The sequence below is a fragment of the Cryptocyanus atlanticus LEGE 06306 genome (assembly GCF_056633155.1).
Genome location: NZ_JBSJOZ010000003.1, coordinates 54,584 through 107,826 on the forward strand (window position 1 = coordinate 54,584; position 53,243 = coordinate 107,826).

At 69.1% G+C, this 53,243-nt stretch carries 59 protein-coding genes, 1 tRNA gene and 1 other RNA gene (2 of these 61 running past the window's edge); 31 read left to right on the plus strand and 30 right to left on the minus strand.

The genetic code is table 11. The features are described from left to right. Both ACWJI7_RS04490 and ACWJI7_RS04495 read right to left on the minus strand, forming a co-directional pair. On the minus strand, nucleotides 1-668 hold the 5' end (the start) of the coding sequence (locus ACWJI7_RS04490) for a M61 family metallopeptidase (RefSeq protein WP_479935740.1). 1,051 nt of this gene lie to the left of the window's left edge; 668 of the gene's 1,719 nt are visible here — the first part of the coding sequence; its start codon is at nucleotides 666-668; its stop codon lies beyond the left edge, outside the window. 9 nt (nucleotides 669-677) lie between these two features. Next, nucleotides 678-1,022, minus strand: coding sequence for a DUF1257 domain-containing protein (locus tag ACWJI7_RS04495; protein ID WP_479935742.1), 345 nt, complete (start codon nucleotides 1,020-1,022; stop codon nucleotides 678-680). On the opposite strand from ACWJI7_RS04495, the gene purN reads away from it, so the two are divergent. Beyond that, the gene (gene purN, locus ACWJI7_RS04500) at nucleotides 1,014-1,733 is read left to right on the plus strand and encodes a phosphoribosylglycinamide formyltransferase (RefSeq protein WP_479935743.1); all 720 of its coding nucleotides are present in this window, start codon (nucleotides 1,014-1,016) and stop codon (nucleotides 1,731-1,733) included. The two genes, ACWJI7_RS04495 and purN, sit on opposite strands and share 9 nt — an antisense overlap. Here purN and argC read toward each other — a convergent pair. After that, a complete protein-coding gene (argC, locus tag ACWJI7_RS04505; protein ID WP_479936004.1) occupies nucleotides 1,724-2,815 on the minus strand; it encodes an N-acetyl-gamma-glutamyl-phosphate reductase in 1,092 nt (363 codons plus the stop codon). The two genes, purN and argC, sit on opposite strands and share 10 nt — an antisense overlap. A 75-nt stretch (nucleotides 2,816-2,890) precedes the next feature. Between argC and ribBA the strand changes: the two genes are divergently transcribed. Further along, nucleotides 2,891-4,621, plus strand: coding sequence for a bifunctional 3,4-dihydroxy-2-butanone-4-phosphate synthase/GTP cyclohydrolase II (ribBA, locus tag ACWJI7_RS04510; RefSeq protein ID WP_479935745.1), 1,731 nt, complete (start codon nucleotides 2,891-2,893; stop codon nucleotides 4,619-4,621). An 11-nt stretch (nucleotides 4,622-4,632) separates the two neighbouring features. Here ribBA and ACWJI7_RS04515 read toward each other — a convergent pair whose 3' ends face one another. After that, a complete protein-coding gene (locus tag ACWJI7_RS04515; protein ID WP_479935747.1) occupies nucleotides 4,633-5,073 on the minus strand; it encodes a peptidylprolyl isomerase in 441 nt (146 codons plus the stop codon). 101 nt (nucleotides 5,074-5,174) lie between these two features. On the opposite strand from ACWJI7_RS04515, the gene mtnP reads away from it, so the two are divergent. Next, nucleotides 5,175-6,110, plus strand: coding sequence for an S-methyl-5'-thioadenosine phosphorylase (gene mtnP, locus ACWJI7_RS04520; protein ID WP_479935749.1), 936 nt, complete (start codon nucleotides 5,175-5,177; stop codon nucleotides 6,108-6,110). On the opposite strand, the gene murQ is transcribed toward mtnP, so the two are convergent. The 4 genes from murQ to dnaK form a co-directional block, all read right to left on the minus strand. Then, a complete protein-coding gene (gene murQ, locus ACWJI7_RS04525; protein ID WP_479935751.1) occupies nucleotides 6,077-7,054 on the minus strand; it encodes an N-acetylmuramic acid 6-phosphate etherase in 978 nt (325 codons plus the stop codon). The genes mtnP and murQ overlap by 34 nt on opposite strands. Next, nucleotides 7,051-7,473 (minus strand): DUF3110 domain-containing protein, encoded by a 423-nt coding sequence (locus ACWJI7_RS04530; RefSeq protein WP_479935753.1) that lies wholly within the window; start codon nucleotides 7,471-7,473, stop codon nucleotides 7,051-7,053. The genes murQ and ACWJI7_RS04530 overlap by 4 nt, the downstream gene beginning before the upstream one ends. Nucleotides 7,474-7,551: 78 nt before the next feature. Further along, nucleotides 7,552-8,520 carry a DnaJ C-terminal domain-containing protein gene (locus ACWJI7_RS04535; RefSeq protein WP_479935755.1) on the minus strand — a complete coding sequence of 323 codons (969 nt, stop codon included), beginning with the start codon at nucleotides 8,518-8,520 and terminating at the stop codon, nucleotides 7,552-7,554. 5 nt (nucleotides 8,521-8,525) lie between these two features. Next, nucleotides 8,526-10,826, minus strand: coding sequence for a molecular chaperone DnaK (gene dnaK / locus ACWJI7_RS04540; RefSeq protein WP_479935756.1), 2,301 nt, complete (start codon nucleotides 10,824-10,826; stop codon nucleotides 8,526-8,528). 189 nt (nucleotides 10,827-11,015) lie between these two features. Here dnaK and pstC point away from each other — a divergent pair, with 189 nt between their 5' ends. Genes pstC through pstB form a run of 3 tightly spaced genes read left to right on the plus strand, consistent with a single transcriptional unit; the run spans nucleotide 11,016 to nucleotide 13,742 of the window. Further along, a complete protein-coding gene (gene pstC, locus ACWJI7_RS04545; RefSeq protein WP_479935758.1) occupies nucleotides 11,016-11,969 on the plus strand; it encodes a phosphate ABC transporter permease subunit PstC in 954 nt (317 codons plus the stop codon). Nucleotides 11,970-11,979: 10 nt separating this feature from the next. Continuing rightward, a complete protein-coding gene (pstA, locus tag ACWJI7_RS04550; protein WP_479935760.1) occupies nucleotides 11,980-12,873 on the plus strand; it encodes a phosphate ABC transporter permease PstA in 894 nt (297 codons plus the stop codon). A 50-nt stretch (nucleotides 12,874-12,923) separates the two neighbouring features. Beyond that, nucleotides 12,924-13,742 carry a phosphate ABC transporter ATP-binding protein PstB gene (gene pstB, locus ACWJI7_RS04555; RefSeq protein WP_479935762.1) on the plus strand — a complete coding sequence of 273 codons (819 nt, stop codon included), beginning with the start codon at nucleotides 12,924-12,926 and terminating at the stop codon, nucleotides 13,740-13,742. Between the two features lie 112 nt (nucleotides 13,743-13,854). On the opposite strand, the gene ACWJI7_RS04560 is transcribed toward pstB, so the two are convergent. Further along, nucleotides 13,855-13,941: transfer RNA gene (locus tag ACWJI7_RS04560), tRNA-Ser, on the minus strand. Nucleotides 13,942-14,006: 65 nt separating this feature from the next. On the opposite strand from ACWJI7_RS04560, the gene ACWJI7_RS04565 reads away from it, so the two are divergent. From ACWJI7_RS04565 to ACWJI7_RS04595, 7 genes are all read left to right on the plus strand, one after another. Then, nucleotides 14,007-14,375 carry a 2Fe-2S iron-sulfur cluster-binding protein gene (locus ACWJI7_RS04565; RefSeq protein ID WP_479935764.1) on the plus strand — a complete coding sequence of 123 codons (369 nt, stop codon included), beginning with the start codon at nucleotides 14,007-14,009 and terminating at the stop codon, nucleotides 14,373-14,375. Between the two features lie 43 nt (nucleotides 14,376-14,418). Further along, complete coding sequence (locus ACWJI7_RS04570; RefSeq protein ID WP_479935766.1) at nucleotides 14,419-15,315, plus strand: inositol monophosphatase family protein; 897 nt, start codon at nucleotides 14,419-14,421, stop codon at nucleotides 15,313-15,315. Nucleotides 15,316-15,373: 58 nt separating this feature from the next. Continuing rightward, nucleotides 15,374-16,579, plus strand: a complete 1,206-nt coding sequence (locus ACWJI7_RS04575) for an ATP phosphoribosyltransferase regulatory subunit (protein ID WP_479935768.1) — start codon at nucleotides 15,374-15,376, stop codon at nucleotides 16,577-16,579. Nucleotides 16,580-16,608: 29 nt separating this feature from the next. Continuing rightward, nucleotides 16,609-16,833, plus strand: coding sequence for an indolepyruvate ferredoxin oxidoreductase subunit alpha (locus ACWJI7_RS04580; protein ID WP_479935770.1), 225 nt, complete (start codon nucleotides 16,609-16,611; stop codon nucleotides 16,831-16,833). Between the two features lie 121 nt (nucleotides 16,834-16,954). Further along, nucleotides 16,955-18,856, plus strand: a complete 1,902-nt coding sequence (gene htpG, locus ACWJI7_RS04585; RefSeq protein ID WP_479935772.1) for a molecular chaperone HtpG — start codon at nucleotides 16,955-16,957, stop codon at nucleotides 18,854-18,856. 66 nt (nucleotides 18,857-18,922) lie between these two features. Next, nucleotides 18,923-19,159 carry a 50S ribosomal protein L28 gene (gene rpmB / locus ACWJI7_RS04590; protein ID WP_479935774.1) on the plus strand — a complete coding sequence of 79 codons (237 nt, stop codon included), beginning with the start codon at nucleotides 18,923-18,925 and terminating at the stop codon, nucleotides 19,157-19,159. Between the two features lie 69 nt (nucleotides 19,160-19,228). After that, nucleotides 19,229-19,819 carry a peroxiredoxin gene (locus ACWJI7_RS04595; RefSeq protein ID WP_479935775.1) on the plus strand — a complete coding sequence of 197 codons (591 nt, stop codon included), beginning with the start codon at nucleotides 19,229-19,231 and terminating at the stop codon, nucleotides 19,817-19,819. Between the two features lie 19 nt (nucleotides 19,820-19,838). Here ACWJI7_RS04595 and csaB read toward each other — a convergent pair whose 3' ends face one another. Next, complete coding sequence (gene csaB, locus ACWJI7_RS04600) at nucleotides 19,839-20,900, minus strand: polysaccharide pyruvyl transferase CsaB (protein ID WP_479935776.1); 1,062 nt, start codon at nucleotides 20,898-20,900, stop codon at nucleotides 19,839-19,841. 151 nt (nucleotides 20,901-21,051) lie between these two features. Between csaB and ACWJI7_RS04605 the strand changes: the two genes are divergently transcribed. The 4 genes from ACWJI7_RS04605 to psaK all read left to right on the plus strand — a co-directional run bounded on the left by ACWJI7_RS04605 (nucleotide 21,052) and on the right by psaK (nucleotide 22,317). Continuing rightward, nucleotides 21,052-21,195 carry a high light inducible protein gene (locus tag ACWJI7_RS04605; protein ID WP_479936006.1) on the plus strand — a complete coding sequence of 48 codons (144 nt, stop codon included), beginning with the start codon at nucleotides 21,052-21,054 and terminating at the stop codon, nucleotides 21,193-21,195. Between the two features lie 167 nt (nucleotides 21,196-21,362). Then, complete coding sequence (locus tag ACWJI7_RS04610) at nucleotides 21,363-21,662, plus strand: DUF2499 domain-containing protein (protein WP_479935777.1); 300 nt, start codon at nucleotides 21,363-21,365, stop codon at nucleotides 21,660-21,662. After that, the gene (locus ACWJI7_RS04615) at nucleotides 21,659-22,063 is read left to right on the plus strand and encodes a DUF3593 domain-containing protein (RefSeq protein WP_479935778.1); all 405 of its coding nucleotides are present in this window, start codon (nucleotides 21,659-21,661) and stop codon (nucleotides 22,061-22,063) included. The genes ACWJI7_RS04610 and ACWJI7_RS04615 overlap by 4 nt, the downstream gene beginning before the upstream one ends. Further along, nucleotides 22,060-22,317 (plus strand): photosystem I reaction center subunit PsaK, encoded by a 258-nt coding sequence (psaK, locus tag ACWJI7_RS04620; protein WP_479935779.1) that lies wholly within the window; start codon nucleotides 22,060-22,062, stop codon nucleotides 22,315-22,317. Before ACWJI7_RS04615 ends, psaK begins: the two co-directional genes overlap by 4 nt. A 123-nt stretch (nucleotides 22,318-22,440) precedes the next feature. Here psaK and dxs read toward each other — a convergent pair whose 3' ends face one another. After that, nucleotides 22,441-24,351 (minus strand): 1-deoxy-D-xylulose-5-phosphate synthase, encoded by a 1,911-nt coding sequence (gene dxs, locus ACWJI7_RS04625; protein ID WP_479935780.1) that lies wholly within the window; start codon nucleotides 24,349-24,351, stop codon nucleotides 22,441-22,443. Nucleotides 24,352-24,471: 120 nt separating this feature from the next. Here dxs and ilvA point away from each other — a divergent pair, with 120 nt between their 5' ends. From ilvA to ACWJI7_RS04640, 3 genes are read left to right on the plus strand one after another with little or no spacing between them, the layout of a single operon-like run. Beyond that, nucleotides 24,472-26,034, plus strand: coding sequence for a threonine ammonia-lyase, biosynthetic (ilvA, locus tag ACWJI7_RS04630; RefSeq protein WP_479935781.1), 1,563 nt, complete (start codon nucleotides 24,472-24,474; stop codon nucleotides 26,032-26,034). Nucleotides 26,035-26,066: 32 nt separating this feature from the next. After that, the gene (gene scpB, locus ACWJI7_RS04635; protein ID WP_479935782.1) at nucleotides 26,067-26,645 is read left to right on the plus strand and encodes an SMC-Scp complex subunit ScpB; all 579 of its coding nucleotides are present in this window, start codon (nucleotides 26,067-26,069) and stop codon (nucleotides 26,643-26,645) included. Nucleotides 26,646-26,683: 38 nt separating this feature from the next. Further along, nucleotides 26,684-26,974 (plus strand): YggT family protein, encoded by a 291-nt coding sequence (locus ACWJI7_RS04640; RefSeq protein ID WP_479936007.1) that lies wholly within the window; start codon nucleotides 26,684-26,686, stop codon nucleotides 26,972-26,974. Between the two features lie 16 nt (nucleotides 26,975-26,990). On the opposite strand, the gene ACWJI7_RS04645 is transcribed toward ACWJI7_RS04640, so the two are convergent. Next, nucleotides 26,991-27,320 (minus strand): nucleoside triphosphate pyrophosphohydrolase family protein, encoded by a 330-nt coding sequence (locus ACWJI7_RS04645; RefSeq protein ID WP_479935783.1) that lies wholly within the window; start codon nucleotides 27,318-27,320, stop codon nucleotides 26,991-26,993. A gap of 83 nt (nucleotides 27,321-27,403) precedes the next feature. Between ACWJI7_RS04645 and pyk the strand changes: the two genes are divergently transcribed. The 5 genes from pyk to ACWJI7_RS04670 all read left to right on the plus strand — a co-directional run bounded on the left by pyk (nucleotide 27,404) and on the right by ACWJI7_RS04670 (nucleotide 33,221). Continuing rightward, a complete protein-coding gene (gene pyk / locus ACWJI7_RS04650) occupies nucleotides 27,404-29,191 on the plus strand; it encodes a pyruvate kinase (RefSeq protein ID WP_479935784.1) in 1,788 nt (595 codons plus the stop codon). Between the two features lie 60 nt (nucleotides 29,192-29,251). Beyond that, complete coding sequence (locus ACWJI7_RS04655; RefSeq protein WP_479935785.1) at nucleotides 29,252-30,481, plus strand: ABC transporter permease; 1,230 nt, start codon at nucleotides 29,252-29,254, stop codon at nucleotides 30,479-30,481. Nucleotides 30,482-30,596: 115 nt separating this feature from the next. Next, nucleotides 30,597-30,857: a DUF1830 domain-containing protein gene (locus ACWJI7_RS04660; RefSeq protein WP_479935786.1), complete on the plus strand. Its 261-nt coding sequence runs from the start codon at nucleotides 30,597-30,599 to the stop codon at nucleotides 30,855-30,857. A 60-nt stretch (nucleotides 30,858-30,917) separates the two neighbouring features. Beyond that, nucleotides 30,918-32,852, plus strand: a complete 1,935-nt coding sequence (ftsH, locus tag ACWJI7_RS04665) for an ATP-dependent zinc metalloprotease FtsH (protein WP_479935787.1) — start codon at nucleotides 30,918-30,920, stop codon at nucleotides 32,850-32,852. A gap of 147 nt (nucleotides 32,853-32,999) precedes the next feature. Continuing rightward, nucleotides 33,000-33,221, plus strand: coding sequence for a DUF7219 family protein (locus tag ACWJI7_RS04670; RefSeq protein ID WP_479935788.1), 222 nt, complete (start codon nucleotides 33,000-33,002; stop codon nucleotides 33,219-33,221). Between the two features lies 1 nt (nucleotide 33,222). Here ACWJI7_RS04670 and clpP read toward each other — a convergent pair whose 3' ends face one another. After that, nucleotides 33,223-33,813, minus strand: a complete 591-nt coding sequence (clpP, locus tag ACWJI7_RS04675; protein ID WP_479935789.1) for an ATP-dependent Clp endopeptidase proteolytic subunit ClpP — start codon at nucleotides 33,811-33,813, stop codon at nucleotides 33,223-33,225. A gap of 107 nt (nucleotides 33,814-33,920) precedes the next feature. Between clpP and psb29 the strand changes: the two genes are divergently transcribed. After that, the gene (gene psb29 / locus ACWJI7_RS04680; RefSeq protein ID WP_479935790.1) at nucleotides 33,921-34,703 is read left to right on the plus strand and encodes a photosystem II biogenesis protein Psp29; all 783 of its coding nucleotides are present in this window, start codon (nucleotides 33,921-33,923) and stop codon (nucleotides 34,701-34,703) included. A 27-nt stretch (nucleotides 34,704-34,730) separates the two neighbouring features. On the opposite strand, the gene ACWJI7_RS04685 is transcribed toward psb29, so the two are convergent. The 3 genes from ACWJI7_RS04685 to petN all read right to left on the minus strand — a co-directional run bounded on the left by ACWJI7_RS04685 (nucleotide 34,731) and on the right by petN (nucleotide 36,630). After that, nucleotides 34,731-36,206, minus strand: coding sequence for a hypothetical protein (locus ACWJI7_RS04685; RefSeq protein WP_479935791.1), 1,476 nt, complete (start codon nucleotides 36,204-36,206; stop codon nucleotides 34,731-34,733). A 52-nt stretch (nucleotides 36,207-36,258) separates the two neighbouring features. Then, nucleotides 36,259-36,396, minus strand: coding sequence for a hypothetical protein (locus ACWJI7_RS04690; protein ID WP_479935792.1), 138 nt, complete (start codon nucleotides 36,394-36,396; stop codon nucleotides 36,259-36,261). A gap of 132 nt (nucleotides 36,397-36,528) precedes the next feature. Next, nucleotides 36,529-36,630 carry a cytochrome b6-f complex subunit PetN gene (gene petN, locus ACWJI7_RS04695; RefSeq protein WP_479935793.1) on the minus strand — a complete coding sequence of 34 codons (102 nt, stop codon included), beginning with the start codon at nucleotides 36,628-36,630 and terminating at the stop codon, nucleotides 36,529-36,531. Between the two features lie 66 nt (nucleotides 36,631-36,696). On the opposite strand from petN, the gene clpS reads away from it, so the two are divergent. Further along, on the plus strand, nucleotides 36,697-36,996 hold the full coding sequence (gene clpS / locus ACWJI7_RS04700; protein WP_479935794.1) for an ATP-dependent Clp protease adapter ClpS: 300 nt from the start codon (nucleotides 36,697-36,699) through the stop codon (nucleotides 36,994-36,996). A gap of 25 nt (nucleotides 36,997-37,021) precedes the next feature. On the opposite strand, the gene ACWJI7_RS04705 is transcribed toward clpS, so the two are convergent. Continuing rightward, nucleotides 37,022-37,243: a hypothetical protein gene (locus ACWJI7_RS04705; protein ID WP_479935795.1), complete on the minus strand. Its 222-nt coding sequence runs from the start codon at nucleotides 37,241-37,243 to the stop codon at nucleotides 37,022-37,024. Nucleotides 37,244-37,311: 68 nt separating this feature from the next. On the opposite strand from ACWJI7_RS04705, the gene ACWJI7_RS04710 reads away from it, so the two are divergent. Continuing rightward, nucleotides 37,312-37,593 (plus strand): DUF2103 domain-containing protein, encoded by a 282-nt coding sequence (locus ACWJI7_RS04710; protein ID WP_479935796.1) that lies wholly within the window; start codon nucleotides 37,312-37,314, stop codon nucleotides 37,591-37,593. An 86-nt stretch (nucleotides 37,594-37,679) separates the two neighbouring features. Here ACWJI7_RS04710 and ssrS read toward each other — a convergent pair. The 3 genes from ssrS to ACWJI7_RS04725 all read right to left on the minus strand — a co-directional run bounded on the left by ssrS (nucleotide 37,680) and on the right by ACWJI7_RS04725 (nucleotide 40,120). Next, nucleotides 37,680-37,862, minus strand: a non-coding RNA gene (ssrS, locus tag ACWJI7_RS04715) — 6S RNA. A 6-nt stretch (nucleotides 37,863-37,868) separates the two neighbouring features. Next, the gene (locus ACWJI7_RS04720) at nucleotides 37,869-39,116 is read right to left on the minus strand and encodes a 5-(carboxyamino)imidazole ribonucleotide synthase (RefSeq protein WP_479935797.1); all 1,248 of its coding nucleotides are present in this window, start codon (nucleotides 39,114-39,116) and stop codon (nucleotides 37,869-37,871) included. A gap of 74 nt (nucleotides 39,117-39,190) precedes the next feature. Further along, a complete protein-coding gene (locus ACWJI7_RS04725) occupies nucleotides 39,191-40,120 on the minus strand; it encodes a carbohydrate ABC transporter permease (RefSeq protein WP_479935798.1) in 930 nt (309 codons plus the stop codon). Nucleotides 40,121-40,159: 39 nt separating this feature from the next. Between ACWJI7_RS04725 and recQ the strand changes: the two genes are divergently transcribed. The 3 genes from recQ to ACWJI7_RS04740 all read left to right on the plus strand — a co-directional run bounded on the left by recQ (nucleotide 40,160) and on the right by ACWJI7_RS04740 (nucleotide 44,241). After that, on the plus strand, nucleotides 40,160-42,070 hold the full coding sequence (gene recQ / locus ACWJI7_RS04730) for a DNA helicase RecQ (protein WP_479935799.1): 1,911 nt from the start codon (nucleotides 40,160-40,162) through the stop codon (nucleotides 42,068-42,070). Nucleotides 42,071-42,099: 29 nt separating this feature from the next. Beyond that, complete coding sequence (gene aroB, locus ACWJI7_RS04735; protein WP_479935800.1) at nucleotides 42,100-43,233, plus strand: 3-dehydroquinate synthase; 1,134 nt, start codon at nucleotides 42,100-42,102, stop codon at nucleotides 43,231-43,233. A gap of 117 nt (nucleotides 43,234-43,350) precedes the next feature. After that, nucleotides 43,351-44,241, plus strand: a complete 891-nt coding sequence (locus ACWJI7_RS04740; RefSeq protein WP_479935801.1) for a GNAT family N-acetyltransferase — start codon at nucleotides 43,351-43,353, stop codon at nucleotides 44,239-44,241. A gap of 159 nt (nucleotides 44,242-44,400) precedes the next feature. Here ACWJI7_RS04740 and ACWJI7_RS04745 read toward each other — a convergent pair whose 3' ends face one another. The 10 genes from ACWJI7_RS04745 to ACWJI7_RS04790 all read right to left on the minus strand — a co-directional run. Then, on the minus strand, nucleotides 44,401-44,937 hold the full coding sequence (locus ACWJI7_RS04745; protein ID WP_479935802.1) for a DOMON-like domain-containing protein: 537 nt from the start codon (nucleotides 44,935-44,937) through the stop codon (nucleotides 44,401-44,403). After that, the gene (locus ACWJI7_RS04750) at nucleotides 44,934-46,091 is read right to left on the minus strand and encodes a phosphotransferase enzyme family protein (RefSeq protein WP_479935803.1); all 1,158 of its coding nucleotides are present in this window, start codon (nucleotides 46,089-46,091) and stop codon (nucleotides 44,934-44,936) included. Before ACWJI7_RS04750 ends, ACWJI7_RS04745 begins: the two co-directional genes overlap by 4 nt. Nucleotides 46,092-46,119: 28 nt before the next feature. Then, entirely contained in the window at nucleotides 46,120-46,362 is a 243-nt protein-coding gene (locus tag ACWJI7_RS04755; protein ID WP_479935804.1) for a hypothetical protein, read from the minus strand. A gap of 31 nt (nucleotides 46,363-46,393) precedes the next feature. After that, complete coding sequence (locus ACWJI7_RS04760; protein ID WP_479935805.1) at nucleotides 46,394-47,329, minus strand: phycobilisome rod-core linker polypeptide; 936 nt, start codon at nucleotides 47,327-47,329, stop codon at nucleotides 46,394-46,396. Between the two features lie 225 nt (nucleotides 47,330-47,554). Beyond that, complete coding sequence (locus tag ACWJI7_RS04765; RefSeq protein WP_479935806.1) at nucleotides 47,555-49,141, minus strand: glycine betaine ABC transporter substrate-binding protein; 1,587 nt, start codon at nucleotides 49,139-49,141, stop codon at nucleotides 47,555-47,557. A gap of 55 nt (nucleotides 49,142-49,196) precedes the next feature. Further along, entirely contained in the window at nucleotides 49,197-50,198 is a 1,002-nt protein-coding gene (locus ACWJI7_RS04770) for a lytic transglycosylase domain-containing protein (protein WP_479935807.1), read from the minus strand. 65 nt (nucleotides 50,199-50,263) lie between these two features. Next, nucleotides 50,264-51,052: an ABC transporter permease gene (locus tag ACWJI7_RS04775; RefSeq protein WP_479935808.1), complete on the minus strand. Its 789-nt coding sequence runs from the start codon at nucleotides 51,050-51,052 to the stop codon at nucleotides 50,264-50,266. Further along, nucleotides 51,052-51,864 (minus strand): ABC transporter permease, encoded by an 813-nt coding sequence (locus ACWJI7_RS04780; protein ID WP_479935809.1) that lies wholly within the window; start codon nucleotides 51,862-51,864, stop codon nucleotides 51,052-51,054. The genes ACWJI7_RS04775 and ACWJI7_RS04780 overlap by 1 nt, the downstream gene beginning before the upstream one ends. Continuing rightward, a complete protein-coding gene (locus ACWJI7_RS04785; RefSeq protein WP_479935810.1) occupies nucleotides 51,861-52,889 on the minus strand; it encodes an ABC transporter ATP-binding protein in 1,029 nt (342 codons plus the stop codon). Before ACWJI7_RS04785 ends, ACWJI7_RS04780 begins: the two co-directional genes overlap by 4 nt. A gap of 26 nt (nucleotides 52,890-52,915) precedes the next feature. Continuing rightward, a protein-coding gene (locus ACWJI7_RS04790) for a glutathione S-transferase family protein (protein WP_479935811.1) crosses the window boundary here: on the minus strand, nucleotides 52,916-53,243 show its end. The gene runs 641 nt beyond the window's last position; only the last 328 of its 969 coding nucleotides appear in the window; the start codon falls outside the window, past its right edge — the gene reads right to left on this strand; the stop codon is at nucleotides 52,916-52,918.

Sequence of the window (53,243 nt, forward strand, 5' to 3'; positions counted from 1 at the left end):
TCGGGGGCGGCGGGGGCGGGTTCGCCCATCAGGCGGCAACAGGCCCGGCAGACCTCGGCCACGTCCTCGATCAGGGTCGGCCGAAGCTCCTGAAGGGAAGTCCCGGGGGATCCGGCCTCCCAGCAGACCCAGCGATGGGGTACTGCCGCCACCTGGAAATGGACGCACCGGTGGGGACCGGTCTCCACGGGGGTGTCGACCAGGGCGTCGAAGTCCGGGGCGCACCAGCTGCCATCGGGCTGGGCCGGCAACGGCACGAAGGCCTCCCAGCCGCCGGGCAGGTGCAGGCCCAGCCGGTGGGAACTCCAGCGTTCTCCCTCCACCTGCAGCACCACGGCGGCCAGGGCAAGAAAGCCGTGGTCCGCATCGAGATGGCAGGTGCGCACCGTGAGGTCGTGGGCGAACACCGAGTAGCGCACCTCGAGTGGTTCGAGACTCTCGAGCCTGAGGCGCCACCCGGACGGCTCCACCCGGTCGATCGACAGCGGCCGGTTCCCCTGCCGGACCTCGAGGCCCTCGAGATGGCGGACGTAATCCCGGATCAGGTAGGACCCCGGGGTCCAGGCGGGAAGCCGCAGATGGGTGATCGACTGCCGGGGGGTCCAGGTCAGCTGAACCGCGATGAGATGCCGGCCGGAGGCGGTCAGATCAAGCGAGAACTCCGGCACCGACGAGGATCAGCAGATGAGGTCGAACCGGGCCGTCGGCAGCTGCAGGGTGGCATCCTGGAGAGCCTTGCGCGCGGCGTAGCGGCGGGTGAGCCGGCCGAGGAAGGCCGGCAACCGGGCCGAACGGCTGAGCCTCTGCAGATCACCCACCAGGGCGAGGGAACCATCCCGCTGGCGGCGCCAGCCCAGCGGCTGACCCGGCTCCAGCTCCACCTGGAGGTCAACGTCGGTCTGCTCGCCGGCGAAGCCGGAGAGGGACCCGCCGCGGCGGGGACGGCAGCCCAGATCGGTCAGGGCCGCGGCCAGAGCCTCGAGATCGCGGATGACGGTGGGCAGGATGGAGAGATGGGACATGAGCCGTTTCCCGCTGGGTCAGCGCTTCCTGCTGGGAATGACCCTAGCGATCCAGCCTGCAGCATCCAGTGGCCGTTGCCACAGCCTGGCCCCGAACCCCCTGCCCCGCTGCGGCTGGGGGTGATGGCCTCGGGCCAGGGCACGAACTTCGAGGCCCTCGTCACGGCTTTCCGCCAGGGGACCCTGGACGGCATGGGGCCGGGCCGGGTGGAGCTGCTGGTGGTGAACAACCCCGGCTGCGGCGCCCGGCGACGGGCCGAACGACTGGGGGTGGCCTGCCAGGTGCTGGATCACCGCCTCCACCGGCGCCGGGAAGACCACGACAGCGCCCTGGTCGGCTCCTTTCAGGCCGCCGGGGTTGATCTGGTGGTGATGGCGGGCTGGATGCGGATCGTCACCCCCGTGCTGCTTGAGGCCTTCGCCGGCCGGCTGGTGAATATCCATCCCTCCCTGCTGCCCAGCTTCCGGGGCCAGCACGCCGTGGCCCAGGCCCTCACAGCCGGGGTCACCCTCACCGGCTGCACCGCCCATCTGGTGACGGCCGAGCTGGACGCAGGTCCGATCCTGGTGCAGGCGGCGGTGCCGGTGCTCGGCGGTGACGACGAGGCCAGCCTGGCGGCCCGGATCCAGCACCAGGAGCATCGGATCCTGCCCCTGGCGGTGCGGCTGGCGGCAGCACGACTGGGGCTGGTGCGGACGGCTCAGGGGTAGAAGGGGAGCAGCGGGAGCCCCGTGCCCGCGGGGAGGCCGGCCAGCAGGTTGAGACACTGCACCCCCTGGCCCGCCTGACCCTTGATCAGATTGTCGATGGCGCTCATCAGGATCAGCTGTCCGGTTCGCGGATCCACCTGGACGGCGAGCAGGGCACGGTTCGTCTGGCGCACCCATTTGGTGGCGGGGTAGGTGCCCACCGGCAGGACCGCCACGCAGGGGCTGTGCCGGTAGGCCGCCTCCAGCAGGGTGGTGCAGTCGTCGGCGGTGAGGCCCGGATCGCGCAGCCGGCCATACACGGTGGCCAGCAATCCACGCACCATCGGCATCAGGTGGGGGGTGAACTGGAGCTGGATCGGCTGGCCCACCACCAGGCTGGCCATCTGCTCGATCTCGCTGGTGTGGCGGTGCCCCACCACTCCGTAGGGAACCACCGACTCGGCGGCTTCCGCCAGCAGCAGGGCCTCCTTGGCGGCCCGTCCCCCGCCGGAGGTGCCGGTCTTCGCGTCAATGACGATGCCGCTGGGATCGATCAGCCCCTGTTTGAGAAAGGGAACCAGCGGCAGCAGGCTGGCGGTGGGGAAGCACCCCGGTGCGGCCACCAGGCGGGCGCGGGCGATGCGGGCCTCGTCCCACTCCACCAGTCCGTAGACCGCCTCCTGACAGAGGGCCTGGTCGGTGCGGGCCAGCCGGGAGGCCTCGCTGGCATAAACCGTGTTCCACTGGGCCAGGGAGCGGTAGCGGTAGTCGGCGGAGAGATCCACCACCCGCACCCCACGCTCCAGCAGAGCCGGCACGAGGCCGGAGGCCAGGCCATTGGGAAGACTGAGCAGGGCCAGATCCGCGGCGGCGGCGATGGCCGCCGCCGTGGGCGCCTGGACGATGGGATCCCCCGGCAGCGGCAGGAACGGCACCAGGTCGCTCCAGCGTTGGCCCGCACTGCGCTCGCCACCGAGATAGGTGACCCTGAAATGGGGGTGATCCTGCAGCAGGCGTAGGGTTTGGAGGCCGCCGTAGCCGCTCGCTCCGATCACCGCGACACGCGACGCAGTGACAGGCTGGGCTGCTGGGGCGCTGACCATGCCGGAGGGTGTGCAGGCGACGATCGTACCGGGCGTCTCCACGCCCGATCACGCTCCAGCCGAGGCTGAGAGAGAATGGATCCCACACGATCCACTCCCCTGACCCTCCCTTCCAGCCTGATTGCCCCGCCCCCACCCGAGCGCGGCCCAGGCCCGGCTCCCGGGTCGATCCGATTCGATGCGATCGCCGATGCCCTGGCGGCCATTCGCAATGGCGAGTTGATCGTGGTGGTCGACGATGAGAACCGGGAGAACGAGGGGGACCTGATCTGCGCCGCCCAGTTCGCCACCCCCGAGCAGATCAATTTCATGGCCACCGAAGCGCGGGGCCTGATCTGCCTGGCCATGGAGGGCGAGCGCCTCGATGGGCTCGAACTGCCGCTGATGGTGGATCGCAACACCGACAGCAACCAGACCGCCTTCACCGTCAGCGTGGATGCCGGGCCGGAGAACGGCGTCACCACCGGCATCTCCGCCGAAGACCGGGCCCGCACGATCCAGGTGGCGATTCACCCGCGCACCCGCCCGGCTGATCTGCGCCGGCCCGGGCACATTTTCCCGCTGCGGGCCCGCCAGGGCGGGGTTCTCAAGCGCGCCGGCCACACCGAAGCGGCGGTCGATCTGGCCCGCCTCTCCGGGCTGTACCCAGCGGGGGTGATCTGCGAGATCCAGAACGCCGACGGGTCGATGGCCCGGCTGCCCCAGCTGGCGCGGTACGCCGCTCAGCACGGGCTCCGCCTGATCTCCATCGCCGACCTGATCGGCTACCGGCTCGACACCGAGCGGTTCGTGCGGCGCCAGGCCGAGGCCCTGATGCCCAGCGCCTTCGGCACCTTCCGGGCGATCGGCTATCGCAATGAACTCGATGGCAGTGAACACGTCGCCATCGTGAAGGGCCATCCGGAGCGCCTCAGCGGGCCGGTGCTGGTGCGGGTGCATTCGGAATGCCTCACCGGTGACGCGTTCGGCTCGCTCCGCTGCGACTGCCGCTCCCAGCTGGAGGCGGCCCTGCGCATGATCGAAACCGCCGGCGAGGGGGTGGTGGTGTACCTGCGTCAGGAGGGTCGAGGCATCGGGCTGATCAACAAGCTCCGGGCCTACAGCCTCCAGGACGGGGGCCTCGACACGGTGGAGGCCAACGAACGGCTCGGCTTTCCCGCCGACCTGCGCAACTACGGCGTGGGGGCCCAGATCCTCAGTGATCTGGGGGTCCACCGACTGCGGCTGATCACCAACAACCCCCGCAAGATCGCCGGCCTCGGGGGGTACGGACTCCAGGTGGAGGACCGGGTGCCCCTGGTGATGGATCCCGGCCAGCATAACGCCGCCTATCTGCACACCAAGCAGACCAAGCTCGGCCACCTGATGCAGGCCCAGGCCGACCGGGAGTCGGCCGGCCTGGGCGGACCCACCGCCGTTCTCGCCTGGTCCGGCGAGGGCATCCAGCCGGAGCGGGCCGAAGCCGAGCATTGGGGCGACCTGCGAACGTGGGCCCACGACCGCGGACTGGAGCTGAAACGGGAGGAGCACCCGCGGCTGCTGGCCCTGCTCGGCCAGCCCGAACTGGCTCTCCTGCTGGCACCCGGCGAGGGTCGGGGGCTGACCCAGAGCGATTTGACGGCAGCGCTGGGCCAGATCGCGGCCTGGCCCGGCACCCGTGCCGTGCGACTGCTGCTGGCGCCTGACGCCCAGCGCAGCACCCATCCGAGCGGAGGTCTGGAGGCCGGGCGGCGCCCCCTGGCCGAACTGGGCCAGGGGGCGCCTCTCCTGCCTCTCCAGCCCGACGCCTACCTGCACTGGGACTGATCCCGGAACCGTCAGGCGACGATGCTCACCTTGTTGATCCGGGTGCCCTTGCGGATCGCCAGCACCACGTCCACGTTGGAGGCCTGTCCGAAGACGGTGTGCACCCCATCGAGATGGGGCTGGGCGTCATGGCAGAGGAAGAACTGACTGCCGCCGGTGTTCTTGCCGGCATGGGCCATCGAGAGGGTGCCGGCCTGGTGCTTGCGGGGGTTGATCTCGCAGGCGATCTGGTACCCAGGACCGCCGGTGCCGGCCATGCCGCCGGCGCCGGGGCGGGTGTTGGGGCAGCCCCCCTGGGCCATGAACCCGTCGATGACACGGTGGAAGGCCAGCCCATCGTAGAAGCCCGATTCGACCAGTTTCACGAAGTTCGCCACCGTGTCGGGGGCATCGGCGTCGAACAACTCGATGTCCACGGTGCCGGCATCGGTCTCCATCAGGGCTCGTGTCATGGGCGCGGCGGCAAAGGCGGACTGTATCGACTCTCGGGTAGAACAGGCCCCGGCCCCGGGGGTCTCCCCCCCGCGGGCCGGCACCGCCCTGCCTTCCGTTCATGAGCAGCGCTCCCACCTCCTCGCGCCCCGGCCCCGACCTGAGCCAAGCCCGGCTGGGTGTGCTCGGCGGCAGTGGCCTGTACGCCATGGAGGGTCTGGACGCGTGCGAAGAGGTCGTTCTCGACACCCCCTTCGGCCCCCCCTCCGACAGCTTGCGGCTGGGGCGCATCGGCGATCTGGAGGTGGTGTTTCTGGCCCGCCACGGCCGGCATCACACCCACTCCCCCACCGAGGTGCCCTACCGGGCCAACCTCTGGGCCCTGCGGTCGCTCGGGGTCCGCTGGATCCTCTCCTGCTCGGCCGTGGGTTCCCTGCAGGAGCCGCTGCGGCCTCTCGACATGCTGGTGCCCGATCAGTTCATCGACCGCACCCATCAACGGCCGCTCAGTTTCTTCGGCCAGGGGGCGGTGGCCCATGTGGGAATCGCCGACCCCTTCTGCCCCAGCCTCAGTCGCCTGCTCTCCGATGTGGCGGAAAGCCTGATGCCCCCCGGCCGGCAACTGCACCGCAGCGGCACCTACCTCTGCATGGAGGGACCGGCCTTCTCCACCCGAGCCGAATCGAATCTCTACCGCACCTGGGGCTGCTCGGTGATCGGCATGACCAACCACAGCGAAGCCCGGCTGGCCCGGGAGGCGGAGATCGCCTACGCCACCCTGGCCATGGTGACCGACTACGACTGCTGGCACGATGACCATGCCTCTGTGACGGTGGATCTGGTGCTCGACAACCTGCGGGCCAACGCCGCCCTGGCCCAGCAGGTCGTCAAAGTGGCCGCCGAGCGGATCGGAGCCCAGCGACCGCTCAGCAGCGCCCACACCGCCCTGCGCAGCGCCCTGATGACCCCGATGGATCAGGTGCCGCCGCAAACCCGGCGAAGGTTGGATCTGTTCACCACCCCCTACTGGGGCCCCTTCGAAGCCACCGTGGGCTGAGGGTCGCTCCCCAGTCCGACTCCCAGTCGCTCCAGGGCGGGTCGCAGCAGGCCGTTCGCCTCCTGAAGCGCCGCTGCCGCTGCCGCTCCATCCAGGCCCGAGGCGGCCATCAGCAGGGCCAGCTTGACGGACCCTCCGGCGGCGCTGAGCAGCTGGGATCCCCGCAGCCGGTCCACACCGGCCAGATCCCGCAGGATCCGCAGGGCCCGATCCTCCAGCTTGCTGTTGCTGACTGCCACATCCACCATCCGATTACCGAACACCTTGCCCAGCCGCACCATCACGCCGGTGGAGAGGATGTTGAGCGCCAACTTGGTGGCTGTGCCGGCCTTGAGCCGGGTGGAGCCGGTCAGGAGCTCCGGTCCGGTGAGCAGGCGGATGTCGATGTCGCAGGGCATCGGAGCCTGCTCGACGGGCACGCAGGCCATGGCGATCGCCAGGGCGCCGAGGGCGCGGGCATGGCCCAGGCCGCCGTGCACATAGGGGGTGGTGCCGCCCGCGGCGATGCCCACCAGGGCATCGCCGGGGCCGAAACCGCGGCTCTCCAGATCGGCTCGACCGGCCTCGGGCAGGTCCTCCAGGCCTTCGGAACTGCGCAGCAGGGCCGGAGCCCCTCCGGCCAGCACGCCCTGCACGAGTTCGGGGGGCGTGCAGAACGTGGGGGGGCATTCCGCGGCATCGAGGACCCCGAGCCGACCGGAGGTGCCGGCCCCCAGGTAGAAGAGGCGCCCGCCCTGGCGCAGGCGGTCACTGATCGCCTCGACGGCCGCGGCCAGGGCCGGGGCGGCCGCCTCCATGGCCAGCAGGGCCTTCTCATCCTCGCGGCAGAACAGCATCACCAGGTCGGAGGGGCTCAGCTGATCGAGGGAGGCGCTGGCCGGATTGGCCTGCTCAGTGAGCAGGTGGCCGCGATCGGCCGCTCCATCCGGTTGCGGCCCCCTCACAGCAGGCCCTCCAGGCGGCGACGGAAGGCTTCGAGCTCGTCGTTCTCGCCGCCCGCAACATCCTCCGTGGCCTGATCGACGGTGGCCCCGGCAGCGGCGGCCTCCTCCTTCCAACCGGTGAGATCCATGTTCCGCTCGGGGGGGGCGATCAGCAGCCGGTCCTCGGCGGAACTGGGCAGGAACCCGACGGCGACGAAACGGGCCTCATACCCCGCCTGGGCGCAGAAGAGTTCCATCTCCTCCCGCTCGATCGCCTCCACCGTGGGGACAGGAAAATCCTGGGCTTCGAGCAGCCCCGCATAGCGCTCGGCGTCGTCGCGGTCCTCGAAGAGCAGCACGACGGTGCGCCCGCTGAGTTCCAGCGAATGGATGCCTTCATTGTCGGTGCCGGCTTCGAACAGAAGCACATGGACGGGCATAGGGAGGAACCAGCGCCACGCCGGTCAGTGTGTCATCCCCGGCCGGGTCGCCGGCCGATCCCTTCGAGCCAGAGGCCCCTAGTCGGCCGCGTCCGAGCTCTCCGCGGCCAGCTCCTCCAGCCGGCGGTACAGCGCGGCCTCCGCCTCACTCAGATGCTCGGGCACCACGATGCGCACCTCCACCAGCTGATCGCCGTGTCGCTCCCCCAGGGCCAGTCCCCGGCCCCGCAGGCGCAGCAGGCGGCCACTGGAGGATCCCGGCGGCACCCGCAGCTGGACGCGACCCTCCAGGGTCGGCACCACCACCCGACAGCCCAGGGCTGCCTCGGCGGGGGAAACCTCCAGATCGAAGAGCACCCGCAGACCGTCGATCCGCAGACCGTCCTCCGTCCGGACCCGCAGCTGCAGGAAATGGTCCCCACCCCCCGGGGCCACCCCCGCCAGCCGCAGCCGCCAGCCATCCCCGGCCAGGGGCGGTGTCCAGAGCTCCACCGCCGTGCCGTCCGCCAGTTCAAACTCCAGCCGTGTGCCGGCGAGGGCCTGCTCCGGGGTGAGCGCCACCATGGTCTCGAGGTCCTCCGCCGCCCGGACCGGGGCCGGGGCCGGCGGGGCATGGGTGACCTCGGCGGGCGGCGGCTCCGACCATCCCCGCTCGGGCCCGGAGTCCACAGCCGGCCCCTCCTCCGGCCGCGGGGAGGCGGCAGGCTCCGGGGCCGGACGCTGGCGCCGGCCGAGCAGGGCCTCGAGATACTCCTCGAAGCGGGGGAAACCGCTGGCGAAGGGATCTCCACGCTCGAAACGGGACCCCAGGGGATCCAGCCCGGTTTCCCAGGCCCGCCGCCGGACCGGGTCGGAGAGCACGGCATAGGCCTCATTGACCTGCTTGAAGCGCTCCTCGGCCACGGGATCGTTCCCGTTGAGATCGGGATGCCAGCGTCGGGCCTGCTCCCGGAAGGCCCGCTTGAGGGCGAGGGCATCGGCCCCGGGGGGCAGGGCCAGAACGGCCCAGTAATCGGAGCCCACCGGAGAGGAGGCGCTGCGGGTCACCGGGTTCAGTCCTCGGCCCAGGGATCGTCCGTGCCGGCGCGGCCGCGGCTCGGCGGCGGGTCCGGAGTCCGGACGGGAGCCCGGGAGGGGGCTGAACCCGTGGCCCCCGTGTCCCGCGGCTCCGGCCGGCGTTCCACCCAGTCGTGTGGGTCGCGGTCGCTGGGGTACCGGTTGCGGTCGCTGGGGTACCGGTCGGTCACGGCTGACCCCGACCACCCCCGTGCGTCGCGCCGGGGATCGGCCGGTTGCCGTTCGGCCTCCGGCGGCCTGGGGGCGTAGCCGCCCCGGTCGAAACGATCCAGACCACCGCTCCCCAGACCGGCACTCCCCAGAGCCCGGCGGTCCCAGGGATCGCGACCCTCGCCCCAGCGGTCCGACGGCTCAGCCCGGTTCCGATCCCAGTCATCCCAGTCCTCATCGTCGGAGAACAGGTCGTCCTTGAGCGAACCCAGCGTGTTCTTCAGCCCCTGCAGCGGACCGGCCTCGCTCTTCCGCTCGCTGATCAGGCGACGGTTCAGGCCGTAGAGCGCTTCCTGGAGCTGGCTGACAGCCAGCTCCAGCTCGGCGGGATCCTGGCCATCGCTGAGGTCCTGCACCTCCCGCAGGGCCATCTCCACCGACCGCTGCTGACGCTCGGCGCCATAGGGACCCAGCTCCAGGGCCGCGTCCCGCAGGCGACGCTCGGCCTGGGCCACCAGGGTCTGGGCCCGGTTGCGCCGGTCCACCTCGGCCCGCCGGCGGCGATCATCCACGGCCTTGCGTTCCGCTTCCTCCAGCAGCGTCTGGATCTCCTCCTCGCTGAGGTTGGAGCCCCCCTGGATCGTCACGCTCTGCACCCGGCCGGTGGTGCGATCCGCGGCGGACACCTGCAGCAGGCCATTGGCATCGATGTCGAAGGAGACCTGCACCTGGGGAACCCCCCGGGGGGCCGGCGGGATGCCCGAGAGGCGGAAGCGGCCCAGGGATTTGTTGTCGACAGCCATCTGGCGCTCCCCCTGCAGCACATGGACCTCCACCGCCGACTGATTCGCCTCGGAGGTGCTGAACACATCCGAGCGGCGCACGGGGATCGGGGTGTTGCGCGGTATCAGGACCTTCATGACGCCACCGATCGTCTCCAGGCCGAGCGAGAGCGGGGAGACGTCGTTCAGCATCAGATCGCGCAGATCCCCGGTGAGGATGCCGGCCTGCACCGCCGCTCCGATCGCCACCACTTCGTCGGGGTTCACCGACTGGCAGGGTTCGCGGGGGACCAGGGTCCGTACCATCTCCTGCACCATCGGCATCCGCGTGCCGCCGCCCACCAGCACCACGTCATCGATGTCCTCGGCGCTGAGCCCCGAATCCCGCATCGCCCGTTGAACCGGCCGCAACAGGCGGTCGAGCAGATCGGGGCAGAGCGCTTCGAACCCCCGGCGCTCCAGGCTGGTTTCGATGTGCAGGGGCCCTTCGGGGCCGGTGGCGATGAACGGCAGGGAGATCGGGGTGGTGGTGACTCCGGACAGCTCCTGTTTGGCCTTTTCGGCGGCTTCGGTCAGGCGCTGGAGGGCCTGCCGGTCTCGGCGCAGATCGATGCCGTGCCGCTTCTCGAAGCCTTCGGCCAGCCAGTCGACGATGCGACGGTCCCAGTCGTTCCCGCCCAGCTGGGTGTCACCGCTGGTGGCCTTGACGTCGAAGACGCCGTTGGCGATGCGCAGTACCGACACATCAAAGGTGCCACCCCCCAGATCGAAGACCAGCACCTGGCGAACGGCACTTCGATCGAAGCCGTAGGCCAGGGCAGCCGCCGTGGGTTCGTTGAGGATGCGCTCGACCGCGATCCCCGCCAGCCGGCCCGCGTCCCGGGTGGCCTGGCGCTGTGCATCGTTGAAGTAGGCGGGAACGGTGATCACCGCCGCCTCCACCGGCTCGCCCAGATAGGTGGAGGCATCATCGATCAGCTTGCGCAGGATCGTGGCCAGCAGTTCCTCCGGCGCATACTCCCGCTCCGTGACGGGGCAGATCACCCGCACATTGCCCTGCTCGTTGGCGCGAACGGCATAGGGCACCGTCAGGCTGCCCTCATCGAGCTCGTCCCAGCTGCGTCCCACGAAGCGCTTCAGGTTCGCGAAGGTGTTGCGGGGATTGAGCACCAGCTGGCGGCGGGCGAGCTGGCCGACCAGCAGCTCCTGGTCGCGGCTGAACCCCACCACCGACGGGGTGGTCCGTCCCCCTTCCGCATTGGCGATCACCTGGGGACGGCCGCCCTCCAGCACCGCCACCACGGAGTTGGTGGTGCCGAGATCGATGCCGACGATCCGCCCCATGCAGCCTCGAAGGGAAGACCCAAACTACCGGCTCCACCGCCCCGCAGCAGCCCGGACGGGGGCCTGGCGGACGTGGAGAGCCGGCGGGTGTTAATGCGTTCTTAGTGGTGGGGGCCGGGGGCCAACCCTAGATTTCGCCAGCCCGGGGACAAGAGGCGTGCCCATGTCAACTCCCGCCTCAGCCAATCGATGACAGCCACCCAGCCCCAGGATCTATTCACTCTGCGACGTCGTCCTCCGTCCGAACGGCTCGTCGATGTGGGTTTCCGCAATCTCACCATTGCCCTGGCCTCCGTGGTGGCCATCGTGCTGCTCGGCATCTTCCTGACGGTGTTCGACGGCGCCCGGGAGGCAATGGCCACCTTCGGACTGTCCTTCCTGACCACCTCGGCCTGGAATCCCGTCAATAATCAGTACGGGGCCTTCACCGCCATCTACGGCACGCTGGTGTCCTCCCTGCTGGCTCTGATGATCGCTGTGCCGCTCGGACTCGGCACCGCGATCTTCATCACCGAGAACCTGATTCCGCGCAACATCCGCGAGGTGATCGGGGTGATGGTGGAACTGCTGGCCGCCATTCCCTCCGTGGTGCTGGGCCTCTGGGCCATCTTTGTGATGGAGCCGATCCTGAGGCCTTTTCTGAGCCTGCTCCATCAGAAGCTCGGCTGGTTTCCCCTGTTCAGCAGCGAGCCCCAGGGTCCCGGGATGGCACCGGCGATTCTGATTCTGGTCGTGATGATTCTGCCGATCATCACGGCCATCTCTCGCGACGCCCTCAATCAGGTCCCCCAGGAACTGCGGCAGGGGGCCTACGGGGTGGGCAGCACCCGTTGGATCGCGATCTTCAACGTGATCCTGCCCGCCGCGCTCTCCTCCATCATCGGCGGCATCATGCTGGCGCTGGGACGGGCCATGGGAGAAACCATGGCCGTCACCATGATCATCGGCAATTCGATGAACTTCAGCTGGTCGCTTCTGGCTCCAGGAAACACGATCTCGGCCATGCTGGCGAACCAGTTCGGAGAAGCTGATGGGGTGCAGGTCTCAGCCCTGCTTTATGCCGCTCTCATCCTGATGATCCTCACCTTCACGGTCAACGTGATCGCCCAGTGGATTGTCCGGACCTTCAGCCTTCGCTATTGACCCTCCCCCCATGGATACCCTGCTCCCCTCCATGCCGGCCAGGTCACTGCGCTTCAATCCGGCCCTGATGCGCAACCGGCGCGACAAGTTGTTCACGGGAATCGCCACCCTGTTCAGCCTGATTGCGGTCCTGCCGCTTTTCCTCGTTCTGATCTATGTGCTCATCCAGGGAGGACGGCTGATCAGCGTCAGCCTGTTCACCCAACTCCCTCCGGCACCCGGCCTGGAGGGCGGCGGCATCGGCAACGCCATCCTCGGCACCCTGCTGGTCACCCTGATTGCGGCCCTGATCGCCATTCCGGTCGGAGTTGGTGGGGGCATCTACCTGGCTGAATACTCCAGCAAGGGCTGGTTCTCCCGTTTCATCCGGTTCGGCAACGACATTCTGGCAGGGGTCCCCTCGATCATCTGCGGAGTGTTCGTCTACGGAGTGGTCGTGGCCACCAGGATCTTCTTCGGCCAGTCCTATTCCGCGGCGGCCGGGGGCATCGCCCTGGCGGTGCTGATGCTCCCCACCGTGATCAAGACCACGGATGAAGGACTGAAGCTGGTGCCCCAGGAACTCAGCTGGGGCGCCATCGGAGTCGGGGCCTCCAAGTTCGTCACCATCACCCGCATCACCCTGCCGAGCGCGTTCACCCCCATCGCCACCGGGGTGGTTCTGGGTATCGCCCGGGCCGCCGGTGAGACGGCCCCGCTGATCTTCACGGCCCTGTTCTCTCCCTTCTGGCCGGAAGGTGTCTTCAATCCGATCGCCACCATGTCGGTGCTGATCTTCAACTTCGCAATCATGCCTTTCGAAGCCCAGAACGCCCTGGCCTGGGCCGCCTCCTTCGTGCTGGTGGTGCTCATCCTGGGGGCCAACCTGCTGGCCCGCTGGCTGAGGCGCTTCGCCGCCCACTGATCGTTCCCGTCCACCGGATCCGCCCCACCACCTCCTGCACAAGCCCCACCATGACCGCCACCCTCGCCACCTCCAGATCCACCTCCACCGAGACCAGGTGCCTGTCCCTGGAGAACGTCACGATCAGCTACGGCAGCTTCGAAGCGGTCAAGGATGTCTACCTGGAGATCCCCCGCAACAAGGTCACCGCTTTCATCGGCCCCTCCGGCTGCGGCAAGTCCACCGTGCTGCGGGCCCTCAACCGGATGAACGATCTGATCGAGGGCTGCAGCCTCAGGGGGCGAGTCATCTTCGATGGGCAGGACATCTACGCCAGGGATGTGGATCCGGTGGAAGTGCGACGGCGCATCGGCATGGTCTTCCAGAAGCCCAACCCCTTCCCCAAGTCGATCTACGAGAACATCGCCTTCGGTGCCCGCATCAACGGCTACAAGGGAGACATGGATGAGCTGGTGGAGCGCTCCCTGCGCAAGGCGGCCATCTGGGATGAAACCAAGGACAAACTCAAGGAAAGCGGAAATGCCCTCTCGGGCGGCCAGCAGCAGCGGCTCTGCATCGCCCGGGCGATCGCCGTGGAACCGGAGGTGATCCTGATGGATGAGCCCTGCTCAGCCCTCGATCCGATCTCCACCCTGAAGATCGAAGAAATGATGCATGAGCTCAAGAAGAGCTACACCATCGTGATCGTGACCCACAACATGCAACAGGCTGTCAGGGTTTCCGATCTCACAGCATTCTATAACGCGGAAGCCATCGAGGGGGGCAGTGGAAAAGTGGGCTACCTGGTGGAATTCAATGACACCGAACGCATTTTCAATGCGCCCAATCAGCAGGCCACCCAGGACTATGTGACCGGGCGATTCGGCTGACGGAATCGGCTCTGCCCCGTCCTTGACAGTGTTCCCTAGCCCCCCGACTCACACTCCAGTGGAAAAACCCAATAAAAAAGCCGGCTTTAGCAGCCGGCTTTGTCATTGGAAGCGGAGAGGGAGGGATTCGAACCCTCGATAGAGTTGCCCCTATACAGCATTTCCAGTGCTGCGCCTTCGACCACTCGGCCACCTCTCCAGCGGCTGTCGCGGGGCAGATGGCAATGTAGCAGTAGGCCATCGACGCCAACCCCCCGCTTCGCGATGACACGACGCTTTCCAATCACGGTGCACTGGCGCCAACAGCAGCGGGTGATCCAGCTGGATGTGCCGGAAGGTGAGTACATCCTGCGCAGCTTCGAACGGCAGGGGGAACCCTTGCCCTTCAGCTGCCGCAATGGCTGCTGCACTAGCTGTGCCGTGCGGGTGATCTCCGGCGAGATCGACCACCGCGAAGCGCTGGGTCTCTCGCGGGAGCTGAGGGGGAAGGGCTATGGCCTGCTCTGCGTGGCCCGGGCGATCGGCCCCCTGGAGGTGGAAACCCAGGACGAGGACGAGGTCTACGAGCAGCAGTTCGGTCGCCATTTCGGCCGTGGCAAGGTGCGTCCCGGCCTGCCGATCGAGGAGGAGTGACCCAGGTGAACCCCTCCCTCCCGCCCTGCTGGATCGTGATCCGATGCTGAACACCGCCGGACGACCGGGCAGCCTCTCCGATCAGGCCCTGAGTGCCTCCGCCCTCCACCCCTCCGAACTGCGGCATCTCCTGGATGTGGCCAGGCGGGCCGCGGAGGCCGGCGCCGATCAGCTACGCCGCCACGAGGGGCGGCTGGTGAACATCCGTGAGAAGGGCCGCTCAGGGGATCTGGTCACCGAGGCGGACCTGGCGGCCGAGGCCGCCGTCCTGGCCGTGCTGGAGGCCGAGACCCCGGCGCTCGGGGTCGTGGCGGAGGAAAGCGGCCGGCGCGACACCGGATCAGCCCTGGAATGGTGCGTGGATCCCCTCGATGGCACCACCAACTACGCCCACGCCTATCCCTTCTTCTCCACCTCGGTGGGTCTGACCTGGAAGGGGGCGCCCCTGCTGGGGGCCATCAGCGCCCCGGCCAGCGACGAGCACTACTGGGCAGCGCCCCAGCTGGGGGCCTGGTGCAACGACCGCCGCCTCGAGGTGAGCCCCTGCACCGATCTCGCCGCGTCCCTGCTGGTCACCGGCTTCGCCTATGACCGCCACACCCAGCCCGACACGAACTACGCCGAGTTCTGCTGGTTCACCCACCGCAGCCGCGGGGTGCGGAGGGGAGGCGCGGCCTCAATGGATCTGGCCTATGTGGCCTCTGGCCGGCTCGATGGCTACTGGGAACGGGGACTCTCCCCCTGGGATCTGGCCGCGGGAGTGGTGCTGGTCGAGCAGGCGGGCGGTGTGGTGAGCCGCTACGACGGCGGCCCCCTGCAGTTGAGCGAGGGTCGCCTGATCGCCTGCGGGCCAGCCCTGCTGCCGGACCTGGTGGAGGGGCTGGCCCGCTGCCGCCCCCTGCCGGGGGCCCTCTTCGGCGCCCCGGAACTGGAGGTCTGATCCCCCAGCGGACCGCTCCATAGGATCCTGCCCAGTCCAGCCCGTCCCCCCCAGTCCCATGGCCCTGCAACCCGCCGCCGGAGCCAGGGATCTCCACCCTCGCCAGGTGGATCACGAGCGCCGCCTCTGCCAGCGACTGGCGGGGGTCTACCGGCTCTGGGGCTACCAGGAAGTGGCCCCCCCCACGGTGGAGCGGATCGACACCCTCGAGGCCGGCGGGTCGATCGCGGCCCGCGAGGTGCTGCGCCTGGCTGCTGATGAGCCCCTCGGCCTGCGCCCGGAGCTCACGGCCCCGATCGCCCGGGCGGCCTGCACCCGCCTGGCTGGCCGGCCCAGGCCCCTGCGCCTCTGGGCCGAAGGCAGCACCTTTCGCACGTTCACCGGAGACGGTGGCGGCCAGCGGATCAGCGAACAGCGCCAGAGCGGCGTGGAGCTGCTGGGGGTGCACTCCGCCTCCGCCGATGCCGAGCTCATGGGGCTGCTGCTGGCCTGCTGCGAGGCCCTGGGTCTCCAGGGTCGCCATCAGCTCCGTCTGCTGGTGGGGCACCACGGAGTGCTCTCCGCCCTGCTCGACCGGCTCCCCAGCGCCCACCGCACCGCCTGTCGCCAGGGACTCACCGGGTTCGACCGGCTGGCCCTGGCGGACCTCCCCCTGGCCGAGAAGGAGCGGAGGCGACTGCAGGCGCTGATGCGGTTGCGGGGCCAGCCCGGGCCGGTTCTGGACGAGCTGCGCCGGCAACTGGGGGCCAGCCCGCTGTTGGAGGGACTCGCCATCGCCCTGGCCACGGTGGCCCCCACGGCGGAGCGTCTGGGCATCGCCGTGCAGCTCGATCCCAGTTTTCAGCCCCATTTCGACCTCTATGACGGCATCGTGCTCAAACTCGTCTGTCAGGGAGAAGAGGCGCCGCTAGAGATCGCCAGTGGGGGGCGCTACGACGCCCTGGTGGGGCGGTTCGGCGCCGATCCCACCGTTGCAGCGGGGGTGGGCTTCGGCTTCACGATCGAGGCGATCCGCAATCTGCTGCCCCAACCGGGCGGCGGAGCGGCCCAGACCAGCCCCGTGCTGGTGGCCTACAGCCAACCCGGGGCGCTGGCAGCGGCCCTGGAGCGGCTGGGAGTTCTCCATGCCCGCGGCGAAGCCGCCGAGCTGCTGCCCGATCCCTGCGGTGGGCGCACCCAGGCGCTGGAGGAGGCCGAGCGGCGGGGCTCCTCCCAGCTGGTGTGGGTGGAGGCCGATGGACTGGGGGGCGGCGGGCATTTCTAGGATCGAAGGGCTCGCGCCGCCCCAGATCCATGGCCCACAGCATCGTCACCGACATCTGCGAGGGCGTCTCCGATTGCGTCGATGCCTGCCCGGTGGCCTGCATCCATCCGGGCCCCGGGGCCAATGCCAAGGGAACGGGCTATTACTGGATCGATTTCGACACCTGCATCGACTGCGGCATCTGTCTCCAGGTCTGCCCGGTCGCGGGAGCGATCCTTCCGGAGGAACGTCCCGACCTCCAGCGGGGCGGCTGAACGCCGGACGCCGACCTCATCCGGTGGTGCGCCAGGTTCGGAGACCCCACCCTGACCCCGCTTGAGCCGGGCGCAGGGGACCTCTAGGGTCACCCCATCCCGATTCAGGAACAACGACGTCATGGCGGTGCTGGAAGAACAGGGCCAGATTCAGATCCACACCGAGAACATCTTCCCGATCATCAAGAAGGCCGTTTATTCCGGCCATGAAGTGTTCCTCCGGGAGCTCGTCAGCAATGGGGTGGATGCCATCAGCAAGCGCCGCATGGCGGCCATGGCCGGCGATTGCAGCGAGGGCCCGGAGGGCCGCGTCAGCGTTCAGATCAACCGGGAAGCCCGAACGGTCACGCTGAGCGACAACGGCATCGGCATGACCGCAGATGAGGTGAAGCGCTACATCAACCAGGTGGCCTTCTCCAGCGCGGAAGACTTCCTGCAGGCCTACAAACGCGAAGATGATGCGATCATCGGCCACTTCGGACTGGGTTTCTATTCCAGCTTCATGGTGGCCTCCCGGGTCGAACTGGTGAGCCTGAGTGCCCGACCCGAGGCGGAGGCCGTCCGCTGGAGCTGCGACGGCTCTCCCAACTTCAGCCTCGAAGCCGGGGAGCGCAGCGAAGCGGGCACCGATGTGATCCTTCACCTGCAGGAGGAGGAGCTCGAGTACCTGGAGCCGGCCCGGCTCCGCGCCCTGATCACCACTTACTGCGACTTCCTGCCGGTGGAGGTGCAGCTGGAGGGCGAAACGGTGAACCGGAGGGAGGCCCCCTGGCGCAAGAGCGCCCGTGAGCTCAGCGACGAGGACTACATCGCTCTCTACCGCTATCTCTATCCGTTTCAGGGTGATCCCCTGCTCTGGGTCCACCTCAACACCGACTATCCCTATACCCTGCAGGGCATTCTCTACTTCCCGAAGATCACCGGCCGAGCCGACTGGGAGAAGGGGGAGATCCGGCTCTACTGCAATCAGGTGTTCGTCAGTGACTCGATCAAGGAGGTGGTGCCCCGCTACCTGCTTCCCCTGCGGGGTGTGATCGATTCTCCCGACATCCCCCTGAACGTGAGCCGCAGCGCCCTGCAGACCGACCGCCGGGTCCGCTCGATCGGTGGGTTCGTCGCCAAGAAGGTGGGGGACCGGCTCAAGGAGCTGCACCGGGATGACCCGGGCCGCTACGCCGAGATCTGGGAGGGCATCGCTCCATTCATCAAGATCGGCGCGATGGAGGACGAGAAGTTCGCCGACCAGGTGGCCGATCTGGTGCTGTACGGCACCACCGCGCCGGCGGTGGCGGTGTCGCCCGATCCGATCGCCTGCGGCGATCGCGCCTACACCACCCTGGCGGGCTATCGCAGCCGACTTCCATCGGAGACAGCCGCCAGAATCCTCTACTGCACGGACGAGGCGGCCCAGGCCGGCCCCCTGGCCCTCTGGCGGGGCCAGGGGGCCGAGGTGCTGCTGGCCGACACCCTGATCGACGCCCAGTTCCTGCCCTGGCTGGAGGCCCGCCACGACGACCTGCGATTCCAGCGGGTGGACGCCGAACTCGACGACAGCCTCAAGGAGAGTGAGAGTGAATTGAGCGATGCGGACGGCAAGGACAGTTCCGAGAAGCTGCGGGAACTGTTCCGCCAGGCCCTCGGCAACGACCGCGTCACGGTGCAGGTGCAGGCGCTCAAGGGAGACAACGCCCCGGCAGCCCTGATCCTGCTGCCCGAGCAAATGCGTCGGCTCAATGACATGGGCGCCCTGATGGAGCAGCGACTGCCGGGGCTGCCCGAGCACCATGTGTTGCTGATCAACCGCCGCCATCCGCTGGTGGAGGGTCTGCTGGCCCTCTCGGCGGGCTCGGTGATCACCACCGGGGGAGCTCCATCACCGAGCCAGCAGCTGGCGGCGGAGTTGGGCCGCCACCTGCATGACATGGCCCGCCTCTCGGTCGGGGGACTGGAGCCCAACGAACTGGCCGGGTTCCAGCAACGCAACGCCGATCTGATGGGACGCCTAATGGCGCGTGCCCTCTGAGCGCAGGCCACTTTGGTACCATCGGCCCTTGGGCCTCGTCCCTGTTCACAGTCATCGATTGCAGTCATGTCCCGGGTTTGTCAACTCACCGGCAAGCGCGCCAACAACGGCATGGCCGTCAGCCATTCCCATGTGCGCACCAAGAAGCTCCAGCAGGTGAATCTGCAGGAACGGCGTCTGTGGTGGGCTGAGGGCAAGCGCTGGGTGAAGCTGCGGGTGGCCACCCGCACCCTGCGCACCATCCAGAAGAAGGGTCTGGGCGTCTATGCCCGCGAACTGGGCATCAACCTGGCCAAGATCTGAATCCGCCGGATTGAAGGGGCGGGGTCTGCACCCGGTCCGGATCCGGCTCGCTCCCTCTCCGGGTTCCCCTTGAACCGTCGCCACCTGCTTGAAGCCGGCCTTCTCGCCGGCCTGGGCACCGCCTGCGGGGGCGTCGCTGTCCCGCCAGCCTGGGCCATGGGGGGCCAGCTACCCGAACTCGAGACCCTCGCTCCGGACTTTCGACTGCCGGCCCTGATCCCGGCCCCCGCCGAATCCGGACGCGGCGCCCTCCGCAACCCGCCCACCTCCGCAACCCTGGCTCTGGGAGAGTTCAGGAGCCGCTGGCTGGTGCTGTATTTCTATCCCCGGGATTTCACGGGAGGTTGCACCCTGGAGGCCCGGGGCTTCCAACAGGAACTGAGCAGCTTCCGGGCCCGAAACGCCGAAGTGGCCGGCGTGAGCGCCGATGCCCTCGACGCCCACGCCTCCTTCTGCGCCAGCGAGGGTCTGGCCTTCCCCCTGCTCTCCGATCCGGGCGGCCGCGTGAGTGCACGCTACGGATCCTGGATTCCTCCGTTCTCCCAGCGGCACACCTTTCTGATCGATCCGGCCGGCCGACTCAGGGCGCGATGGGTGGCCGTAAGGCCCGTGGGTCACGGCCGCGAGGTGCTCGCCGAGCTGGTGCGCCTCCAGAGCTGAACCCCCTCCAAGTGCGGCGTCAGGACCCGAACCAGCGCCCGATCAGATCGGCATGGACCCGTGCCAGGGTCCGCTGATGCTCCAGGCGGAGCGGATCGGGCGGCCGATCGAGAACAGCGGCCCAGCTGGGATCGGGACGGCTCACGTCCTCTCGAGTGGAGACCAGATCCAGGCAGGGGCAACCGAGTGCCTCGGCGGCGGCACGCACTTTCGGGTCATAGCTGAGGGCCGCCACCGGAGCACCGCCCAGCGCGCCCAGGATCAGGGCGTGCAGACGCATCGCCAGCACCAGACCGGCTGAAGCGAACAGGGCCATCGCCTGGTCGGGATCGGTGGCGCTGACCGACCGGCTGCGCTGGAGCAGGCGGGCCGGCACCAGCCCCTGGGCCCTCAGCCCCTCCAGCAGCCCACTGTCCTGATCCCGGTGAACCGGCAACCAGAGAACCGCGCGCTCCTGGCTGGCGGCCAGCGCATCGAGCGCCTCCAACAGGGGGGTCCAGGCGGGACCCTGCAGCAGGGGGGTCGCTCGCCAGCAGACCACGATCGGCCCCCCCAGGCCGTGCCAGGGGCAGCGGCGCAGCGACCAGACGGGATCACTGCCGAGGCTTCCGGACACGCCCCAGCTGGCGGCCAGCGCCGCCGAGGCGGCATCCCTCCAGCCGATCCCCTGCACGAGGGGCAAGACCGAGCGGACCAGCCAGCGGCTACGCCGCCGCCGCAGGGGCCCCAGACCCTGGCCCCAGAGGAACACCGGCTTGCCCCGGAGACGGGCTTCGAGGATCAGCGCCAGGTAGTAGAGCAGGCTGCGGAAACTGGTGGCGTCCTGCAGGAGGCTGCCGCCCCCGAGAACGAGCGCATCGGACCCCCGCAGCCCCGCCCGAACGGCCGCCAGTGACCGCCGCGAACAGCTGCGGACCCGCCAGCGGCTCCAGAGCTCGGCCTGATCAAAGGCGGTCACGAGGGGATCGCAGCCCTGGGGCAGTTGCTGCAGGAGCGCTTCGAGCAGGGCGTCATCGCCCAGGTTGTGCTCGCCGTAATAGCCGCAGATCAGGGGCTGGTGGAGCCTGCGCCGATGGGCCACCGGGACTCCGCTCCGAGGGACAAAGGAGATTACGGGGGAAGGCGCCATCGGCAACGACTGGGCCAGTCGGGAATGCGGCACATTGGACCGACGGAGGCAGCTCCAAGCCTTCATGACCTGTTACATTGAGCGCAACATCGCGTTACACGCCATGACCACCTCTGACTCCCGCTTCGGTTTCGTCGGTTTCGCCGAGACCTGGAATGGCCGCCTGGCCATGCTCGGTTTCGTGATCGGGCTGGCCACCGAGCTCCTCACCGGCCAGGGCATCCTCTCCCAGATCGGCCTGGGCTGATCGGTTCCAGGTCCCGTTCGGTCCTACCGGCGGCCCCTCTCCCACAAGCCCGGCCGGACGACCCGGCCGGGCTTCTTCATGGCGTCGGCCCGGGTCAGCTTCCGTCTTCGACGCGCCGGCCCGGGCTCCCTCCCTACATTGCCAACCGTCCTGGGTGCAGGGCCGCCATGCATGCCCTTTCACTGCCCACCTGGTGGATCCATGTCGCTTCAGTCCTGGAGTGGACGCTCGCCATGGTGGCGGTGATCCACTGGGGAGAGCGTCGCCAGGAAACGGAGTGGCGCTGGCTTGCCCTGGCCATGCTTCCCGCCCTGGTCAGTGCCATGGCGGCCTGCACGTGGCATGTCTTCGACAACGCCCCGGAGCTGCGCGGTCTGGTGGTGTTCCAGGCGGCCAGCACCCTGCTGGGCAACGGAGCCCTGGCAGCCGCCGCCTGGACCCTCCTGCCTGTGGAGCCTCGCCCATGAGCCCTCTGCAGAGCCTGGCGGGCATTGATCCGGGCCCGTTGTTCGTGCTCTCGCTGCTGCCCTACCTGGCCTTCCTCCACTGGGCGGCCCGCAGCGGCCGTTTCCCCCCCCTCGCCCTGTGGGGGTTCCGCTTCACCCTGGTGTTCGTGGCGGTGACCATCGCCGCCGCGGTCGTGGCGGAACTGCGCTTCGGCGCCCAGCTCGCCGATGTGGATGCCCTGCACGGCGGAGCCGAATCCTTTCTGACGGTGGCGAACCTGCTGGTTCTTCTGGGATTCTCCCGCGCCGGCGTCGCCCCGCCGGCCCCTCCGGAGCCCCTCGCGGGTGAACAAGTCTTAAGCGGTGGTGAAGGGACTGCCGTTCCCCCGGAAGATGGGGCGTCGGTTTTTGATCGAAGATGATCGCTCCCCTTCTGGCTCTGGCCCCGGCCTCACTCACCTGGTCACCGAAGGTGGCGCTGGTGATGATCGTGTGCAATGTGGTCGCCATCGGCATCGGCAAGGCCACGATCAAGTACCCCTCCGAGGGAGCCCAGCTCCCCAATGCCCAGTTCTTCGGCGGACTGAGCCACGCGTCCCTGCTGGCCACCACCAGCCTCGGTCACATCTTCGGCATCGGTGCCATTCAGGGCCTGGCTTCCCGCGGCGTTCTCTGAACCCTGGAGGCCTTCGCCAGAACCTGCCTCAGAAGGGTCCTGGCGCCCGAGCGCCCCTCCTGTGCCGTCCCGTCCTGGCGGGGCGGCTTTTGGTCTGTGTTCCTCAGACCCTTTCCGGCCTGCTCAGACAACCAGGGGCTGGCGTTTCAGGGCCATGGCGAAGCGCTGCAGGATTCGGTCCGCCATCTGGGACGGCGTGAGACCGAGGGCCCGCTTGCTCTGATCCGGGCTGGCATGATCCACGAGCTGGTCGGGAATGCCTAGGCGGAACACCGGCACCAGCACCTCATGATCGTTGAGGGTTTCCACCACGGCCGCCCCGAATCCGCCAGGAAGGGCCCCTTCCTCCATCGTGACCACCCGGCCGATGCGGCGCGCCAGGGGAAGAATCAGGGATTCGTCAAGGGGGCGCAGGAACCGGGCGTTGACCACGGCGGCCCGGATACCCTGCTCCTGCAGAAGCCCGGCCGTGGCCATGGCCGGGCTCACCATGGCGCCGTAGGCCACGATCAGCAGATCGTCACCATCGGCAAGCTGTTCACCCCGGCCAACCTCAAGCGGCTCCCAGCCTTCCTCCGCCAGGGGCACGCCCTCCCCTTCCCCCCGGGGAAAGCGGATGGCACAGGGACCCCTGTGCTGGATCGCCGTGACGAGCATGCGCTGAAGTTCGGCCTCGTCCTTCGGGGCCATCACCGTGAAATTCGGCACGGCCCGGAGGTAGCTGATGTCGTACTGACCCTGATGGGTGGGACCGTCGGCCCCGACGATGCCGGCGCGGTCGAGCACGAAGGTGACGGGGAGTTTCTGGATACCCACGTCGTGGATGATCTGGTCGTAGGCGCGCTGCAGGAAGGTGCTGTAGATCGCCACCACCGGGTTGAGGCCTTCGCAGGCCATGCCCGCCGCCATGGTGACGGCGTGCTGCTCGGCGATGCCGACGTCGAAGTACTGAGCGGGGAGGGCCTTCTCCAATAGATCGAGACCCGTGCCGGTGGCCATGGCGGCCGTGATCCCCACCACGGTGGGGTCCTGCTCGCAGATCTTGACGAGGGTCTGCCCAAACACCTTGCTGTAGCTGGGGGGTTTCGGCTTGCTGGAGGGGAAGGCCTTGCCGGTCTTGAGATCAAAGGCGGACTGGGCGTGGTAGCCCACCTGATCGGCTTCGGCATAGGGATAGCCCTTGCCCTTGGTGGTGGCCACATGAACGAGAACCGGTCCCTCGCAGCGGTGGGCCACCTGAAAGGTGCGGGTCATCTCGGCAATGTCGTGGCCATCGATCGGACCCATGTAGGTGAAGCCCAGCTCCTCGAACACCGCTCCCACCTTCGGCACGGCCAGCCGGCGCATGCTCTCCTTGAGCCGCTCCAGCTCCGGCGGCAGCTCGCCGTGCATGAAGGGGAGATGCTTGAAGGCCTCCTCGGCGCTGCCGGAGAGGAACTGCAGCGGCGGACTGAGCCGCATCCGGTTGAGGTAGGTGGAGAGGGCTCCCACCGGCGGGGAGATCGACATGTCGTTGTCGTTGAGCACCACCAGCAGGCGGGTTCGAGGCAGATGGCCGGCATGGTTGATCGCCTCCAGCGCCATGCCACCGGTGAGGGCTCCATCGCCGATCACCGCCACGCACTTGAAGTCGTCACCGCGGCGGTCGCGGGCCAGGGCCATGCCCAGGGCGGCGGAGATGCTGGTGGAGGCGTGGCCGGCACCGAAATGGTCGAAGCGGCTCTCGCTGCGTTTGAGGTAGCCAGCCACCCCGCCCTGCTGGCGGAGGGTGTGGAACTGGTGATAGCGGCCGGTGATCAGCTTGTGGGGATAGGCCTGGTGCCCCACGTCCCAGGCGACGCGATCGCCATCGAGATCCAGGGTCTGGTAGAGGGCGAGGGTGAGCTCCACCACCCCGAGGCCGGGGCCCAGGTGCCCACCGCTGGTGGACACCACTTCCAGATGCTTCTCGCGGATCTGACGGGCGATGGCTTCAAGCTCGCCGGTGCTGAGGCCATGCAACTGGTTGGGATGGCTCAGCTCGCTGAGATGCATGCCCTGATCAGATCTGAGAGAGTCAATCTACGGCCTGTGTCCGGGCGATCGGGGACAACGGTCACCATTCCTGAAGCCCGGCGGCGAAGCGGGGTCTGGCCCGCTTGTCAGACTGGCTCGATGGACGACACTCTGCAGCGCATCCTGCGGGCCCGGGTCTACGACGTGGCGATCGAATCCCCGCTCGATCCGGCGCCCAACCTGTCTCGGCGACTGGGCAACTCGGTGCTTCTCAAGCGCGAGGACCTGCAGCCGGTGTTCTCCTTCAAACTGCGGGGCGCCTACAACCGGATGTCCCATCTCAGCGCGGCGGAGCTGGAGCGTGGGGTGATCGCCGCCAGCGCCGGCAACCACGCCCAGGGGGTAGCCCTGGCGGCCGACCGGCTGGGCTGCCGGGCCGTGATCGTGATGCCGCTCACCACACCGGAGATGAAGGTGCGGGCGGTGGAGGCGCGGGGTGCCGAGGTGGTGCTCCACGGCGACACCTATGACGAGGCCTACCTGCGGGCCCGGCAGCTGGAGCAGGAGCGGCAGCTCAGCTTCATCCACCCCTTCGACGATCCGGACGTGATCGCCGGACAGGGCACGATCGGGCTGGAGATCCTCCGCCAGTGCACCCCTCCGCCGGATGGGATCTATGTGGCGGTGGGCGGCGGCGGGCTGATCGCCGGCATCGCCGCCTATGTCAAGAGCGTCTGGCCGCTGGTGGAGGTGATCGGCGTGGAACCGGTGGACGCCGACGCCATGACCCGCTCCCTGGCCGCCGGACACCGGGTGAGCCTGGAGCAGGTGGGCCTGTTCGCCGATGGGGTGGCCGTGCGGGAGGTGGGCGAGCACACCTTCGCCCTGGCCCGGCGCCACGTGGACGCCATGATCACGGTCGACACCGACGAGATCTGCGCCGCCATCAAGGATGTGTTTGAGGACACCCGTTCGATCCTCGAGCCCGCCGGTGCCCTGGCGGTGGCCGGCCTGAAGGCCGATGTCCAGCGCAGGGGCCTGAGTCAGCGCACCCTGGTGGCGGTGGCCTGCGGCGCCAACATGAACTTCGACCGTCTCCGGTTCGTGGCCGAACGGGCCGAGCTGGGCGAGGAACGGGAGGCGATGCTGGCGGTGGAGATCCCCGAGCGGCCCGGCAGCCTGCGCCGGCTCTGCGAGCTGCTGGGTTCCCGCAGCCTCACCGAATTCAGCTATCGGATGGAGGATCAGCACCTGGCCCACATCTTCCTGGGGGTCCAGATCCACGGCCACCGCGATACCGAAGCCCTGGTGAGCCAGCTGTCCGCCGGGGGATTTCCCTGCCTCGATCTGAGCGGCAACGAACTGGCCAAACTCCACCTGCGGCACATGGTGGGGGGCCGGTTGCCGGAGACGGCCTGCCGGGAGCTCGACGGACGGGGACGGGAGCTGCTCTACCGGTTCGAGTTCCCGGAGCGGCCCGGGGCGCTGATGGCGTTCGTGAATGCCCTCCACCCCAACTGGACCATCAGCATCTTCCACTACCGCAACCAGGGTGCCGACGTGGGCCGCATCGTGGTGGGCGTGCAGGTGGCCGATGCCGATGCGGAGGCCTGGAGACGGTTCCTCGACGGCCTGAACTACCGCCACTGGGACGAGACGGAGAATCCTGCCTACCGCCTGTTCCTCGGCCCCGCCACCCCCCATGCCCCGGCGCTGGCCTGAGTCTGGCCAGCTGCGGTACGGTTCGGGCATCGATGGACCGACCCGTGAGCGTGTCCGGGCCTGTGACTGTTCCCGGGGGATCCCTCTCCCTGCCGGCGCGGCTGGAGGCCATCCTGTACCTCAAGGGGCGGCCCCTGCGCCTGGCTGAACTCACCGAGATCGCCTCCGCCGGCCTGGCCGTACCGGTGGGAGGCGATGAGGTGGAACTGGCCCTGATCACCCTGATGGCCGATTACGCCCACCGGGACACCGCTCTGGAGATCCGCCAGGACGGCGGGGGCTACAGCCTTCAGCTCCGCGAGAGCCTCTCGGAACTGGTGCGCAGCCTGCTGCCGCTGGATCTCTCCACGGCAAGCCTGCGCACCCTGGCCACGATCGCCCTGAAGAAGCGCATCCTGCAGTCGGACCTGGTGGAGTTGCGCGGATCCGGCGCCTACGACCACATCAAGGAGCTGCTCGCCCAGAACTTCATCGAGCGTCGCCGCCAGAGCGATGGCCGCTCGTACTGGATCAGCCTGAGCGAGAAATTCCATCGCACCTTCGCCGTGACCGCCCAACCCGGCGAGGCGGGTCCCGCCAGGGGCAGGACACCGCGGCAGGAGGCTGCATAGAGTCGGTGGGCGAACAACCCTGCCGCCTTTCCGCCGTGATGATCCTGAGCCAGATCCTTGCCGTGCTGGCGCAGACGCTCAGCATCTACAGCCTGGTGCTGCTGGTGCGGGTGCTGCTGAGCTGGTTCCCCAACCTTGACTGGAGCAACCCGGTGCTGAGCACCGTGAGCTCGATCACCGATCCCTACCTCAACGTCTTCCGGGGCCTGATCCCCCCCCTGGGAGGTCTGGATCTCTCCGCGATCATCGCCTTCATCGCCCTCAGCCTGGCCCAGGGCCTGCTGGGGGGCCTGAGCGGATCCCTGATGGGGGGCGGCATCGCCTTCTGAACAGGGCCCTGGGGGCTCAGCGGTGGTCACCGCTGCCGCCAATCCGCCCGCGCTCGGCCCGGCTGGCCAGCTTGTCCAGGTTGGCCTGGGCCAGGGTCTCGAGATCCAGGCCCAGTTCACTGGCCAGCTGGGAGACGTACCAGAGGACATCCCCGAGTTCGAGCGCCAGATCCTCGACGACGCCCGCATCGAAGACGCCGCCCCGGTCCCGCATCACCTTCTTGACCTTGTCGGCCACTTCCCCCGCCTCGCCGCAGAGTCCGAGCGTGGGATAGATGGGATTGGCCCCCACCTGGGGATAACGCGCCGTGGTCCGCGCCTGCCGCTGATAGTGGTTCAGGTCCATCGGAGCATCGGGATCGGCACCATCGGAGGCAGGGACGGGGAAGGACCGGATGGTAGTTTCCGCCTGAACCTTCGGCTCTCCCGATGGCGCAGCCCGATCTGTCGCGTCGCACCAAGATCGTGGCAACGATCGGCCCAGCCACTGAGTCGCCCCAGCGGCTGCGGGAGCTGATCCAGGCCGGCGCCACCACCTTCCGGCTCAACTTTTCCCACGGCGACCACTCGGAGCACGCCGCCCGCATCGCCACCATCCGCCAGGTCGCCCATGAACTGGGCATTCACGTCGGCATCCTCCAGGACCTCCAGGGACCGAAGATCCGGCTCGGCCGCTTCGAGGATGGGCCGATCACCCTGGCCAACGGGGATCCCTTCGCCCTCACCTCCAGGGCGGTGAGCTGCAACCGCAGCATCGCCGCGATCACCTACGACAAGCTCGCCGATGAGGTGATGGCGGGCAGCCGCATCCTGCTCGACGACGGTCGCGTCGAGATGGTGGTCGAGCGGGTCGACATTCCGGAGCGGACCCTGCACTGCACCGTGGTGGTGGGAGGGGTGCTCTCCAACAACAAGGGGGTGAACTTCCCGGATGTGCAGCTCTCCATCCGTGCCCTCACCGACAAGGACCGCACGGATCTGACCTTCGGCCTGCAGCAGGGGGTCGACTGGGTGGCCCTCAGCTTCGTGCGCAACCCCTCCGACATGCAGGAGATCCGTGAGCTGATCTCCAGCCACGGCCACAGCACACCGGTGATCGCCAAGATCGAGAAATTCGAGGCGATCGATCAGATCGATGCGATCCTGCCCCTCTGCGACGGCGTGATGGTGGCCCGGGGTGACCTGGGGGTGGAGATGCCCGCCGAGGAGGTGCCGTTGCTGCAGAAGGAGCTGATCCGCAAGGCCAACACGCTCGGCATCCCGATCATCACCGCCACCCAGATGCTGGACAGCATGGCCGGCTGCCCCCGTCCGACCCGGGCGGAAGTGAGCGATGTGGCCAATGCCATCCTCGACGGCACCGATGCGGTGATGCTCTCCAACGAGACGGCCGTGGGCGACTACCCGGTGGAGGCCGTGGCCACCATGGCCCGCATTGCCCGTCGCATCGAGCGCGACTACCCGCGTCGTGCCGTGGACAGCCACATGGCCTCCACGATCCCCAACGCGATCAGCCAGGCGGTGAGCACGATCGCCCGGCAACTGCAGGCCGCCGCGATCCTGCCGCTCACCAAGAGCGGCGCCACGGCCCGGAACGTGAGCAAATTCCGGCCCTCCACCACCATCCTGGCCATCACCAACGAGGTGAAGGTGGCCCGCCAGCTGCAACTGGTCTGGGGTGTGAACCCCCTGCTGATCGGCCACCAGGACTCCACCACCAGCACGTTCACCCTGGCGATGGGCATCGCCCAGGAGCGTGGCCTGCTCAAGGAAGGGGATCTGGTGGTCCAGACCGCCGGCACCCTGGCCGGGGTGAGCGGCTCCACCGATCTGGTCAAGGTGGGCATCGTCTCCGCCGTGCTGGGCCGCGGGCTCGGCATCGGAGACGGTTCGGTGAGCGGCCGGGTGCGAGTGGCGACCAGCCCGGAAGAGGCCGCCCGGCTCGAGAGCGGCGAGATCCTGGTGGTGCGGGACAGTTCGGCCGCCTATCTCGACGCGATCCGCAAGGCCAAGGGGGTGATCGCCGAGGTGGATGGCAGCCAGAGCCACGCGGCCGTGATCGCGCAGCGTCTGGGAGTGCCGGTGATCGTCGGCGTGGCCAACGCCACCACCGATCTGCGGCACGGCGAATTCGTCACCCTTGAAGTGCGCGAGGGGGTGGTGCACCGCGGCGCCCGCAACCACACCCAGTCCGGGCGACTCGAGCAAACGCTCTGAACCGGATCTCTGGTGCCGCCGCCACCTGGCCATGATGGGGAGGCGCCGCCGACCTCCCCCATGGCCTCCAAGCTTCCCCTCGGGGAAACCGTGGGCATGGCCCTGACCACCTTGAAGGCGAACCGGCTGCGCAGCCTGCTCACCATGCTGGGCATCGTGATCGGCAACGCCTCGGTGATCACCCTGGTGGGCGTGGGGCAGGGGGCCCAGAATCTGGCCGAGGGGCAGCTCAACACCCTCGGCGCCAACGTGCTCTTCGTGGTGCCCGGCAACAACGACACCCGTCGCCAGGGCATCGAGAACCCCCGCACCCTGGTGCTCGAGGACGCTGAAGCCATCGCCGAGCAGGTCCCGAGCGTGCGGCGCGTGGCCCCCCAGATCACGCTCAACGAGGTGGTTCAGTCGGGGCCGCGCAGTTCCAACGCCTCTGTGTCCGGGATCACTCCCGCGTTTCTGCCGGTGCGCCGGTTCGAGATCGCCCAGGGCCGCTTCTTCAGCCAGGAGGACGTTGATGGCGCCCGCAACGTGGTGGTGATCGGACCTGACCTCCGGGACACACTCTTGCCCGGTGGCTCGGCGATCGGACGGACCCTGCGGATCCGTGATCAATCCTTCGAGGTGATCGGGGTAACCGCCCCGAAAGGGGCCGTGTTCGGCAACAACCAGGATGAGGCGGCGTACATCCCGCTCACCACCATGGTGAGCAAGCTGAGCGGGCGGGACCCCACCTTCGGTGTGGTGCTCACCTTCATCAGTGTGGAGGCCAACGATGAGGCCAGCACCGGCGCCGCCAAGTTCCAGATCACCAACCTGCTGCGGCAGCGCCACCGCATCCTGCGGGAGGACGACTTCGCCGTGCGCTCCCAGCAGGACGCCCTCTCGATCGTGGGAACGATCACCGGCGGACTCACCCTGATGCTGGCGGCCATCGGGGGGGTTTCCCTGCTGGTGGGCGGGATCGGCATCATGAACATCATGCTGGTGTCGGTCAGTGAGCGCACCCAGGAGATCGGTCTGCGCAAGGCCGTCGGAGCCCGCAGCGGTGACGTGCTGCTGCAGTTCCTCGTGGAGTCGCTGGTGCTGGCGAGCCTGGGGGGCCTGATCGGCAGCGCGGTGGGTCTGGGCGCCGTGGCCGGGGTGGCCCGTTTCACCCCCCTTCCCGCCGCGATCGACACGGGAAGCGTGGTGTTCACCGTGGCGCTCTCGGGCTCGATCGGTCTCTTCTTCGGGGTGGTGCCGGCCCGGCGCGCCTCGAAGCTGGATCCGATTGTGGCCTTGAGGAGTCTGTGAATGGAACGGCACCGGAACAACCAAGAAATCCTTAAGAAGCCCGGACGGTGCCGTCCGTGACCAAAGGCCCCGGGGGGTTGATGGCTAGATGGTCATCTGCTCACGGTTTCCTCCCTTGGCCCTGCACTCCTGCGGTTATCGCAACTCCAGCGACCGCATGGTGATCCTCCGCTGCTGCGGGCCCGAGCAGTTCTATCTCGAACGGGTGGTGTTTCCGTTTGAACTGCTCAGCTTCCACGCCCCGGCCAGTTCAGAGGTGGAGATCTGGACCCATGGCATGGGGGGACCCGAGCTGCTCGAAACCCTCGCCAGCGCCGAGCTGCTGATCGAGGCCCCGGAACTGGAGGTCTGCCTGGGCCCGGAAACGGCCGCCTGAGCCGTTCCGTCCCGGTTGGGGGGGGGATCGCTTTACAGTCGGTAAGAATTTTCCTGAGCCATGAATCAGCGCTGGCGTCTGTTCGCTCTCTGGCTCCTGCCGATCGGTGTGGCCCTCTTCCTTGCCTGGCAGGTGCTCGGCAATGGAGGCGCCAGCCAGTTCAGCCCCGAAGGGCGGGCCGGCACCACCACGCCGTCGCGGAACACCGCGGTGGCCCGGATGAGCTACGGCCGCTTTCTCGACTATGTGGAGGCCGGGCGTGTGACCGCCGTGGACATCTTCGACGGAGGCCGCAGTGCCGTGATCGAGGCGGTGGATCCGGATCTCGACAACCGGGTCCAGCGGCTGCGGGTCGATCTGCCGGGCGTGGCTCCCGAGCTGATCAACACCCTCAAGACCCAGGGCATCAGCTTCGATATCCATCCCCCCCGCAACACCCCGCCTGCCCTCGGCCTGCTGGGCAACCTGCTGTTCCCCCTGCTGCTGATCGGCTCCCTGATCTTCCTGGCCCGTCGCTCCTCCTCCATGCCCGGAGGTCCCGGCCAGGCGATGCAGTTCGGCAAGACGAAGGCCCGGTTCGCCATGGAGGCGGACACCGGCGTGAAATTCGATGACGTGGCCGGCGTCGAGGAAGCCAAGGAGGATCTCGAGGAGGTCGTCACCTTTCTGAAGCAGCCGGAACGCTTCACCTCGGTGGGGGCCAAGATCCCCCGGGGGGTGCTGCTGGTGGGCCCTCCCGGCACGGGGAAAACCCTCCTGGCCAAGGCGATCGCAGGAGAGGCCGGAGTGCCCTTCTTCTCCCTCTCCGGCTCGGAGTTCGTGGAGATGTTCGTCGGGGTGGGGGCCAGCCGCGTGCGTGATCTGTTCAAGCGGGCCAAGGAAAACAGCCCTTGCCTGATTTTCATCGACGAGATCGATGCCGTGGGGCGCCAGCGGGGCGCCGGCATCGGCGGCGGCAATGACGAGCGGGAGCAGACCCTCAACCAGCTGCTCACCGAGATGGACGGCTTCGAGGGCAACAGCGGCATCATCATCATCGCCGCCACCAACCGACCCGATGTGCTGGATTCGGCCCTGATGCGCCCCGGCCGCTTCGACCGTCAGGTGGGGGTCGACGCCCCCGACATCAAGGGCCGCCTGTCGATCCTCAAGGTCCATTCCCGCAACAAGAAGCTCGCCGACGGCGTGTCGCTCGAAGCGATCGCCCGCCGCACGCCGGGCTTCACCGGAGCGGATCTGGCCAACCTGCTCAATGAGGCCGCCATCCTCACCGCCCGGCGCCGCAAGGAGGCCACCACCCTCGCCGAGATCGATGATGCCGTGGACCGGGTGGTGGCCGGAATGGAAGGCAAACCTCTCACCGATGGCCGCAGCAAGCGCCTGATCGCTTATCACGAAGTGGGGCATGCCCTGGTGGGCACCCTGGTCAAGGACCATGACCCCGTTCAGAAGGTGACCCTCGTCCCCCGTGGGCAGGCCCAGGGCCTTACCTGGTTCGCTCCGGATGAGGAACAGATGCTGGTGAGCCGCTCCCAGCTGCGGGCCCGGATCATGGGGGCCCTCGGAGGTCGCGCCGCCGAGGACGTGGTTTTCGGCCACGCCGAGGTGACCACCGGAGCCGGTGGCGACATCCAGCAGGTGGCCAGCATGTCCCGCCAGATGGTGACGCGCTTCGGCATGAGCGATCTCGGTCCGGTCTCCCTCGAGGCCGGCAACCAGGAGGTCTTTCTGGGCCGCGACCTGATGACGCGCAGTGACGCCTCCGACTCGATCACCCGGCGCATCGACGAACAGGTCCGCCTCATCGTGGAGAGCTGCTATCGCGACACCGTCGCGATGGTGGGCCTTCATCGCCCCTGCATGGACCGGCTGGTGGAGCTGCTGATTGAGAAAGAAACCCTTGATGGCGATGAGTTTCGGGCGGTGGTCGCCACCTTCACCCCGATTCCCGACAAGGACCGGTTCTCCCCCCTGCTGCCGGCCGGCTCCGCCTGAGGCGGTTCAGCCCGATCGATCTCCTGGTCCCCTGCTCGCCCCCTCCCGGCGGGTGGGGGCCCTTAACCCAACCTTGGTGTCTGATCTGTCTGGCTCACCTAGACTTTCTGTTGACGCCTGGCGATCTTGAGCAGCACCAGATCTCCGATGGAATCCTTCAGTCGCTATCACGGCGATGACTGGAGTCCTGAGAGGGTTGCCTTCCACCAGAATCTGGAGCAGTTCGCCGAGCGGATTGGCCTGATCGTGGGTCTTCAAAGCAACGGGAAGATGCCCCAGAGCGAGGCCTATGAAGAGATCCGTAAGCTCTGGAAGGAACTGAAGATCAGCAAAGGGAGCCTGCTGGAGCCCCCCAACGATGCCAGGTGATTCAGAGGGGCCGAACGGGCCGGCGCTCGATCACCTTGTCGATCAATCCATAGCTCACGGCTTCCTCCGGTGACATGAAGAAGTCACGGTCGGTGTCCAACTGGATCCGATCGAGCGGCTGACCGGTGCGATCGGCCAGCTCCCGGTTCAGTTTGTCCTTGAGGTAGAGGATCTCATCGGCCTGGATCCGGATGTCACTGGCCTGGCCGCGAGCCCCGCCGAGGGGCTGGTGAATCATGATCCTGGAGTGATGCAGACTGCTGCGCTTGCCCCTGGTGCCGGCGGTGAGCAAGAAGGCGCCCATGCTGGCCGCCAGCCCGACACAGACCGTCTGAACATCCGGTTTGATGTGCTGCATTGTGTCGAAGATGCCCAGTCCGTCATAGACGGAGCCTCCGGGTGAATTGATGTAGAGAAAAATGTCTTTCTCGGGGTCTTCCGCTTCCAGGAACAGAAGCTGGGCCACCACCCGGTTGGCCGATTCCGCAGTGACCGGCTCCCCCAGGAAGATGATCCGCTCGCGCAGCAGACGGGAATAGATGTCGAACGCGCGTTCGCCTCGGCCCGAATCTTCGATCACGATCGGGATCATCGGCAACGGCAGGGCAACTGGCTGGATCCTACCGAGGTCGCCGGTCCCTCCGCCCGATCCCGGGGAGGAGGCGCAGCGCTAGGGTCGATCCATTCGTTCGGACCAGAGTGGGAGCCTGTCTCACCGTCGCTGACAGCAAGCGCGCCTTCCATCGCGCCTTCCCCCATGTGATCGGTCCGCTTTACCGCCGCATGGTGGACGAGGTGCTGGTGGAGCTCCATCTGCTCAGCCGCCAGGCGGGTTTCCGCCGTGATGCCCTCTTCTCCACCGGGCTCACCCAGGTGTTCGACAGCTTCGCCCGCGGCTACCGGCCGGAGGGGCAGAAGGCCCTGCTGTTCGAAGCCCTCTGCGCCTCCTCCGGCTTTGACGCCGCCCAGATCCGTTCCGAACGCGACGCCGCCATGGCGGCGGTGGGCCAGCACGAGCTTGACGAGGTCAAGCAGTGGCTGCTGCAGCGGGGGGAGGGGGCTCCCGCACCCCTGTCCAGCGCGCTCGCCGAGGTGCAGCGCGCTGACTTCCACTACTCCCGCCTGTTCGCCGTTGGTCTGCTCAGCCTGTTGCAGCAGGCCAGAGGCGCCGACGCCGTCGATCCCCTGGCCCTGCGCCAGGCGGCCCAGGAGATCAGCGAAGCGATGGGCCTGCTCAAGGAGCGGGTCGACAAGGACCTGGCCCTCTTCGCCAGCAACCTGGAGAAGATGGCTCAGGCCGTCGTGATGATGGAGGAAACCGTGGCGGCCGAACGTCGCCGCCGCGAACGCCAGCAGGAGGCCAGCGACGCAGCCGCCACCCCGAGCAGCGGGGACGCCCCAGCGGCCGGAGACCCGGACAGCGCAGGCGGCGTCGGCCAGGGCAGCCCGGGAAGCGGGGAGAGCGCGGCACCAACCGCCTGAATCCGGGCAGGTCCACCCTCCACCCGTTCAGCGGGCCGGGGCCGGAGGGCTCTGAGCGGAGCCGGAAGGGGCCCCTTCGGATTCTGATCCTGCCGCCGGGGCGGCCTCGTTGCGACCACTGGCCGGATCCAGACTCAAGGATCCCCACAGCCTCGAGAGGGGTGAGGGGGGGGGAGCCAGCGCCGCCGCCGCCATCTCCAGCTGGCCGGCTCGTTGCAGCACCATCGGCAGCTCAGCGGGCAGGAGCGAGAGGGCGGCCAGATCGGCGGGTCTGGCCCTGAGGCGCAGGGCCAGGCCGGTGGATCCGGCAGGGGAACGGCCGGGGGAGGGGGGGGCCGCGGACGCCACGGCCTGGGGAGACGCCCCCAGCACGAAGAGCAGATCCGGCTCGCGGCGGCCCGGCCCTGCGGCGATCCAGCGCCAGCCTCCGACCACGGCACCATCCTGGCGGGCCCAGACCGTGACGGTGCGGGCAGCCGGCTGGGGAAGGGGCTGATCAACGAGCCCCTGGCTGACCAGCGCCTCCCGCAGCACGGTGAGCCAGCCCTGCCAGCTGCCCCGCCCCGACCCGACCGCCAGCTGCAGCTCCAGAGAGGCGCGGAACGGCCCCTGGCTCTGGGGACGCAGACGAAGAACAAAGGGGGTGCGGGGAAGCTGCTCCAGCAGGGCGGCCGTCAGCCCATACCGTTCCGAGAGCGGTTTGCGGATCAGGGCGTTGCTCAGCAATGCCTGCAGCAGGAGGTCGAGCTGGGACCCCTCGATCTCCAGCAGAAGCGTGGGGGGCAGCGGGGCCGCAGTCGCCGCGCTCGGGGGCGGAGGGCTGAGGGCAGGGCTCGACGCGACCGGATCCGGACTGGCACTGGCTTCACCCTGCCAACGCAGGGCGTCAGCGTCACTGCCGAGCACGAGACAGCCCTGCTGGAAGCGCTGCAGCAACGGCGCCAGATCCCCGGCCAGCTGGGCGAGAGCCAGCTTGTTCCAGGCCACCGCCTGGCTCTGCCGCAGCCGTTCCACACAACGCTCCCCCAGACCCACGGGGGTGCGCAGCGTCCGTCGGGACTGCTGTTGCAGCAGCTGGAGCGAGAGAGGATCGGCGGCGACCACCACCAGATCGTCCAGCCGCAGCGCCTCGGGAGGCAGCACCGACTCCCCCCGTGGGCCCAGGGTCACGGCCGGGACAGCGAGATAGGCCCCACCCTCCCGGCCCCAGAACTGCCACCACAGCCCCCGCTGCCGGGTCCAGGCCCGCTGGGCGGCCTCCGGACCCAGCCGTTGGCGCCAGATCAGCGGCGCTTCACGGCCGGGATCGGCCGCAAAACTCTGGATCAGGGTGGACAGACCCACCAGCCGCTCCAGTCCGGAGGCCTCGGCACGGGGATGGCGCTGGAGCCAGGCGGCAGGACCGACCAGCAGCACGGCGATCACGGCGCTGGTGACCGGCAGCGGTCCCAGCCGGGGCGGCCAGAGCCGGGCCTTCCAGCGCGGCTGGGTGCGGGTGGTCACAGCTGGGCGGGCATGGCAATCGGGGGATGCGGCGCACGCGAGGGATGGACGCTCAACGGCGACCGCTGCTGGCTCGGTGGCGGCGCCGGCGATCCCGCCAGTCGACGGCAGAGAGGTAGATCACACCCCCACTCACGAACAGCAGCAGAAGGGAAGCAACAACGGCCAGCACACTGGTGCTGGAGAGCATGAAATCCGGCATCCGAACGGGCTGCTTGCCAGGGAAGTGGGGAACGGGTGGGATGGAGGCCGGTGGGCGGAACGCGGGAGCCCGAGGTGAGCGGGTCCGCCGATCGTCCGGGTGCCGGCCCCCCGCCGGGGATTAGAAGTTGATCGTGCCGTCGCCGTTGCGGCCCCAGACCACCATGGCGATGGAGAAGCTGAACAGGGCGGCCATCGAGGCCCAGGCGAAGGTGATCAGCATGGGTGAACCCAGCAGTGATGCCCATGACTGTACCTAGGGTGATGCAGCGTCGAGCGGTGAACCCGGATGAACGCCACGGCCACCCCGGCGCGGCAGACCGTGCTCGAGACCGTCCGGCAACGCCAGCCCTACCCGCGCTTCAACGTGGTGGTCCTCGATGACGACGTGAACACCTTTCAGCACGTGGTGGACAGCCTGGTGCGGCACCTGCCGGCCATGACCCCCGATCGGGCCTGGGAGCTGGCCCACCGGATCGACGGCGAGGGGTCGGCGGTGGTCTGGAGCGGGCCCCAGGAACAGGCCGAGCTCTATCACCAGCAGCTGACCCATGAAGGCCTCACCATGGCCCCCCTGGAGCGGGCCTGAGGGACAGACATCCCCCCCCCTCGGGTCAGGCCAGGCTGGTGGGCCGAGCGCCGCAGGAGAACTCGATCAGGGTGCGGGTGCTCAGGGTGAGGGAGCCCGCGTCAAGCAGGTAGGCGATCACCCGGCCGGAACTGATGGCCAGCCCGCGGATCTGGCGGGCAACCGGTTGACCCACGGTGATCACCTGCACCGGCTCGCCGAGATGACGGCTGAGTTGATCGCTGATCGAGGCTCGGGTCAGAACCACCGGGGGACTGCGGCTGCTCTCTTGTCCTAGCAGTGGCGCCTAGGGTCGAGAGAGGGCGCAACAAAGCGATGGGTCGGGTGGTGATCACGCACAGCACCTACCTGGATGGCCTGATCGCCCTGCTCAGGGCGCTGGCCGCCCAGGAGGGGATCGTCACCGTCACCCCGGCCGTGATCAGCCGGGTGAAGGGGCATTCCCCCCAGCTGCGGCTGCGGGTGTCAACGCCCATCCTGGGGGGATTCAAGCTGATGGCCCGCCGGGGCAGTTCCGCCCAGGAGGTGTTCGTGGTGACCACCTGGAAGCGCGACAGGCTGGAGCAGGAACTGGACCGGCTGCTGGGCCACCGCTGAGCTGGGTGTGCCGAATCGAGCCGGATCGGAGGCGTGTCGCCGCGGTGGCCGGCCGCGGGGCCGGGGCCGGGACGCCTGGCTGAGAAGGGTGAACCGCTGTGCCGTCTTGCCCCAGTGTTCGACCTGGAAGAACCAGAGGAGCGGTCAAAGTGGAGCTCCGTTTCCGGCAACGAGGCCGGTGTACGTCACCGTCACGACAGACCACCCACGTCGAAGAGGGAGTCAGATCAGAAAACTGTAGAAGGCAGTCACCAACACAGCAGTCCTCTGGAAGCTTAGGGGGTGATGGCGGACGGCAGGGGCCAGATCGCCCGCACCTGCTCGAGCCGCTCCAGGGCCTCCCGCTCCCGCTCCACCGGGTCAGTGGCGTGGAGCTCGAAGCACACGTGCCCCAGTTTCCGCCCGGGGGTGGACGAGGCCTTGCCGTACCAGTGGAGGCGGGCACCGGGAAGGTTCTCCAGGGCACGGAGCGGCACGGCGTAGGCGGCCGTGGAGGTCTCGTAGCCGAGCAGATTGACCATCAGGGCGCCCGCCCAGAGCAGGCGGGTATCTCCGAGCGGGGCGCCGCGCACGATGCGCACCTGCTGGGCGAACTGACTGGTGACGGCGGCCTCGATCGTGTAGTGACCGGAATTGTGGGTGCGGGGGGCGAACTCGTTGATCTGCAGGCCCGCCGGCCCGTAGAAGAACTCGATCGAGAGCACCCCGACGTAGTCGAGGGCGGTGAGCAGCGAGGCCGCCACATTGCGGGCCCGGGCCTCCACCGCCTGGCCGGCGCTGGCCGGGGCCAGCACCCAGTCGCAGACCCGGGCGTGCTGATGGGTGCGCACCAGGGGGAAAGAGGCCACCGTGCCGCTGCTGTCCCGGCAGGCCACCAGGGCCAGCTCCTGCTCGAAGCTCACGAACTCCTCCAGCAGCCAGAGCCCGGGGTTCCCCTCCTCCAGCAGGGCCTCCAGCTCCAGCTGGGAGCCGACCAGCCGGGTCCCCCGTCCGTCGTAGCCGCCGGTGACCGCCTTGGCCATCAGGGGAAAGGAGAACCCATCCGGCAGCCGGGGCGCTGCCGGTGGCAGCTGGAGCGCGGGCACGGGCTCCCCGGCTCCGGGGGGGGGGAGGGGGGGATCGACCACTGCCACCGGGGGGGGTGTCAGCACGGCCTCCAGTGGGAACCAGCGGGGGGAGGGAAGCTGCAGCCGGGCCAGCAGTTCCCTCTGGCTGCGCTTGGAGACGAGCTCGCGCAGGGCCTCCAGCTGGGGCACGAACACCACCCCCTCCGCTTCCAGCGGCGCGAGGGCGTCGAGGTCGAGCCACTCGTTCTCGAAACTGATCGCCTCGGCCCGTTCGGCCAGCTGACGGGTGGCGGCCAGGTCTTCGAGGGGGGCCCGGACCACGCTGGTGGCCAGACGGGCCGCCGGGTCGGAGAGCTGGGGCGTCTGCACGTGCAGCTCCACCCCCTGCTGCCGGGCGGCGTCCGCCAGCATCCAGGCAAGCTGGCCACCCCCCACCACGCCGATGCTGCCCCTCATCGGTTGCCTCCTCGGTGCCGCCACGATCGGGCCACAGGCCAATGGAGCAGCTTGCCAGCCCGACGGAACGTCGCTCAGCTGAAGCCCTTGTCCCCCACCAGCAGGAACCGGAGCAGTGAGAAGAGCAGCACGATCAGGAACAGGGCGAGGCCCACCGTGCAGGCGTAGCTGATCTCCAGCTCGGAGAACGCCTGGTCGTACACGTAATAGACCAGGGTGCGAGTGGAATCGGCCGGACCGCCCTGGGTCATCAGGAAGACCTCCTCGAACACTTTCGTGGCCGCGATCGCCGAGATCACGCTCACCAGGGTGAGATAGGGGCGCAGCAGAGGCAGCGTGATGTCCCAGTGGCGGCGCCAGCCCTCGCTGCCATCGAGGGCGGCGGCCTCGTAGAGCTCTGGGGCGATGCCCTGCAGTCCGGCCAGGAAGATCACCATGTAGTAGCCGAGGCCTTTCCACAGGGTCACCACCATCACCGCCGGCAGGGCCAGCAACGGATTCGTGAGGAACCCGATCGGGGTGAAGGCGCTGCCAAACAGGGCCGCCAGCCAGCCGTTGATCAGTCCATTCTCGGCATAGAGCCAGCGGAAGGCGATCGCCGCCACCACGATCGACACCAGCACAGGGGTGTAGAAGGCTGCGCGGAAGAGGTGGATGCCGGGCAGCTTCCGGTTGACCAGAACGGCCAGCCCGAGGGACCCCAGCACGATCGGCGGCACCACCCCCACCAGATACAGCAAGGTGGTGCCCAGCACCTGATAAAAGATCGGATCTCCGAGCAGGCGGCGGATGTTGGCCAGCCCCACGAAGCGCAGGGGTTCGCTCACGTCCAGGCCGGTTTCGCTGAAGCTGATCACCAGGGCCATCCCCCCCGGGATCAGCACCGACAGGGCCAGCAGCAGGAGAGCGGGAGTCAGGAAGGCCCAGGCCGTGAAGCTCCGGCCGGGGCTGAACCCGGCGGGGAACGCGGGGCCCAGAGGATCAGGGGAGACGGAACCGTGCATGGCGCCATTGTGGGAGATCCGGTCCGGGAGGCCACAGCCTTGGAGAGCACGGCGGAGACCAGCGAGGCACGGCGGGTGCTGCGGGCCGTGTTCGGCTATGCCACCTTCCGCGGACCCCAGGAGGCGATCGTTCAGCACGTGATCGCCGGAGGGTCCGGCCTGGTGCTGATGCCCACCGGCGGCGGCAAGTCGCTCTGTTATCAGGTGCCGGCCCTGTGCCGCCCAGGCCTGGCCGTGGTGATCTCGCCGCTGATCGCGCTGATGCAGGACCAGGTGGAGGCCCTCCGCCAGGCGGGGGTCCGGGCCGCGGCGCTCCATTCCGGCCTGGAGCGGGAGGAGAGCCAGGCGATCTGGCGCGCTTTGGGCGCGGAGCCCCGGACCGAAGGCGATGTCCAGCCCGCCGTGGGCGGGCTGGACCTGCTCTACGTGTCTCCGGAGCGCCTGCTGGCCGGCGATCTGCTCGATCGCCTGGCCGAACGGGAGCTGGCCCTGTTCGCCATCGATGAAGCCCACTGTGTCTCGCAGTGGGGCCACGATTTCCGGCCGGAGTATCTCCAGCTGGCCGTGCTGGCGCAGCGATTCCCCACCATCCCCCGCCTGGCCCTCACCGCGACCGCCGATCCGCGCACCCGCCAGGAGATCGTGCAGCGGCTCGCCCTGGAGAGCGGGCGGGTGTTCACCGCCCGTTTCGATCGTCCCAACATCCGCTATCTGCTGCGGGACAAGGAGGAGCCCCGCAGCCAGCTGCTGCGGTTTCTGGAGGAGCACCGCGGGGACGCGGGGATCGTCTATGCCCGCTCCCGCAGCCGGGTGGACCGCTTCCGCCGCGACTTGGAGGCGGCCGGTCATCAGGCCGTGGCGTACCACGCCGGCCTGGAGCCGGAGCGGCGGCGCCATGCCCTGGAGCGGTTTCGGCGCGAGAGCGGGGTGGTGGTGGTGGCCACCATCGCCTTCGGCATGGGGATCGACAAGCCCGACGTGCGATTCGTCGCCCACGTGGATTTGCCCAAGACCCTGGAGGCCTATTACCAGGAAACCGGCCGGGCCGGCCGGGACGGCCTGCCGGCGGTGGCCTGGATGGTCCATGGACCGGGGGACGTGCCCCAGCTGCGGCGCTTCATCGACGACTCCGACGCCGCGGAAGCCCAGAAGCGGATCGAGCACGGCAAGCTCGAGGCCCTGATCAGCTTCACGGAGGCGCCGGGCTGCCGCCGCCAGGTGCTGCTCGCCCACCTGGGCGAGACCCTGGCCGAACCCTGCGGCAACTGTGATCGCTGCCTGGAACCCCAGGACCTGGTGGACGTGACCGTGCCGGCCCAGAAGGCGCTCTCGGCGGTGGTGCGCACGGGCCAGCGCTTCGGGGCCGCCCATGTGGTGGACGTGCTGCTGGGGGGTACCACGGCCCGCATCCGGGAGCTGGGGCATCAGGAACTGAGTGTGTACGGCATCGGGAAGGAGCTGGACCGCGGCCAGTGGCGCACCCTGCTGCGGCAGCTCACCGCCGCAGGCCTGCTCGAGCCGGTGCCGGATGGTCGCGGGGGCCTGCGGCTGGGCGCCCAGGAGCGGGTGCGCCCGCTGCTGCGCCGCGAGACCCGCCTGGACCTGCCGCTGCCACCGGCCCGCCAGGAGCGGCAGCGGCCGCCCGAACGGGACAGGACCGCGCTCGGGCGGCCGGGTCCGGCGCTCGATGGCGGAGAGGAGGAGGCCGATGCCGCCCTGCTGGCGGCCCTCAAGGACTGGCGGCGGGAGCAGGCCCGTCAGCAGGAGGTGCCGCCCTACGTGGTCTTCCACGACCGCACCCTGCTGCAGCTCGCTGCCCGGCGGCCGGCGGATCTGGCGGCCCTGGCGGAGGTGAGCGGCATCGGCAGCGCCAAGCTGGAGCGCTACGGCGCCGCCGTGCTGGCCGTGTTGCGAGGGGAGAGGGCCGAGCCGCCCTCGCCCTCGCCGTAGCCTCGAAACCCTGACGGAACGACGCGCCGATGACCTCCACGCTCCTGGGCGATGCCGCCGAGGCGTCGAGCGATGGCGATCGCACGATCCTGGTGGCCCTGGAGCGGAACCCCTACCCCGTTCTGATCGCGGCAGGCGGCCTGGGGTGGCTCGGCGATGCCCTGCGGCGGCGCGGCTTCGCGGCCGGCACCCGCACCCTGGTGGTGAGCCATCCGGAGGTGGAGCGCCATTACGGCGCTACGGCGCTCGAGAGCCTGGGGACGGCAGGGTTCGACGCCAGCCTGCTGGTGCTGGAGGCGGGGGAGGAGCACAAGACACCGGCCAGCGTGGCCCGCATCCATGACGCAGCCTTCAGCCACCAGCTGGAGCGGGGCTCCCTGATCGTGGCCCTCGGGGGGGGCGTGGTGGGCGACATGGCGGGCTTCGCCGCCGCCACCTGGCTGAGGGGCGTCGCGGTGGTCCAGGTGCCGACCACCCTGCTGGCGATGGTGGACGCCGCCATCGGCGGCAAGACCGGCGTGAACCATCCGGGCGGCAAGAACCTGATCGGCGCCTTCCACCAGCCCGCGCTGGTGCTGATCGATCCCCTCGCCCTGGCCACCCTGCCGGAGCGGGAGTTCCGGGCCGGCATGGCCGAGGTGATCAAGTACGGCGTGATCGGCGATCCCGCCCTGTTCGCCGATCTGGAGAGCCAGGCCGACCTCTCGAGCCTGGGGGCCCTGGGGCCCGGGCTGCTGCAGCGGCTGCTGGAGCACTCGGTGGCCGCCAAGGCGAGGGTGGTGGCGGCCGATGAACGGGAGGGCGGGCTCCGGGCGATCCTGAATTACGGGCACACCCTGGGCCACGCGGTCGAAACCCTGAGCGGCTACGGCACCTGGCTGCATGGCGAGGCGGTGGCCATGGGCATGGTGGCCGCCGGCGAGCTGGCCGTGGCGATGGGACTCTGGAGCGCGGAGGATCAGGGCCGCCAGCGGGAGGTGATCGCCCGCGCCGGTCTGCCTCTGGAGCTCCCCCCCCTCGATCCGGAACGGGTGCTGCGCACCCTGCAGAGTGACAAGAAGGTGACGGGCGGCCGGGTGCGCTTCGTGCTGCCCACCGGCATCGGGCGGGTGGAGATCCGCGAGGACATCAGCTCCGGACGGATCCGCCAGCTGCTGGGCTGATGGCCGGGCGGCGGATCCGTCCCCTCGGGTGCCTGGCCATTGCAGGCACCGGCAGGGTCGGGAGGCCCGGTGCCAGGGGCGACGGAACCGGTGGGCACGACACGGGAGGTTGACGCGATGGTCCCCGATGCCCCGGATGCCACCCCTTCCCTGGACGGGGAGCAACTGGAGACGGCCCGCCTCTCCCGGCTGCTGATGGTGGCGAGCTTCGCCCGCCTCGCCCGGGGGGGCGGGCGGGGACACTGGCACGAGCGCGGGGGCGCCTGCTGGTTCGAATCTCCGATTCCCCATCCCTTCGCCAACTTCGTGCTCAGCGCAGGTCCCCGGAGCGCGCCGGACACGGTCGCCAGGCTCGCCGCGCGGTTCCGGCAGCGGAACAGGCCCTGCTGCTGGTACGTCTGGGCGGACCAGCGACCCCAGATGCTGGGGAGGCGGCTGGTGGAGGAAGGCTTCCGACCCGCCACTCCCGCCGCCCTGCTGGTGGCACCGACGGCCGGTGTCCTGGCCGCCACGAGCGATCCCGGCCGGAGGGTGGAGCGCGCCGTGGCGGGAGCTCAGCTGATCCGCCTGGATCCCAGCTGGCGCGACGGTTACATCAGCTGCCTGCGTGGGTGCTTCGCCCTGCCCGCCGAGATGGGGGCGATGGCCGCCGAGGCGTGCCTGGGCGGCGGGAGCGACGAGCCGGCGCCAATCACCTGGGCCGCCGTCCTGGGGACCACGGTGCTGGCGGTGGCCACGGCGGTGGTTCGGGAGAGCCACGGGGGACTCACCTGGGTGGGCACCCACCCGGACTGGCGCCGGCGCGGGCTGGCCCGGGCGGTGAGTGCGGCCGCCGTGGCCGCCGCGGCGGCCCGGGGCGGGCGCCGCAGCCTGGTGCAGGCGATGCCGGAGGCGGTGTCGCTCTACCTGGGGATGGGATTTGCCCGCCGGGGCACGGTGGAGGTCTGGTCCCTGGCAGGCCCGGGCTGCCCTGGGGGCCGGGACGACGCGGAGGACGCCGTCGGCTGATCGGACCCACGGCGCGCCGATGCGAGGATTCCCACGGGCCTGCATGTCACGATGCCGGCGCCTTCGGGCGGGGGCTCCGGGTGGTGGTTCACCTGGAGCTTCTCCATCGGTGGGCGCCGCTCGATCGACGGGCACGGAACTCGGACGTCTCGCAGCACCTCAGAGGCGGAGCAGAAAACTCTCCCGGCGATGGAAATCGGGTGCGGATCCCGGGTGGGCCAGCGCCCAGTAGCTGATCGCGCCGGTCCGGTGCTCCAGCACGGCGGTCAGACCCACCGCCAGGCCGGGCTCCGCCGCCAGCGCCTCCGGCAGGGGGCAGTGCAGCACCAGCTCCAGGGCATCACCCCGCCGCTCCAGTCGGAACGGCAGCGATCCATAGGCCCTGTCTTCCCGCAGGGCCTGCCGGTAGCCGGCCAGGGCATAGACATTCCACGCCCCCGACGGAGCCAGGTTGATCTCCCAGTAGCGCTCGGTGGAGAGGGAGGCCAGGAAGGCCTCGAAACAGGTGCTTCTCCAGAGCTCGTCCCGGCGGCGGGGCGGGGCGGGCGGGGCCAGCACCAGCCCTTGCCGCCAGGGACCCTCCAGGCGGTAGCGGAGATCCAGCGCCCCGCCGGTGAGGGCGATGCGCACGGCCAGCTTCAGGCCCGGGAGGGCCGGGGCGTCGAAGGGGAGCAACTCAACGGACTGCGCCCTCATCGGTGCCCCCTGGCGCCCAAGGAGGCCGGGGGGCGCAGGCCGTCGATGAGGCGACGCAGGTCCCCCTCCTGGGCCTCGATGCTCTCGGTGAGCTGGAACTGCACCAGGGCCCGCGTGAGGTTGTGGTCGGGGCGGCTGGTCTTGAAGTAGGGGTTGCCGCAGAGGTGATCGGTGAGGAAACGCAGGCCCAGTTCGAAGGGGATCAGCCGGATGGCATCGAAGAGGTGATCGAAATCGGCCTCCCGGAGAAAGGAGCGGGCCACCGACACGTAACCCTCGAGCAACTCGCGGCAGAGGGCGGCATCAAAGCGCACCGAGGGCCAGTCGGTGGTCTCCTCCCCAAGGCCGTTGCAGCCGGAGCGGAGACAGTCCCCGATGTCGTACTGCACCAGGCCGGGCTTGACGGTGTCCAGATCGATCAGGGCGATCGCCCGGCCGCTGCGGCTGTCCATCAGCAGGTTGTTGATCTTCGGATCCCCATGAATCGGCCGCAGGCAGAGCCGACCGCTCGCCTTGGCCTGCTCGAGAACCGGGACCAGCGCCCGGCGTCGCTGCACCGCCTCAAGGCCGACGTGCAACGGGGAGCCCGTGACGGCGCCGCCGCCGGCGGAACGCTCCAGGGCACGGTCGAAGGCCTCGAGATAGGTGGGGGTGATGTGAAAGCCCTCCAGGGTGTCGGCCAGATCCGCCACGGGCAGGTCGCTGATCAGGGCATGGAACATCCCCAGCCCCAGGCCCACCTCCCGGGCCTGGCTTCCGTCGCGGATGGTGTCGAAGGAGCGGGAGGCACCGATGTAGCTGATGGCCCTCCAGAACCCACCCTCGGCCTCGACCCAGGGATGACCGCCGATCCGGGTCCGGTAGACGCGGGGCACCTCCCAGCGGCGGGTTCCCAGCGGCCCAGTGCCCTGAAGCAGCTTCGCCCTCACATGCTCACAGCAGCGCCGCATGTTCTCCATCACCAGTTCCGGGTGGGGAAACACACGCGTGTTCAGCCGCTGCAGAACCACATCGGGGCTGGCGTCCCCCTCCAGGCACACCCGGTAGGTGTCGTTGACGTTGCCGTTGCCCAGGGGAGCGATGGAGGCGACGGGCGCATCAAGCACGAAGCGGCCGGCGATCCGGGCCAGGATCTCGAAGGAGTCGGACGCCATGTCGCCCGGCTCAGTCCCAGTCACCGGCTCAGTCCCAGTCAAAGGTGAGCAGCCGTCCACCGGGCACCCGCTGGCGTGCCTCCTCGGTGATCACCTGGAGGGCCGCCCGGCTGGCGGAGGGATGCTGGCGAAGCCCCTCCACGATGCGGCGCACATCATCCACGGTGAGGCCCACCGAGACCACCCGTTCATGCAGGCGTTGGCGGAACTGGTCCACCAGCGCCTGCTCCTCGGGGCTGAGTTCCTTCTCTCCGGGATGGTTGATCTCCAAGGGGCGGCGTCGCGGCGGCCCCCAGGATGCCTCAGCTGACCGCCACCTGCACCACCTGTCCGCCGAGACGTTGGACCCGCCGCAGCGCTTCGTTCATGCGGGTGTAGGGCACCCGCATCACGACGCTGCCGCTGCGCACCACGTCGTTGCAGGCCAGGCCTGTGACGGTGAGGGTGACAATCCGGCCACTCCCGGCCGAGGTGCCCCGCACGCCGGCAGAGACCAGCAGACCCTCCTGGCGATGGCTCTGGGAGGGGGAGGCGTCAGGACGACCGGAGCGCACCTCGGCATCGCCGCTGTAGGCGCCGGCGCTGCGGCTGGCACGGAAGAGCATCTCGCCGCTGAAACGGGGGCGGGTGATGGCCACCGAGACGGCCCGGTCACGGTGGAGCGCCTGCCCCAGCTTGAAGTTGGTGCCGGCCGGATCCCCCTTCACCGAGGCCGCCGCACCGCGGGCCAGCTGCATCAGCCAGGAGAATTGCTGACCCTGATGACCGCGGGAATAATCCCAGCCGTGCAGGTAGGGCACCACGTCGAGACCGAACCGCTCCTGGTACTCATCACTGTCGAGGTAGGAATCGATCTCGGCATCGAAGCCCTGATCCTGGAGGATCGTGAAGTGGTGCAGCATCTCGGCCTTGTTGTGGGGCGCACGGCCGAGCAGATGTTTATGGTTGAGTTCGATGAAGCGATAGGGATTGCAGTTGTCGAAGAAACGCGCTCGGTAAAGGCCACTCTTGGCCAGGGAGCGCACGAACTCGCGTACGTTGAGATCCCCGTTGCGGAAGAGCGATTCGGCGCCGGAGAGCCGCTCATTCTCCATCACATACTGCTGGCCGAGCACCTGCTGGTAGACCGCCCGGATGATGCTGTCCCTGTCCTGGGCCGAAGCGGAGGACCAGTTCTCCTTGTTGCGGTCGGCGGCGAACCGGTCAATGCCGAGGGAGGGAGCTTGTACCAGGGTCATGGCGGAAGAGGCGACGGGGAACGGCGGACAGGGGAGGAGGAAACCTCCCGGGGATCCGAAGCACGGCCCATGGGCGCACTGCGGAGGATGGCGGTGGGCGCCTGGGAACGCCGAACGATTGGATCACCGCTCCAGGATCTCTGGGGGACCCCCGGCAATGGTTTCAACGACGTAGTTTCAGGCCAATCGCCCAATCACCCAACAGATCGTCACAGCCCGTACAGATCAAGGGGCGATCCGTGGCGATCCGCGTGGCGTTCCGGCGGCGGGAGCGGACAGCAGACCGGAGTCGAGCAGAAAGGCCCGGGCCACGGTGGCGGGCGGGCGACCGCCGCGATCGACCGCCGCGTTCATCCGTTGCATGCGCTCGGCGCTGAGACGGCCGCCCAGCGCGTCGATCGCGGCGGCCAGCTCCGGGTGGCGTCGCAGGGCCGCCTCAGCCACGACGGGCACCGCCTGGTAGGGAGGGAAGTAGTGGCGGTCATCGTCGAGGGCACGCAGGGAGAGGGTGGGAATCAGCCCGTTGGTGGAATCGCCGGCGATCAGATCCACCTGGCCGTCGGCTAGGGCCCGGTAGGTGAGGCCCAGGTCCATCGCCAGGGGCGGGGCGGCGAAACGCAGGTCGTAGAGACGGGCCAGGCCGGGAAACCCGTCGGGTCGGTTGAGGAACTCGTAGCCGAACCCGGCCCTCCAGGTCGGGGTGATCGGAGCCAGCTGGGAGAGCCGCTCCAGATCCAGGCGCTTGGCGTCGGCCTCGCGCACCAGCACGGCGAAAGTGTTCTCGAACCCCAGCGAGGGAAACACCCGCAGAGCGAAGCGGCGGGCATAGAGCTCCTTGAGCCGCTGCCGCAGCTCGTCAGGATCGCCCCCCGGCAGGGGAGGCTGGTTCAGCACGGAGGTCCAGGCGGTACCGGTGTACTCCACATAGCCATCGATCCGTCCCGCCAGCAGTGCCTGCTGGGCGATCTGGGTGCCGCCGAGACCGAACTCCCGCCGCACCGGGAGACCGGTGCGGGCCTCGATCTGCTGGGCCAGCAGCTCCCCGAGGATGAGCTGCTCGGTGAAGTCCTTCGAGCCGATCGTGATCGTGCCTGCGGCCGGACGCAGCTGCATCAGCAGGACGGCCCCCAGTCCGGCCAGCCCCAGGCCGGCCACGGCGATCCCCTGGCGCAGCCGGCGCCGGCCCCCCGCCCGGCCGGACCGCCCCGGGAGCAGGCGGCGCTCCAGCCAGGCGAGGGCGCCGTCCACCAGCAACGCCAGAGCGGCGGCGGGGAGGGCCCCCTCCAGGATCAGTCGGTTGTTGACCGTGGCGATGCCCCGGAAGATGAACACCCCCAGACCGCCGGCCCCGATCGCGGCGGCGATCGTGGCCACGCCCACCGTGATCACGGCCGCCACCCGCATACCGCTGATCAGCACCGGCAGGGCCAGGGGAATCTGGATGCGGCGCAGCACCTGCCCGCGGGAAAGGCCGAGGGCACGGCCCGCCTCACCCAGGCCGGGTGGAACCTGCCGCAGCCCCGTCACCACGGCCCGCAGCAGCGGCAACAGGGCGTAGAGCGTGAGCGCCACCAGGGCAGGGGTGGTTCCGAGGCCGCCGATCAGGGGCACGGTGATCAGCAGCCCGAAGATCGCCAGGCTGGGAATGGTCTGCACCACGCTGGCAAGGGCGAGCACCGGGCCCGCCCAGCGCGGCCGGTCATGGATCCACACCCCCAGCGGCAGGCTGATCACCAGGGCGGCGGCAAGGGCCGAGACCACCAGCACGAGATGCTCGCCGAAGCGCTGGGGCAGTTCAGCCGGGATCGGCACGGCGGTCGGCAATGGTGACCCGGAACGGGGCCGGGAGGATCGCTCCGACGATGGCTCAGGACCGGGGTGGAGCGCTGGCGGGGAAGCGCTCGAGATAGGCGTTCACCGTGATCGGTCGGAGCTGGGCGTAGCCCACCGGCAACCAGAGGTCCCCCGCCGCCGAGGCGAAGTGAATCTCCCAGTGGTACAGACCGGTGTAGGCCCGGGGGTCGTCCTTCAGAAGGGCGGCGTAGGCGAGAACGGCGCGGCCATAGGCCTCACTGTTGTTGTATCCCCAGAGACCCCGGCGGATGTCCTTCAGGCCACCCCGCCGCACCAGGTAGCGGCCGGCGGCCTGGATGGCGTCGTGGGGATCGGTGATGTCGCCCTTGCCGACCCCCGCCTGGGCCCAGGTAGTGGGCAGGAACTGCATGGGGCCGCGGGCATCCGCCACCGAAACGCCGTCAATGCGACCCATCCCGGTTTCCACCAGGTTCACCGCCGCCAGCACCTCCCAGTCGATGCCGGTGGCGGCCTCCGCCTGGCGGTAGTACTTCAGGAGATTCTCCGGAGGCTCCGGTTCGATGATCCGCCAGGCCGGCAGGGTGCCGGCGGGCTTGTCACGGCGGTGCATCGAGAGGAAGGCGCGGCGGGCCTCCAGATGGCGTTCGGCCACCAGGCGCCAGCGGGGCGTCAGGCGTGCAAGCACCTCCGTGGCGGTCTCCGGCTGACGGGAGAGCACCCGGTAGATCACCTGCTGTTGATGGCCCAGGGCCGGCAGCTGGCCCGGCGGGGTGGCGGTGGAGCGCAGGGACTGCTCCACCGCCATCAGCAGTTCCGCCAGCGCCGCTGGATCCCCGGGAACCAGGGGATAGTGGCGACCGTCGGCGGCCAGGGGCAGGGCGGGATCGGTGGGAAGCCGCGGGGGGGGTGGCTCGGGGGCATCGGAGCGGGCCGCCGGCGGCGGGGGTGGTTCAGCCCGGTCGGCGCTCGCGGCGGAGGGCGGCGTGGAACGGAACGCCAGACCCAGCCCCAGCAGACCGGCGGCGGCCAGGGCGAGCAGCAGGGATCGCGGCATGGGCTGGCGCATCGGGATGGCGATGGAACGCTCCTGGAGGGACCTTATCGGGCGCGACCCTGGGTTCAACTGGAGGCGGAGGTGTAGAAGCGGAGGGCGAACCGCCAGAACCGGCGGCTCACCAGCAGGCAGAGCAGCGCCACCGCCAGGGAGGCCAGCTGCCAGCCGGGTGAGGCCCGGCCCAGTACCGCCTGGGCCGGCACGGTGGTGAGAAAGGCCACGGGCAGCACGAAGGTGAGCACCAGTCGCAGGCCGGCGGGATAGGCACTGACCGGGTAGCGGCCGGCCACCAGGGCGCTGCGCAGCACCTCGGTGGCATTCCAGACCTTGACGAACCAGATGCTGGTGGCCGCCAGCACGAACCAGAAGCTGTAGAGGATCAGGACGCTGGACAGGAGCAACAGGGCGACCGCCAGCAGGCCGGCGGGCCCTGGGCTGGCGCCGGCGCGGAACGCGGCCACGGCGATCAGGGCGAACCCGGCGACCACCCCCGGCAGCCCCCAGGGGGACACGGTGCGGGCCGAGAGCCAGAACTGGCTGTCGATCGGTTTGAGCAACACGAAATCGAGGCTGCCGCTCCGCACATGGGTCACGATCGTGCTCAGGTTCGGCTGGAGCAGGGTGCTGGTGACGCCATCGAGCAGGGTGTAGAAGCCGAGCACAACCAGGGCGGCCTCCCAGCTCCAGCCGCCCAGGCTGCGGCCGCCGGAGAAGAAGAGGGAGAGCACGAACAGGCTGCCGGCCAGATTGCCCAGGGCCGAGAGCGCCTCGATCCAGGCGTTGGCGGGATACTCCAGCTCGGCGGCCAGCGAAGCCCCCCAGAAACGCCGCAGGGTGATCCAGTAGCGGCGCATCAGGCCCCCATGGCCGAATAGCGGCGCAGGCCAAGGCGCCACAGCAGCAGCAGCGGCGGCACCAGCAGTAGCCCCCAGAGGGCCAGGGCGAGGAAGCCGCCGGCCACGTCAAGGGTAGCGCCGGCGGCCAGCTGGGCCGGGAACCAGACCATGTACGGGAAGGGGGTGTGCAGAGCGAAGGCGCGCACCCCCTCGGGGAAGGCCTCCAGGGGGGCCACCAGACCGGAGAGGAAGAGGTAGGGAATCAGCAGCAGGCGCTCGAGGGCGGCCGCCCGCTCGCTCCAGAAACAGACCATCGTGATCACGGCCTGGAGCAGGAATCGGACCAGGAAGGCCAGGTGAGTGGCGAGCACGGCGAGCAGCAGACCCGTGGCCGTGGCAGGGACGGGGGGAGCGGGCAGCAGCAGCAGCGCCGGCAGCACGAGCACCACCACGAACGGCAGGCGGGTGGTCTGCTCGGCCAGGTGGGCGGCCAGGTAACGCCAGAAGGGCTGCAACGGCTGCAGCAGGTAGGGGGAGAAGCGGCCCTGCAGGGTGTCCTCCTCGAAGGCGTGAATGAGCCAGACGATCGTGAACTGACGCACCACGAAGGCGGCGAGGAAATAGCGGCCGAGCTGGCCCGGACTGAGCCCGAGGGCGACGGCGGCCTCCGAGCCGCTCCAGACGCCGAGCATGATCAGCGGCAGCACCCCGGAGAGGGCCCAGAGCGCGATCTCGGCCCGGTACTCCAGCATCAGGGCGTACTGGCTGCTGAACAGCGCCGCCGCCACGCGCCGGGCGTGGAGCAGGGGAAGCCGGGGCCTGACTCTCATGGAGCGCAGAGTTCCGCCACGGGAGGATCCGGCCTGCGCGGACCGGGATGGTCCGCCTGGCGAAAGAGCTCGCCGATGATCTGCTCGATCGGCGGATCGTTCACCTGCAGATCGAGCACCGGCAACTCGGCCAGCATCCGTCCGACAGTGCCGGTGACCTGCGCGCGCGGCACCAGCAATCGCACCTGGTGCCCCTGGAGCGATTCGATCGTGCCGTAGGGCCTGAACGCCTCCCGCGGGAACACCTGGCGCAGCTCCAGCCGCACTTCGCGATAGGGGGCCAGCCGTTCCCCCAGCCCCTCGAGGCTGCCATCGTAGAAGAGGCTCCCCTGGTGGATCAGCAGCACCCGCGGGCAGAGGGCGGTGATGTCGCCCATGTAGTGACTGGTCAGGAGCACGGTGGCACCGGTGCGGCGGTTGTAGTCAGCCAGGAAGTCCCGCACCCGCACCTGGGCGTTCACGTCGAGACCGAGGGTGGGTTCATCAAGAAACAGCACCGAGGGCCGATGCAGCAGGGCCGCCAGCAGCTCGGCCTTCATGCGCTGCCCCAACGAGAGCTTGCGCACCGGCCTGGTGAGCTCCTCGCCCAGCTCCAGCATCTCGGCCAGTTCGGCGATGCGGCGCCGGGCCTCGCCATCGGCGAGGCCGTAGACGGCGGCGTTGACCCGCAGCGAATCCAGGGGGGGCAGATCCCAGATCAGCTGCTGCTTCTGACCCATCACCAGGGTGATGCGCCGCAGGAAGGCCGCCTGGCGCAGGGCGGGCTCATGGCCCGCCACCCGCACCTGTCCGCCACTGGGGTGGATCAGGCCGCTGAGCATCTTGAGGGTGGTGGTCTTTCCGGCGCCGTTCGGTCCCAGAAAACCCACCACCTCGCCGGGCTCGATCTGGAACGACACCTGGGACACCGCCGGCACCTCCCGGCTGCGGCGGGCGACGAAGTGGCGCAGGGTGCCCAACAACCCGGGCTGCTTGTCCGCCACCCGGAATGTCTTGGAGAGGGCCTCGGCGGAGATGATCGGCATGACCCCAGCGTGGCGGCCGCGGCCCCTCAGTGCGCGGCCGCCACGCTGAGCTCGAGCAGCGGCCCCAGCGGCACCACCCCGGACGGGTTGATCGTGCGATGGCTCTGGTAGTAGTGCCGCTTGATGTGATCCATGTCCACGGTGGCGGCGATGCCGGGCTGCCGGTACAGCCGCTTGAGGTAGGCCTGGAGATGGGGATAGTCGACCAGGCGGCGCAGATTGCACTTAAAGTGGCCGACGTAGACTGGATCGAAGCGCACGAGGGTGGTGAACAGGCGCCAGTCCGCCTCGGTGATGCGCTCACCAGTGAGAAAGGGCCGGCCGGCCAGACGCTGCTCGAGGGCATCGAGGCTG

Bases quoted from the DNA above. Each gene is read 5' to 3' on its own strand.
- purN (WP_479935743.1), top strand. From the start codon at position 1,014: ATGGGACATGAGCCGTTTCCCGCTGGGTCAGCGCTTCCTGCTGGGAAT.
- ACWJI7_RS04495 (WP_479935742.1), bottom strand. From the start codon at position 1,022: ATGTCCCATCTCTCCATCCTGCCCACCGTCATCCGCGATCTCGAGGCT.
- argC (WP_479936004.1), bottom strand. From the start codon at position 2,815: ATGGTCAGCGCCCCAGCAGCCCAGCCTGTCACTGCGTCGCGTGTCGCG.
- ribBA (WP_479935745.1), top strand. From the start codon at position 2,891: ATGGATCCCACACGATCCACTCCCCTGACCCTCCCTTCCAGCCTGATT.
- ACWJI7_RS04515 (WP_479935747.1), bottom strand. From the start codon at position 5,073: ATGACACGAGCCCTGATGGAGACCGATGCCGGCACCGTGGACATCGAG.
- mtnP (WP_479935749.1), top strand. From the start codon at position 5,175: ATGAGCAGCGCTCCCACCTCCTCGCGCCCCGGCCCCGACCTGAGCCAA.
- ACWJI7_RS04530 (WP_479935753.1), bottom strand. From the start codon at position 7,473: ATGCCCGTCCATGTGCTTCTGTTCGAAGCCGGCACCGACAATGAAGGC.
- dnaK (WP_479935756.1), bottom strand. From the start codon at position 10,826: ATGGGGCGGATCGTCGGCATCGATCTCGGCACCACCAACTCCGTGGTG.
- pstC (WP_479935758.1), top strand. From the start codon at position 11,016: ATGACAGCCACCCAGCCCCAGGATCTATTCACTCTGCGACGTCGTCCT.
- pstA (WP_479935760.1), top strand. From the start codon at position 11,980: ATGGATACCCTGCTCCCCTCCATGCCGGCCAGGTCACTGCGCTTCAAT.
- pstB (WP_479935762.1), top strand. From the start codon at position 12,924: ATGACCGCCACCCTCGCCACCTCCAGATCCACCTCCACCGAGACCAGG.
- ACWJI7_RS04565 (WP_479935764.1), top strand. From the start codon at position 14,007: ATGACACGACGCTTTCCAATCACGGTGCACTGGCGCCAACAGCAGCGG.
- ACWJI7_RS04570 (WP_479935766.1), top strand. From the start codon at position 14,419: ATGCTGAACACCGCCGGACGACCGGGCAGCCTCTCCGATCAGGCCCTG.
- ACWJI7_RS04575 (WP_479935768.1), top strand. From the start codon at position 15,374: ATGGCCCTGCAACCCGCCGCCGGAGCCAGGGATCTCCACCCTCGCCAG.
- ACWJI7_RS04580 (WP_479935770.1), top strand. From the start codon at position 16,609: ATGGCCCACAGCATCGTCACCGACATCTGCGAGGGCGTCTCCGATTGC.
- htpG (WP_479935772.1), top strand. From the start codon at position 16,955: ATGGCGGTGCTGGAAGAACAGGGCCAGATTCAGATCCACACCGAGAAC.
- rpmB (WP_479935774.1), top strand. From the start codon at position 18,923: ATGTCCCGGGTTTGTCAACTCACCGGCAAGCGCGCCAACAACGGCATG.
- ACWJI7_RS04605 (WP_479936006.1), top strand. From the start codon at position 21,052: ATGACCACCTCTGACTCCCGCTTCGGTTTCGTCGGTTTCGCCGAGACC.
- ACWJI7_RS04610 (WP_479935777.1), top strand. From the start codon at position 21,363: ATGCATGCCCTTTCACTGCCCACCTGGTGGATCCATGTCGCTTCAGTC.
- ACWJI7_RS04615 (WP_479935778.1), top strand. From the start codon at position 21,659: ATGAGCCCTCTGCAGAGCCTGGCGGGCATTGATCCGGGCCCGTTGTTC.
- psaK (WP_479935779.1), top strand. From the start codon at position 22,060: ATGATCGCTCCCCTTCTGGCTCTGGCCCCGGCCTCACTCACCTGGTCA.
- dxs (WP_479935780.1), bottom strand. From the start codon at position 24,351: ATGCATCTCAGCGAGCTGAGCCATCCCAACCAGTTGCATGGCCTCAGC.
- ilvA (WP_479935781.1), top strand. From the start codon at position 24,472: ATGGACGACACTCTGCAGCGCATCCTGCGGGCCCGGGTCTACGACGTG.
- scpB (WP_479935782.1), top strand. From the start codon at position 26,067: ATGGACCGACCCGTGAGCGTGTCCGGGCCTGTGACTGTTCCCGGGGGA.
- ACWJI7_RS04640 (WP_479936007.1), top strand. From the start codon at position 26,684: ATGATCCTGAGCCAGATCCTTGCCGTGCTGGCGCAGACGCTCAGCATC.
- ACWJI7_RS04645 (WP_479935783.1), bottom strand. From the start codon at position 27,320: ATGGACCTGAACCACTATCAGCGGCAGGCGCGGACCACGGCGCGTTAT.
- pyk (WP_479935784.1), top strand. From the start codon at position 27,404: ATGGCGCAGCCCGATCTGTCGCGTCGCACCAAGATCGTGGCAACGATC.
- ACWJI7_RS04655 (WP_479935785.1), top strand. From the start codon at position 29,252: ATGGCCTCCAAGCTTCCCCTCGGGGAAACCGTGGGCATGGCCCTGACC.
- ftsH (WP_479935787.1), top strand. From the start codon at position 30,918: ATGAATCAGCGCTGGCGTCTGTTCGCTCTCTGGCTCCTGCCGATCGGT.
- ACWJI7_RS04670 (WP_479935788.1), top strand. From the start codon at position 33,000: ATGGAATCCTTCAGTCGCTATCACGGCGATGACTGGAGTCCTGAGAGG.
- clpP (WP_479935789.1), bottom strand. From the start codon at position 33,813: ATGATCCCGATCGTGATCGAAGATTCGGGCCGAGGCGAACGCGCGTTC.
- ACWJI7_RS04690 (WP_479935792.1), bottom strand. From the start codon at position 36,396: ATGCTCTCCAGCACCAGTGTGCTGGCCGTTGTTGCTTCCCTTCTGCTG.
- petN (WP_479935793.1), bottom strand. From the start codon at position 36,630: ATGCTGATCACCTTCGCCTGGGCCTCGATGGCCGCCCTGTTCAGCTTC.
- clpS (WP_479935794.1), top strand. From the start codon at position 36,697: ATGAACGCCACGGCCACCCCGGCGCGGCAGACCGTGCTCGAGACCGTC.
- ACWJI7_RS04710 (WP_479935796.1), top strand. From the start codon at position 37,312: ATGGGTCGGGTGGTGATCACGCACAGCACCTACCTGGATGGCCTGATC.
- ACWJI7_RS04720 (WP_479935797.1), bottom strand. From the start codon at position 39,116: ATGAGGGGCAGCATCGGCGTGGTGGGGGGTGGCCAGCTTGCCTGGATG.
- ACWJI7_RS04725 (WP_479935798.1), bottom strand. From the start codon at position 40,120: ATGCACGGTTCCGTCTCCCCTGATCCTCTGGGCCCCGCGTTCCCCGCC.
- aroB (WP_479935800.1), top strand. From the start codon at position 42,100: ATGACCTCCACGCTCCTGGGCGATGCCGCCGAGGCGTCGAGCGATGGC.
- ACWJI7_RS04740 (WP_479935801.1), top strand. From the start codon at position 43,351: ATGGTCCCCGATGCCCCGGATGCCACCCCTTCCCTGGACGGGGAGCAA.
- ACWJI7_RS04745 (WP_479935802.1), bottom strand. From the start codon at position 44,937: ATGAGGGCGCAGTCCGTTGAGTTGCTCCCCTTCGACGCCCCGGCCCTC.
- ACWJI7_RS04750 (WP_479935803.1), bottom strand. From the start codon at position 46,091: ATGGCGTCCGACTCCTTCGAGATCCTGGCCCGGATCGCCGGCCGCTTC.
- ACWJI7_RS04760 (WP_479935805.1), bottom strand. From the start codon at position 47,329: ATGACCCTGGTACAAGCTCCCTCCCTCGGCATTGACCGGTTCGCCGCC.
- ACWJI7_RS04770 (WP_479935807.1), bottom strand. From the start codon at position 50,198: ATGCCGCGATCCCTGCTGCTCGCCCTGGCCGCCGCCGGTCTGCTGGGG.
- ACWJI7_RS04775 (WP_479935808.1), bottom strand. From the start codon at position 51,052: ATGCGCCGCTACTGGATCACCCTGCGGCGTTTCTGGGGGGCTTCGCTG.
- ACWJI7_RS04780 (WP_479935809.1), bottom strand. From the start codon at position 51,864: ATGAGAGTCAGGCCCCGGCTTCCCCTGCTCCACGCCCGGCGCGTGGCG.
- ACWJI7_RS04785 (WP_479935810.1), bottom strand. From the start codon at position 52,889: ATGCCGATCATCTCCGCCGAGGCCCTCTCCAAGACATTCCGGGTGGCG.